We start from the raw sequence: 54,427 nt of genomic DNA on the forward strand, positions 1-54,427 counted from the left end.
GCGCGAGCGGACCGATCGTGTGCACGCCACGCTGCGTACCCGTCACGGCGTAGTGCAGCTCGACGAGGCGCTCGACGCCGCGCAGGCCCGAGCCGAGAGCGGGGAAGACGCCGTCGGCCCGTCCTCGGAGCGCGGACGGAAGGGTGTCGTGCCAGCGACCGGGCGGCGTCGGCACCGCCGTGCGCACGCCCACCTGCACGATCACGGAGCTCTCGCGGCCGACCGTCGCGACCTCGGGGCGCAGTACGCGCGAAACGGTGTCGATGCGCCGGGCGAAGTAGAGGGACGCCAGGCTCGTCGCGACCACGGCGACCAACAGCATCCCGAAGTACATGAGTTCGATCACGCCGAGCTCGCTCGCCGCGATGAAGCACGCCGCAGCGAGAACGAGCGCACCCGTGCCGCGGACGGTCAGCGGCCACAGGCGTCTCATGGTCGGCTCACTGGCGCGCGGCGATGGGCACGCGCACCGAGGCGGCGATGCGGTCGAGGATCGCGGTGATCGCGTCGGCCGTGCTTCGTGCGCGCGCGCCGCCGCTCGAGCGCGACGGGATCAGACGATGGGCGAGCACCGGCGCGAGCTGCTGGGTGATGTCGTCGGGGATCACGAAACCACGGCCCTCGAGCGCGGCCCATACCTTGGCGGCCCGCACCAATTGCAGCGTGGCCCGAGGACTCGCGCCCAGCCGCAGATCGGCGTTCGTACGGGTCGCGTGGGCGAGTGCCACGGCGTAGTCCTCGATGGCGGGCGCGACGTGCACGTCGCGCGCGAAGGCGATGAGGTCGAGGACCCGTTGCGCGGTCACGACGGGCGTGACGGCATCGAGGGGATTGACCTTCTCGCGCTGACGCAGCATGTTCGCTTCGGCGCGCGCATCGGGGTAGCCCATCGAGATGCGCATCATGAAGCGGTCGCGCTGCGCTTCCGGCAGGGCGTAGGTGCCCTCCATCTCGAGCGGATTCTGCGTGGCGACGACGAGGAACGGGTCGGGCAGACGGTGGGTGAGACCGTCGACGGTGACCTGTCGCTCCTCCATCGCCTCGAGCAGCGCCGACTGGGTCTTGGGTGAGGAGCGGTTGATCTCGTCGGCGATCACGATGTTCGCGAAGATCGCGCCGCGCTTGAACTCGAACTCGCGCTCGACCGGGTTGAAGACGCTGACGCCGGTGACGTCGCCCGGCAGCAGATCGGGGGTGAACTGGATGCGCCGGACCGTGGCGTCCACGGAGGCCGCCAGCGCGCGGGCGAGCATGGTCTTGCCGACGCCGGGGACGTCCTCGATGAGCAGGTGCCCTTCAGCGAGCAGGCACACCAGGGCGCTCTTGATCGCCTCCGGCTTGCCGTCGATGACCCCGTGCACCGAGGCCAGGATCGCTTCGGTCGTGCGGGCGAAGCTCTCGGGCGTCAGCTCACCGGCCGGTTCGGTCGCGGCATCCGTCGTCGCGGTGTCCGTCACGTGCGGCCTCCTCGCGGGGCGGGCGGGCTTCGTCGGGTGGAAGCGCCCTTGCCCCTCCCCGATCGTAACAACGCAGGCAGGCCAGGTGGCCTGGGAGATGCCTGCACGATCCGTCGCACGGCCGGTCGCACGCCGTTCCTGTGCTGTGCGGCGTCGTCGGTGCAGGATGTGACCATGAGCGATGTCGCCCCCGATCCGCCTGCCCGCCGCTCGCGGTTCCTCCTCGTGTTCCTCGTCGTCGCGGTCGCGGTCGTCGTCGTGGTCGCCCTCGTCGCCGTGTTCGTGCAGCGCGAGCCGGCGCAGTACGGCGAAGACACTCCCGAAGGGACGGTGCAGCGCTACTCCCAGGCGGTGGCGGACGGCGACGTCGATGCCGCGCTCGGCTATCTCGTCAGCGAGGTGGCCGACGACTGCTCCCGGGTGCCGGTGGACGCGCAGGACCGGCGGATCACGCTGCTCGAGTCGACGGACCGGGGCGAGACCGCCACGGTGGAGGTGCTCATCGTCACGATCTACGGGTCGGGCCCGCTCGGCGCCGACGAGTACGAGAGCGAGAGCGTCTTCGACCTGGTGAGGGACGACGGCGGTTGGCTCATCCGCACCGCTCCCTGGGAGCTGACCGTCTGCGACCAGACGAGGACGCGCTGATGGCCGCCACCGGGCGCGCGCAGACCGTCGTGCGGCGTCTGCTCGTCTACGGCATTCTGTTCGCGATGGTCGCCGTGGCGGCGACGGGCCTCGCGGGACTCGTCGAGCGCGCGGTTGCGGGTGCCGCCGTGCTCACCACGGACGACTCGGGACTCGCGCTCTCGCTCGCCTTCGCGGTCATCGGAGTCCCTCTCGCCGGCCTGCTCTGGTGGTGGCAGCGCCGGCGGTTCGCGGATGCCGCCGAGCGCGAATCGCTCGTCTGGGCCATCTATCTCGCCGCGATGACGACGGTATCGCTCGTGGTCTCCGTGACCGCTCTCGCGACCACGGCATCCGAAGGCATGGCCGGCCGCTGGGATCCCGGTGCGTTCGCCACGGCCATCGTGTGGTCGGGGGTGTGGGTCTGGCACCGATCCATGCGCCGCAATCGCCTGACGGCCCCCACGCGGCTCGCGGAACTGCCCGCGACACTCGGGTGGGTGTTCGGTCTCGCTGTCCTGGCGGTGGGCGCGATCGGCGCCCTCGCGTCGCTGCTCGGGGCGGCGCTCGCGACCGTCGAGCCCGTGCTCGTGTCGACGAGGCCCTGGCAGGTCGCGGTGCTGCAGGCGCTGGTGTGGGCCGTGGTCGGAGCCGGGGTGTGGTCGCAGCACTGGTACCGCGAGGGAGGGCGTGCGGCGTCGGGAGGGTTCGCGCAGGTCGCGCTCGTGGTGGTCGTGGGCGCGAGCGCCGCCTCGACCCTCTTCGCCGTGGGCACCGTGCTGTACGTCGGGATGCGACTGCTCTTCGATGCGGATCCCGTCGCCGATGTGCTCGCCCCGCTGGATCTCGCCATCGCCGTGGCCCTCATCGGAGGCATCGTGTGGGTCTTCCACTCCGCGGTCGTGGCGATGCGCCCGGACATCGTCGGCCGCGGCGCGCGCCTGGTCGTCTCGGGCGTCGCGCTCATCGGGGCGGCGAGCGGATTCGGGGTCGTCGTGAACGCGCTTCTGGCGACGCTCGCGCCGCGGATCCTCGACGACGATCCCCGCACGCTCCTGCTCGGGGGACTCAGCGCACTCGTGGTGGGCCTGCCGGTGTGGTGGATCGCGTGGCGCCCGACGCGCGCGGCATCCGCCGACGACGCCGCCGACCGCGCCCGGCGTGTCTATCTCGTCACGATCTTCGGCGCGAGTGCGGTCGTGGCCATCGTGACGGTGCTGCTCATCGGCTTCCGGCTCTTCGAGCTCGCCTTGGGCGAGGTGACCGGAGCGGGTGTCATCGACCGCATCCGCGCCCCGCTCGGCCTGCTGAGCGCGACGGCGGTGGTCTTCGGCTACCACTTCGCCGTCTGGCGCCACGACCGCTCGCTTGCGCGGCCCGAGCCGTCGAGGTCGACGACCGCACACGTGATCGTCGTCGCGGCCGCAGGCGCGGACACGCTGCGCCGCGGCATCCGGTCTGCCACCGGCGCCGCCGTCAGCGTGTTGTCCGTCGCGGACGAGGCGGACGGCGCTGCACTGCGCGACGACGACCTCGAGGCGGTGCTCGCCTCGCTGGCGCGGGTCGACGCGCCGGGCGTGCTGGTGCTGCGGGGAGACGGCGGCATCCGCATCGTGCCCGTGACGCGGGCGCCCGGCGACCTCGAGTCGGGGTAGACTCTCGGAAGCCCTCCGCGAGGCGGCATCCAGGCCAACTCCCCCAGGACGGAAACGTAGCAAGGGTAACCAGGCTCTGCCGGGTTCGCGGAGGGTCTTCCCATGCCCGCGGGTCTTCGACGTCCCGGGACAGGGCAGTGCGGTCGCCCGTAGGCTGGGCGCGTGGCGCAGAGCATCTACATCACGTCCGCAGAAGGCCACTCCGGCAAGTCGTCCGTCGCCCTCGGGGTGCTGGACACGCTGAGCAGGGCCACGCCCCGCGTCGGGGTGTTCCGCTCGATCGCGCGGTCGACCGCCGAGCGCGACTACGTGCTCGAGATGCTGCTGGCCCATGCCGGCGTCGACCTCGATTACGACGAGTGCATCGGCGCCACCTACGACCAGGTGCGCGCCGACCCCGAGGCGGCCCTGGGGCGCATGGTCGAGCGATACAAGGCGGTCGAGGCGCAGTGCGACGCGGTCGTGATCCTCGGCAGCGACTTCACCGACGTCGGCAGCCCGGCCGAACTGGGATACAACGCCCGCATCGCCGCGAACCTCGGCGCCCCCGTGCTGCTGGTGCTGTCGGGCCGGGCCGGCCAGGGGGAGCAACTCGGGCAGAGCCACGCGCGCACGTCCGACGAGCTCGGGCAGATCGCGGCGCTGACGCTCACCGAGCTGTCGCACGCGCGCGCCGGACTGCTGGCGATCGTGGCGAACCGCACCGAGCCCGATCGCCTCGACGACGCCGTCGCGGCGATCCGCACCGTGGCGGATGCGGCGCCCGCGGCGCTGCGCGCGAACCCGTCGAGGCCGCTGCCGGTCTGGGCGCTGCCCGAAGACAGGTTCCTCGTCTCGCCGGCGATGCGCGACGTCATGCGCTCGCTGGATGCCGAGTTCGTCACGGGAGACGAAGAGCTGCTCGGCCGCGAGGTGCTCGGGGTCGTTGTGGCCGGGATGTCGATGGTGAACGTGCTGCCGCGCCTCATCGACAGCGCGATCGTGGTGGTGCCCGCCGATCGCACGGAGGTGCTGCTGGCCGCGATGCTCGCCCATTCGTCGGGCACCTTCCCGTCATTGGCGGGCATCGTGCTGAACGGACCGTTCCCGCTGCCCGAGCCGATCCGGCTGCTGATCGACGGAATGGGCTCGTCGCTGCCGGTCATCGCGACCGATCTCGGCACCTACGAGACGACGCTGCGCATCATGGGCACCCGTGGTCGTCTCGCCGCCGATTCGCAGCGCCGGTACGACACGGCGCTGCAGATCTTCGAGCGCAACGTCGACCTCGACGAACTCGTGGCATCCCTCGGACTCGCCCGACCCACCGTCGTCACGCCGCTCATGTTCGAGTACGAGCTCATGGAGCGTGCGCGGTCGGAGAGGCGGCGAATCGTGCTCCCCGAAGGCGACGACGACCGTGTTCTGCGTGCCGCGGCGACGGTGCTCTCGCGGGGCATCGCCGACCTCACCATCCTGGGGGAGGAGATCGAGGTGCGCTCGAGGGCGATCGAGCTCGGCATCGACATCCAGGCCGCGCAGGTGCTGTCGCCCTTCGACGCGGTGCACGTCGACAAGTTCGCGCGCGAGTACGAGCGCCTGCGCGCCCACAAGGGCGTCACCTACTCCCAGGCCGCGGATGCGGTGACGGATGTCTCGTACTTCGGCACGCTCATGGTGCACCTCGGTCTCGCCGACGGCATGGTGTCGGGCGCCGCCCACACGACGGCGCACACGATCCGGCCGGCGTTCGAGATCATCAAGACCAAGCCGGGCGTGTCGGTGGTCTCGAGCGTGTTCCTCATGGCACTCGCCGACCGCGTCCTGGTGTACGGCGACTGCGCGGTGATCCCCGATCCGACCGCCGAGCAGCTGGCCGACATCGCTGTGTCATCGGCCACGACCGCCGAGCAGTTCGGTATCGACCCCCGCGTGGCGATGCTCTCGTACTCGACGGGTGAGTCGGGCAGCGGCGCGGACGTCGACAAGGTCCGCACGGCCACGGCGCTCGTGCGCGAGCGCGCTCCCGGGCTGCTCGTCGAAGGTCCCATCCAGTACGACGCCGCCGCCGATGCGGCCGTCGCCGCGACGAAGATGCCGGACTCGCAGGTCGCAGGCAGGGCGACCGTCTTCGTCTTCCCCGATCTGAACACCGGCAACAACACGTACAAGGCGGTGCAGCGCTCCGCCGGCGCGGTCGCGATCGGGCCGGTGCTGCAGGGCCTCAACAAGCCGATCAACGACCTGTCGCGCGGCGCCCTGGTCGACGACATCGTGAACACGATCGCGATCACCGCGATCCAGGCGCAGGGGGTGCGGCGATGACCCCCGTCCTGGTGGTCAACAGCGGCTCGTCGTCGTTCAAGTACCAGCTGATCGACATGGACGCCGAGCACGTCCTCGCCTCGGGTCTGGTCGAGCGCATCGGCGAAGCGAACGGACACTCGAGCCACACCGTCTTCGCTGCGGCGGCCGAGCCCGGCGTCGCGATGCCCACCTTCACCGAAGCCACGTCGTCGCGCGAGCTGCCGATCCCGGACCACACCGCGGGTTTCGCAGCGATGCTCGAGGCGTTCGACGCGCACGGCCCGTCGCTCGACGACGCGCCGCCGGTCGCCGTCGGTCACCGCGTCGTGCACGGCGGAGCGCGCTTCTTCGAGCCGACGCTCATCACCCCTCTCGTCGAGATCAACATCGACGAGCTCTCGGTGCTGGCGCCGCTGCACAACCCGCCCAACCTCGCCGGCATCCGTGCGGCGCGCAAGGCGTTCCCCGGTGTGCCGCATGTCGCCGTCTTCGACACCGCGTTCCATCAGACCCTCGAGCCCGCCGCCTACACCTACGCCATCGACTCCGAGATCGCGGCGGCCCACCGCATCCGCCGCTACGGGTTCCACGGCACCAGTCACAAGTACGTGAGCGAGGCCGCCGCCGCGTTCCTCGGCCGCGACCTCGCCTCGCTGCGTCAGATCGTCTTCCACCTCGGCAACGGCGCGTCCGTCGCCGCGATCGACGGCGGCAGGTCGATCGACACCTCCATGGGGCTCACTCCGCTCGAGGGCCTGGTCATGGGCACGCGCTCCGGCGACATCGACCCGGCCGTGCTGCTGCATCTGTCGCGCCGTGCGGGCATGTCGACCGACGAACTGGACGACCTGCTCAACAAGCGCAGCGGCCTGCTGGGGCTCGCCGGCTCGAACGACCTGCGCGACATCCGCGCCGCCATCGAACGCGGTGAGGAGCGAGCGCTGCTCGCCTTCGAGGTCTACGTGCATCGACTGCGCGCCTACGCCGGCGCCTACCTCGCGCAGCTCGGCGGCGCCGACGTCATCTCGTTCACGGCCGGAGTGGGCGAGAACGCGCCCCGCGTGCGTGCCGAAGCGCTGAGCACCCTCGGGTTCGCGGGCGTCGAGGTCGACCCCGCACGCAACGAGGCACGAGAGCGCGGCATCCGGATCATCTCGACGGATGCCTCATCCGTGACCGTTCTCGTGGTGCCCACCGACGAAGAGCTCGAGATCGCCCGGCAGAGCCTGCAGGTCGCGCGCTCATAGCCACTACGCTGGCTTCACGGCACGATGGGGCGCCGGCCGTCGTCCGAACGCAACCCGCCGGGAGGTTCCCGTGGCCGCGAAGGCTCTGCCCGACCTGTCCACCTACGACGCCGTACTGTTCGACCTCGACGGCGTGCTGACCCCGACCGCCGAGGTGCACATGCACGCATGGCGGACCATGTTCGAGGAGCTGTTCGCCGCGTGGGGCATCAGCCCGGCGTACACCGAGCGCGACTACTTCGACCACCTCGACGGCAAGAAGCGCTATGACGGCGTCGCGAGCCTGCTGCACAGCCGCGACGTCGAGGTGCCGTGGGGCGAGCCGGACGATGATCCCGCCGAGGACACGGTCTGCGGAATCGGCAACCGCAAGAACGAGGTGTTCTCGCGTGTGCTGCGCGCCGACGGCATCGCCCCGTACCCGGGTTCGCTCGCGCTGCTGGACCGATTGGCCGAGGCGGGCACGCCGATCGCGGTCGTCTCGAGCTCGAAGAACGCCGAAGAAGTGCTGCAGGTCGCCGGTATCCGCGACCGCTTCCCCGTGGTGATGGACGGCGTCATCGCCGAGCGCGACCACCTCGCGAGCAAGCCCGCCCCCGACGTGTTCGTCGAGGCGGCCCGGATGATGGATGTGGACCCGGCGCGCACAGCGGCGGTGGAGGACGCACTCAGCGGCGTCCGCTCGGCGGTGGCGGGCGGGTTCGCGCTCGTGGTCGGCGTCGATCGCGGCGTCGGCGCCGACGTGCTGGAAAAGGCAGGCGCGCACGTGGTGGTGCAGGACCTGGAGGAGTTCGCGCGATGATCGATCGCAATCGTTTCCCCGTCGACCCGTGGCGACTGGTCGAGACGTCGTACTCGCTGGACGATGCGGGCGTGAGCGAGACGCTGTTCGCCGTCGGCAACGGCTACCTGGGGCTGCGGGGCAACCATCCCGAGGGTCGCTTCGCGCACGAGCAGGGCACCTTCATCAACGGGCTGCACGAGACCTTCCCCATCCGCCACGCCGAGCAGGCGTACGGATTCGCCGAGGTCGGCCAGACGATCGTCAACGCGCCGGATGCGAAGGTCATGCGCGTCTACGTCGATGACGAACCGCTCTCGTTCGACGTGGCCGACATCCGCGAGTACGAGCGGGTGCTGGACATGCGCGAAGGGGTGCTGCGCCGCCACGTCCGGTGGCAGACGCCTTCGGGCAAGGATGTCGTCGTCGACTTCGACCGACTGGTGTCGTTCGAGGAGAAGCACCTCGCGGTCATGCGTGTCTCGGTGACGGTGCTCAACGCCGACGCGCCGGTCACGATCAGCTGCCAGCTGATCAACCGCCAGGACGGCGAGGACGTGTACGGCGGCACTCCCAACGCGCCCAAGAAGGCGGGCTTCGATCCGCGCAAGGCCGAGCGCATCCACGAGCGGGTGCTCCAACCGCAGGAGTACTGGCAGGATCAGCTTCGCTCGGCGCTCTCGTACCGCGTCACCGAGTCGGGCATGACGGTCGCCGTCGTCGCCGACCATCTGATCGACACCGAGAACGTGTACACGGCGCGCACCCTCATCGAGCCCGACATCGCGAAGAACGTGTTCCGCGTGCAGGCGAAGGCCGGAGTGCCGGTGACCGTCACCAAGCTCGTCGGCTACCACTCCTCGCGCGGTGTGCCGGCGCGTGAGCTCGTCGACCGCTGCCGCCGGTCGGTCGACCGCGCGCTGAGCGAGGGCGTCGCGAGCGTCTACGACCGTCAGCGGGAGTGGATGGCGGCGTTCTGGGAGCGCTCCGATGTGCAGATCGAAGGTCAGGACGACCTGCAGCAGGCCACCCGATGGTGCCTCTTCCAGCTCGCCCAGGCCGCCGCACGCGCCGATGGCCAGGGAGTGCCCGCGAAGGGTCTCACGGGGTCGGGCTACAGCGGCCACTACTTCTGGGACACCGAGATCTACGTGCTCCCGTTCCTCGCGTACACGACCCCGCTGTGGGCGCGCAACGCGCTGCGGATGCGGTACCTCATGCTGCCGGCGGCGCGGCGTCGGGCCTTCCAGCTCAATGAGGCGGGCGTGCTCTTCCCCTGGCGCACGATCAACGGCGAGGAGGCCTCGGCGTACTACGCGGCAGGCACCGCGCAGTACCACATCAACGCCGACGTGTGCTTCGCGCTGGCGAAGTACGTGCGCGCGACCGGAGACGTCGAGTTCCTCCACCGCGAGGGCATCGACATCGCGGTCGAGACGGCGCGGCTGTGGACCACGTTGGGGTTCTGGCGTTCGCAGAACGGCGGCCATCACGGCGACGACACCTTCCACATCCATGGCGTCACCGGACCCGACGAGTACACCACCGTCGTCAACGACAATCTGTTCACGAACGTCATGGCCCGCTTCAACCTGCGCTTCGCGGCCCGCAACGTGCGTGAGATGGCCGAGGACGCCCCCGATGCCTTCCGTGCGATGGTGGAGCGGCTGAACCTCGAACCCGGTGAGTGGGAGGCGTGGGACCACGCCGCCGAGGCCATGCACATCCCGTTCTCGCCGGCCCTGGGCATCCACCCGCAGGACGAGGTGTTCCTCGAGCGTGAGATCTGGGACCTCGAGAACACGCCCGACGACCGCCGGCCGCTGCTGCTGCACTACCACCCGCTCGTGATCTACCGGTACCAGGTTCTCAAGCAGGCCGACGTGGTGCTCGCCCTCTTCCTGCAGGGGAACCACTTCACCGACGAGGACAAGCTCGCCGACTTCGAGTACTACGACGCCCTCACCACGGGCGACTCGACGCTGTCCGCCGTCGTGCAGTCGATCCTCGCGGCCGAGGTGGGCTACCAGGACCTCGCGCTGGAGTACTTCCGCGAGGCGCTCTTCGTCGATCTCGCGGATCTGCACCACAACGCGGCTGACGGGGTGCATGTCGCCTCGGCCGGAGGAGTATGGACGGCGCTGGTCAGTGGATTCGGCGGCATGCGCGATCACTTCGGCGATCTCACCTTCGACCCGCGGATGCCGGCCGACTGGACGAAGCTGTCGTACGTGCTGCACTGGCACGGCATGCGTCTGGACATCAGCGTCACGGCGGACGAGTTCCGCCTCAAGGCCGGCGAGGGTGAGCCGCTCGCGTTCCAGGTGCGAGGCGAGACGTACACGGTCGAGCCGGGCTCGGAGGTCGTCGTGCCCCTGGCGCATCAGGGACCGGTGCGCGCCGGAGCGCCGACGCTGCGCAAGTTCACCGACCAGCGCCGCGAGGACGGCACGCTGCTGTCGGCGTCCGTACCCACCGTCACGACGGCGATCGCCGTCACCGGCGAGCAGGCCGATCTCGAGCACGGCGCCGACGTGTGAGCGGCCGGGCCGTCATGTCGGGCCCACGCCGTAGGGTAGGGCTGTGACCACCGCCCTGTACCGCCGCTACCGCCCCGAGGCGTTCGGCGAGATGATCGGGCAGTCCCAGGTGACCGAGCCGCTCATGACGGCGTTGCGGGGCGACCGCATCGGCCACGCGTACCTGTTCTCGGGTCCGCGCGGCTGTGGCAAGACCACGTCGGCGCGCATCCTCGCGCGCTGCCTGAACTGCGCACAGGGTCCGACGGACACCCCGTGCGGCGAGTGCGAGAGCTGCGTCGAGCTGGGCCGCGGCGGCGGAGGATCCCTCGACGTGGTCGAGATCGACGCCGCGTCGCACAACGGCGTCGACGACGCCCGCGACCTGCGTGAGCGCGCGGTGTTCGCGCCCGCACGCGACCGCTACAAGATCTTCATCCTCGACGAGGCCCACATGGTGACCCCGCAGGGGTTCAACGCGCTGTTGAAGCTCGTCGAAGAGCCGCCCGACCACGTGAAGTTCATCTTCGCGACGACCGAGCCCGAGAAGGTCATCGGCACGATCCGCTCGCGCACGCACCACTACCCGTTCCGGCTCGTTCCGCCGGCGGCGATGCTCGAGTACGTCGAGTCGCTGTGCGCGACCGAAGGGGTGACGGTCGCGCCGGGAGTGCTTCCGCTCGTCGTGCGTGCCGGCGGCGGGTCGCCGCGCGACACGCTTTCCCTGCTCGACCAGCTCATCGCCGGGTCCGAAGACCGCACCGTCGCCTATGAGCGCGCGGTCGCGCTGCTCGGGTACACGCATGCCGAGCTGCTCGACGAGGTCGTCGACGCTCTGGGCGCGCTCGATGCCGCCGCCGCGTTCGAGGCCGTCGACCGCGTGGTGCAGACCGGTCAGGATCCGCGACGCTTCGTCGACGACCTGCTCGAGCGCCTGCGCGACCTCATCGTCATCGCCGCGACGGGACCGGGGGCAGCCGCGGTGCTCAGGGGTGTGTCGGCCGAAGATCTCACTCGCATGCAGGGCCAGGCGGATGCCTTCGGTGCGGCGCGCCTGTCACGCACCGCCGACATCGTCGTTGCCGCTCTCGACGAGATGACCGGAGCCACATCGCCGCGGTTGCAGCTCGAGCTCATGGTCGCGCGCGTCCTCGCCCAGACGACGGATGCCGTCGCCGCGGCACCGGTGTCGTCCGGGCCGGCCGCACAGGTTCCCAGCGCACAGGCCGCCGCGCAGCCCGCGGCCTCTCCGAAGGCGCCGGCGTCTGCGGCGACGCCGTCGCCCGACACGGCGGCGTCCGCGACCGCACCGTCGCCCGACGACCCTGAGCCCGTCGAGAAACCGGCCGCCGCTCCGCCGCCGAGCGGACCGATCACCCTGACGCGCATGCGCGCGGCGTGGCCCGCGGTCATGGCGCGCCTCGAGGGCATCGGCCGCTCCTCGTGGCTCGTCGTGTCCGCTGCCGAGGTCGCGGACTACGCCGACGATGTGCTCACCCTCTCGTTCCGCAGCGCCTCCGACATGGCGAAGTTCAAGCAGCGCAGCGCCGGGGCGGGCCCCAGTGAAGACCTGCGCCAGGCGATCCTCGGCGAGCTCGGCGTGCGCGTGAAGTACCTCGCCCGTCATGACCCCGTGTCCGACGGGGGTGCCCCGTCCGCGCCGGCGAGGCCTTCGTCACCGCCGACGGAACCCGCCGCCCAGGCCGCCGCTCCGTCGAGGCCGAGCGCTCCGGCGCGCGCGACCTCGCCCTCCTCGTCCGCGCCGGTGACGGAGTGGGCCGTGGCCGCCATCCCCGCCGACGGCGACCCCGCGCCGCCTGCGGCGCTCGCGGTCGACGACGATCCGGAAGACGCCGCACGCGCGCCGGTCGCAACGATCGCGCCCCCGCGCGAAGGCGAGGTTCTGCCGGCCGACGAGGTTGCCGAGTCCGACGTCGACGAATCCGCCGACTCCGGCGACGGGCCGCTTTCGGTCGCCGACGATGACGTACCGTCGGCTGTTGCGCCACCCCGCCCGACGTCGCGACCGGGCGGAGCGCAACGCTACGGCGAGGCCGTCGTGCGACAGGTGCTCGGCGCGACCTTCGTGCGCGAAGAGCCCTACGAACCGCCGACGAGGTTCAGCTAGACCATGTACGACGGCATCGTCCAGGATCTGATCGACGAGTTCGGCCGGCTGCCCGGTATCGGGCCCAAGTCCGCCCAGCGCATCGCGTTCCACATCCTGCAGTCCCCGAACTTCGACGTGTCGCACCTCGCACAGCTGCTGACCGAGGTGCGCGAGAAGGTGCGCTTCTGCGAGGTGTGCGGAAACGTCTCCGAGCAGGAGCGCTGTTCGATCTGCCGCGACCCGCGTCGCAATGAGACGCTCATCTGCGTCGTCGAGGACGCCAAGGACGTCGCCGCGATCGAGCGCACGCGCGAGTTCCGCGGGCTGTACCACGTGCTCGGCGGAGCGATCAATCCGATCGCCGGCATCGGCCCCGACGACCTGCGGATCACGCAGCTGATGCAGCGGCTTGCGGATGGAACCGTGCAGGAGGTGATCCTGGCGACCAACCCGAACCTCGAGGGCGAGGCCACCGCGACGTACCTGTCTCGCCTGCTGCAGACCCTCGAGATCGCGGTGACGCGGCTGGCGTCGGGCCTGCCGGTCGGCGGCGATCTCGAGTACGCCGACGAAGTGACGCTCGGGAGGGCCTTCGAGGGCCGCAGGAAGGTCTGAGCGCCGTCAGCGCAGCACCTCGACGAGCACGACCCACGAGACCGCGAGAGCGGCCATGATCGCGATGATCGATCCGGCTGCGAACCACGTGGTGCCGCCGGCGACCCCGGCGGTCAGCAGAACCCCGCCGACGAGGTAGGCGAGAGGAGCGATGAAGCCCGTGACCGCCTTGAGGACGCGCAGCCGGTTCGCGGGATCCCTGTTCTCGAAGATCCGTCGCGAGGCCTGCACCGCGAAGAGGCCGACCGCGACCGCCGCAGCGATCATCACGCCGCCGTAGGCGGCATCCGGCAGTGCGGGCATGAGGCCGGTCGCCGACCCCACGAGTGCGAGGACCAGACCCGCGATCGCCGCGGCGAGCCGTGCGACCAGCGCCGGCGCCTTGACGATGTCGGCGATGTTGACGCTCGCCGCGACGATGACCAACCCGGCGAGGGCCGCAGTCGCGCCGACCATCGCCACGTTGAAGTCGGTCCACGACTGCGCTGCATCCATGGCGGCACACTATCGCCCGTACCGAGGTCGGTGCGACGCGGCGGCGACCGGTGCGACGTCAGCGGCGCAGGCGCGCGCGAGACCGTGCGACGCTGCCGAGCGACGCGCGCACGGGCTGACCCAGGTAGATGCCGAGCGAGGCTCCGACGGCGAGGCTCACACCGACGATCGCGGCGCCGACCAATGTGCCGAATCCGATCAGCAGCTGGGTCGCGCTGTCGCCGGCCTCGACGACCGACAGCAGTCCGCGGAACACTGCCGCGCCAGGGACCATCGGAAGGATCGCGGCCGTCGTGATCGCCACCGAGGGTACGTGCAGGCGGTACGCGAGCAGCACGCCGGCGAAGCTGCCGACGAATGCGCCGAGCCCGCTGGCCGCGGCCGGGACGAAGCCCACCGACGTGGCGAGGAAGTACCCGAGCCACGCCACGAGGCTCAGCACGGCGCTGACGACGATGATCCGCAGGCCCGCGCCGTTGTAGACGGCGACAGCCACGGCGATGACGGCGGCGCCGATGAACTGGAGGGCCACGGGACCGAGGGGCACGGCGTCGTCGGGCGGCTCCATCCCCATCCCGATGACCCGGGCCACCTCGAGCCCGATGAGGATGCCGAGGACGACGCCGAGCGTCTGCGTCATGAGCTCGAGGATGCGTCCGCTGGCGGTGAGTGCGAACCCGTCGATCGCGTCCTGCGCGGCACCGACGACCGTGAGACCGGCGAGCATCAGCACGATGCCCGACGCGACGATGACCGCCGGCCGCAGTCCCGCGGCGCCGGGCAATCCGGTGTGGGCGAGAAGAGGGGAGAGCGCGGCGACGAGCGTGAGCACGAACGCCCCTGCGATCTGGCTGAAGAAGAACGGCACCTGCAGGCGCGACAGACCGAGCTGGGTGAGCGCCGCGAGTGCGGCGGCGATGAACGCGAGGACGTACACCAGCCAGCTGCTGCCGAACATCACGGCGACGCCGACGGCCAGCAGGGCCTGCGCTGCGACGACGACCATGGGGCGGTAGCGGAACGGAGTGCGACGCACGCGGCGGTAGTGGGTCGCGGCATCCTCCAGCGCGAGCCCGCCCGTGATGCGGATGACGAGCGCCTGAAGCTTCTGCAGCTTCTCGTGGTCCGGCGCTGCGCCGGCGACCACCCGAAGCAGCGTGATCGGTCGCGGCGCGCCGCTTCGGTGGTAGGCGGCGGTGATGGAGTTGTAGGTGACGTCGACCTGCACCGGCTCGAGACCGTAGGCGGCCGCGACCCGGACGATCGTCGTCGTCACCTCGCTCGCCGACGCGCCGGCCACGAGCATCGACTCGCCGATGCGCACGGCCAGGTCGAGAACCTCGACCGCGATCGTGTCGTCGATGACGGGAAGGGTCGTGGTCTCGGCCCCGGTGGAGTCGCCGCTGTGGACCAGCCCGCTCAGCGAAGAGAGGAGGCGGCGGCGCGGCCGGGTCACCGGAGCCGTCCGGACATGGTGGTGCTCGCTTTCTGGATGGCGGTCTCGCGCGCTCGATCCTAGCTTCGCGCCATCCGGATGCCCGTCCCGTGGGGACACCGCGGCGGCATCCGTAGTATTGACCTTCGGGCGCGGCATCCGCGCGCCCCGACACACCACACATGCCGCGCGACGGCATCACCGGGAGTTCCACGTGGCGCTGATCGTCCAGAAGTACGGCGGGTCCTCCGTCGCCGACGCCGAGAGCATCAAGCGCGTCGCGAAGCGGATCGTCGACACCCGTCGGCAGGGGCACGACGTCGTCGTCGCCGTGAGCGCAATGGGCGACACGACCGACGAACTGCTCGACCTCGCCGGACAGGTGGCGCCGATCCCCGCTCCCCGCGAGCTCGACATGCTGCTGTCCAGCGGCGAGCGGATCGCGATGGCGCTGCTGGCGATGGCCATCCACTCGATGGGCTTCGAGGCCCGGTCGTTCACCGGCAGCCAGGCGGGGATGATCACGGATGCCACGCATGGCGCCGCCCGCATCGTCGACGTCACTCCCGTGCGTCTGCGCGAGGCGCTGGACGAGGGGGCGATCGTCATCGTCGCGGGCTTCCAGGGCTTCAATCGCGACACGCGCGACATCACGACGCTCGGCCGCGGTGGCTCCGACACGACAGCCGTGGCGCTCGCTGCGGCCCTGCACGCAGACGTGTGCGAGATCTACAGCGACGTCGACGGCATCTTCACCGCCGACCCGCGCGTCGTGCCGAAGGCCCGCAAGCTCGACCGGGTCTCGAGCGAAGAGATGCTCGAGATGGCCGCCAACGGTGCGAAGGTGCTCTACATCCGCGCCGTCGAGTACGCACGCCGCCACGGCGTGCTCATCCACGCCCGCTCGACGTTCTCGTCGGCCGAGGGCACCTACGTGCTGGGTGAGGGGATGCAGGTCCCCGATGCCGAAGAGGGAGAGACCATGGAAGAGCCGATCGTCGCGGGTGTCGCGACCGACCAGAGCCAGGCGAAGATCACGATCATCGGCGTCCCCGACGTTCCCGGCAAGGCGGCCGAGATCTTCAAACTCGTCGCCCGCACCGGAGCGAACGTCGACATGATCGTGCAGAACGTGTCCGCCGCGGCGACGGGTCGAACCGACATCTCGTTCACCCTTCCCAAGGCGGACGCGCCCACCGCATTGCGCGCGCTCGCCGCAGACCAGGCCGATGTCGGTTTCGAGAGCCTGGTGCACGACGATCAGATCGGCAAGCTCTCGGTCGTGGGGGCGGGCATGCGCACGCATTCCGGCGTGTCGGCGACGCTCTTCGAGGCGCTGAGCGTCTCAGGCATCAACATCGAGATGATCTCGACGTCCGAGATCCGCATCTCGGTCGTGGTCCGCGGCGACGACCTCGCCGAGGCGGCGCGCGTCGTGCACACGGCCTACGGCCTCGACGGCGAAGTCGACGCCACGGTCTACGCCGGCACCGGTCGCTGATCAGGGCTGCATCCAGGCTTCGATCTGGTCGTCGCACTGCGGCAACGCCGACGACACCTCGAGGTGCAGCCCGCCGAGCACGGTTGCGTTGTACTCGTCCCATTCGACGGGTATGCACACGACCCTGCCGGCGACGGTGCCGCTCGGCACCATGCGGATGGCGCGAGGATCATCGGTCAGCAGAGTGAGCCATTCATCGGTCTGCCCCACCACGTGGGAGACCTCGGTGCCGCCGTCGTCGAAGACGATGGCCTCGGTCGGCGCCCACGGCTCGTCGAGGTCCAGTGCGATCGCCCCCTGCACCATGATCTGCCCGGCCAGCAGAGGAAGGGTCACCACCGCAGCGACGAAAGCACCCACAGCCACGTACGCGCTCGTCGACCACTCCGCACGGCCTCGTCGGATCTGCGAGAGGGGGCGGGCGACCAGGCCCGGGATGAAGGCGAACATGGTGAGCGCCGCGAAGTCGGGCCGCTCGAGCGGTAGGAACGGGATCGCGAGGGCCACCAGCGCAGCGACCGCCAGCGCGGGTGCGAGCAGTGTCGACAGGCCGGCGCGGTCTTCGGGAGAGGCTTCCAGTGCCGCAGCGCTGCGCCAGCCCAGCCAGAACCAGCCCGCCACGAGCAGGCCGAGCACGAGGAGCGGTGCCACTGCCAGCAGGGTCGACAGGACGATCGACACGAGGTCTGCGCCGTCGAGCAGCAGGTACGCGATGTGGATGTCGCCGCGTGCGACCGAGATGACGCGGACCAGGACGAGCACTCCGGCGACGAGCGTGAGCACGACGGATGCCTCGAGGAACGACCGTGCGAACGACCCGATCGACGATGTGGGTCGGTCGACGCGCAGCGGCACGCTGTCACGCTATCAGCGTGCGCACGCGACCCTCGCGCGCACGGGCGGCTGAGCGATCGGCCCCGGTGTCGGCGGCGACAGCCGACGCTCGGACTGCGGCCGCACCGGTAGAATCGGCCTCTCCCGCCCATCGCAGCAAGGATCCGTCATGACCCGCATCTCCGACTCAGGTCTCTCCGTCGCCGTCGTCGGCGCCACCGGCCAGGTGGGCACCGCCATGCGCGAGATCCTCGCCGAGCGGGCCTTCCCGATCCGCGAACTGCGCCTGTTCGCCACCGCGCGCTCCGCGGGCACCGCAGTCGAGTTCGGCGGTGAGACCGTCATCATCGAAGACGTCGCGACCGCCGACCCGTCGGGCATCGACATCGCCCTGTTCTCGGCCGGCGCCACCGGCAGCCGCGCGCACGCGCCCCGCTTCGCCGAGGCCGGCGCGATCGTCATCGACAACTCGAGCGCGTGGCGCATGGACCCCGACGTGCCCCTGGTGGTCAGCGAGGTCAACCCGCATGCGATCGATGGGGCCGTCAAGGGCATCATCGCGAATCCGAACTGCACGACGATGGCGGCCATGCCGGTGCTGAAGGTGCTGGACGCCGCTGCCGGCCTCGAGCGGCTCATCGTCAGCACCTACCAGGCGGTATCGGGCTCCGGCCTCGCCGGAGCGCAGGAGCTGCTCGGCCAGGTCGAAGCCGTCGTCGCTCAGGATGGCGCGATCGACCTCGTGCACGACGGCGCCGCCGTCGACTTCCCGCAACCCGAGAAGTACATCGCGCCGATCGCGTTCGACGTCATCCCGTTCGCCGGCAACCTCGTCGACGACGGGCTCAACGAGACCGACGAGGAGAAGAAGCTCCGCAACGAGAGCCGCAAGATCCTCGAACTGCCCGACCTGCGGGTCGCCGGCACCTGCGTGCGCGTGCCCGTGTTCACCGGGCACTCGCTGTCGATCAACGCCGAGTTCGCCCGTGAGATCACACCCGAGCAGGCGCGTGAACTGCTGGCTTCGGCGCCGGGCGTCGCGCTGGAGGAAGTGCCGACTCCACTGCAGGCCGCCGGCAGCGACCCGAGCTACGTCGGTCGCATCCGTGCCGACCAGTCGGCGCCTGCCGGTCGCGGCCTCGTGCTGTTCATCTCGAACGACAACCTGCGCAAGGGAGCGGCACTGAACGCCGTGCAGATCGCCGAGCTCGTCGCCGCGCGAAAGGCCGCGCCCGCGGCGATCTAGGATGGTCGGGTGACAGAACCCGTCGACGTCGTCCTCATCGGCGGTGGCATCATGAGTGCCACCCTCGGAACGCTGCTCAAGGAGCTGCAGCCCGATTGGCGCATCGTCGTCTTCGAACGACTTCACGACGTGGCGCTCGAGAGCTCGAACGCCTGGAACAACGCGGGCACCGGCCACGCGGCGCTGTGCGAGTTGAACTACATGCCCGAGGGGAAGGACGGATCGCTCGATCCCGCCAAGGCGATCGCGATCAACGAGCAGTTCCAGCAGAGCCGCCAGTTCTGGTCGTCGCTGGTCGAGCAGGGCGTGCTCGATGCGCCCTCGACGTTCATCAACTCCGCCCCGCACATGACCTTCGTACGGGGCGAGAAGGACGTCGCCTACCTCAAGCGCCGCTATGAGGTGCTCAAGAAGGAACCGCTGTTCGCCGGCATCGAGTACAGCGAGGACTCACGCGTCATCAATCAGTGGGCACCGCTGCTGATGCAGAAGCGCCGCAAGGGCGAGCCGTTCGCGGCTACGCGCGTTCCGGCGGGAACCGACGTCGACTTCGGCGCGCTCACCCGACAGCTGTTCGACAACCTCCGAGAGCGGGGCGTCGAGGTCGTCACCAACCGCGAAGTGCGCAGCATCCGGCGTCTCGCCGACGGTCAGTGGAAGCTCAAGTGGCGCAACTCCGTCGGCCGCACGCCCGGTGAGATCACCTCGCGATTCGTGTTCGTCGGCGCGGGCGGATGGGCGCTGAAGCTGCTCCAGAGCTCGGGCATCCCCGAGATCTCCGGCTACGGCGTCTTCCCGATCGGCGGGCAGTTCCTCAAGACGACCGACCCCGCCCTCGTCGCTCAGCACAAGGCCAAGGTGTACTCGCAGGCATCGGTCGGCGCACCGCCGATGTCGGTGCCGCACCTCGACACCCGGGTCGTCGACGGTGAGGCATCCCTGCTGTTCGGACCGTTCGCGACGTTCAGCCCCAAGTTCCTCAAGCGGGGTTCGATCTTCGACATCGTCACCCAGGTGCGCTGGGGCAACCTCTGGCCGATGCTCAAGGTCGCCATCGACAATCCCAGCCTCATCACCTACCTCGTCGGCGAGCTGCTGAAAGACCACGGCAAGAAGGTCGACAGCCTGCGTACCTTCATGCCCACGGCGAAGGACGAGGACTGGGAGCTCATCCAGGCCGGCCAGCGCGCCCAGGTCATGAAGAAGGACCCCGACAAGGGCGGCATCCTGCAGTTCGGCACCGAGGTGGTCACCAGCGCGGACGGCTCCATCGCGGGTCTGCTCGGCGCATCGCCCGGGGCGTCGACGGCCGTGTCGATCATGCTGGGCCTGCTGCAGCGCTGCTTCCCCGACCGCATGGACGAGTGGAAACCGCGGCTGGGCGAGCTGATCCCGAGCTACGGGGAGTCGCTCAACCCGCGTCCCGACGCGGCAGAGGAGTCCCTTTCGGGGACCGCCGAGACACTCGCGCTCACCGCCTGACGGCCGGCGGCCCTATTCTGGGCGCATGCGGGGGAGGATCATGCGCGCGGCCGCGGCTGTCGCGGTCATCGGGATGCTGCTCGTCGGCGCCGCACCGGCGGCGACGGCGGAGCGCGCTGCCGTCGCGGCATCCGATCGTCTGGTCGCCGGCGTCGACGACTTCAGCTTCGACTCCTACGACGCCGACTACTGGCTCATCCGTGGTGAGGGCGATCGCAGTCGGCTGCTGACCACCGAGACGATCGTCGCGCGTTTCCCCGACTTCGACCAGAACAAGGGCATCGTCCGCGCGATCCCCCTCTACGACTCGGGCATCGACCTCGACACGGACGTCATCTCGGTGACCGGCGGTGAGGGTGCTCCGATCCCGTGGTGGACGGAGAGCGACGGCGAGTTCGTCTACGTGCTCACCGGTGACGACAGCTACGTGCGCGGTCCACAGACGTACGTCATCACTTACGCGATGCGCGACGTCGTGCTGCGCTACGCCGACACCGAGGCCGACGAGTTCTATTGGGACACGGTGGGGGTGGACCACGTGCAGCCCTTCGACGCGGTCACGGCGACCGTGCACGTCGCCGGTGATGCGGCATCCGCTCTGAAGCGCGGCAGCGCCTACTGCTACACGGGCCGGGCCGGTTCGACCGACCTCTGCGCGATCGAGGGGCCGGCGGCGGATGCCGCGTGGCCCCTTCCGGTGCAGGAGTGGGCGGAATCCTGGGGCGCGACGGATGCCGCGGTGGGCGCGGTCGCGTTCACCGCGCGCGATACCGGGCTCGGCGCGCATGAGAACGTGACCGTCGCGATCGGCTTCGACGTGGGCGCGTTCGCCGCACCCGCTCCGCCGCCACCACCGCCCTACCCGTGGTGGGAGTGGATCCTGCCCGGACTCGCGCTGCTCGCCGGGTTCGGCTCGTTCGTGTTCTTCCTCGTGCTGCGGGCCGTGCTGCGACGCAACCCCGACCGCTCGCCGGTGATCGTGCAGTACACCCCGCCCGTCGACGAGTCGCCCACTCTCTCGGCGGGTGTGCTCGACGTGCCCGCCCGTGCGCTGGCCGCTCACGTGGTCGATCTCGCCGTGCGCGACCGCATCGAGGTGCGTGCCGAGGGTGAGCGTGCGGCACCCGCCGACTTCGACCTCGTGCTGGTCGACGCCACCGGACTCGACCACGACGATCGCCGCGTCGTCGACACGGTCTTCGGCCGCGGGGCGAAAGTCGGCGCGAAGGCCGATCTCGGGGCCTTCGCGCGCAAGCCGCCGACACGCGCCGTGACCTATGTGCGGCGCATCGACGAGTTCACGGTCAAGCGCGGCTACCGCACGAAGCGCCCCGGCTGGATCGGCGGCCTGAAGGGCCTGGTGCCGTTCACGGGATTCTGGCTGCTCATCGGGATGACGGCGTTCACCGGGTACCCGTCCGTGCTCGACGACCTCGGTGCGCTGGGCGGCTGGATCTACGCGGCGGCGATCGTGTCGACCGCGGTCGCGTTCCTCGGCGTGCCGTGGGTACGGCTGCCCGCATCGACCCTGACGCTGGCGGGCGGCATCCACACCACGTATCTGGAGGGCATCCGCGAGTACCTGGAGCTCGCCGAAGAGGAGCGGCTGCGTGCAGCTCAGGCGCCGCAGACCGCCGACCTCGTCTCGGCTGGCCGTCGACCGTACGGCGACGCGCCGAATGCTCCGGGGGCCGACGTCGTCAACCTCTACGAGCGGCTGCTGCCGTATGCGGTGCTGTTCGGCATGGAGCGCGACTGGGTCGATGTGATCCGCGCGGCGGATCCGGGCGCCGCCGATGCGGTCGCCCGTGTCTCGCTGTTCGATGCGGTGAGGTCGAGTTCGCTGTCGGATGCCTCGCGCTCGATCGGCCGCCTCGCCGCGACGCCGGTGTCGAGCGGGTCGAGCGGGTCGTCGAGTTCGTCGAGCACGAGCTGGTCGTCGTCGGGCGGCTCGTCCGGTGGAGGCTTCTCAGGTGGCGGCGGGGGAGGCGGCGGCTTCGGCGGACGCTGACACCGCCCCGGCGCCGGGGCGGCTACGCTCGACGGGTGGCCAAGCTCTACTTCCGCTACGGCGCGATGAACTCCGGCAAGTCCACGTCGCTGCTGCAGGCTGCCTACAACTACGAGGAGCGCGGCCAGCATGTGCTGCTGGCCAAGCCCGAGATCGACACCAAGGATGCCGATCGCATCTCGAGCCGCTTGGGAGTGACCCGTCAGGTCGACTTCCTCATCCCACGCGACGCTGACGTGCGCGCGCTGTTCGCCGCCCATCGCTCACGCCTGCGGCACGCCGGTGTCGAATCTCTGCTGCCCGTCGAGGCGCCGGCCGCCCGTGCGCACGACGTCGCGTGCCTGCTCATCGACGAGGCGCAGTTCCTCACCCCCGCACAGGTCGACGACCTGCTGCGGATCGTGGTGCTCGACGGCATCCCGGTGCTGGCCTACGGCATCCGCACCGACTTCCGCACGCGGGCGTTTCCCGGATCGCGTCGGCTGCTGGAACTGGCCCACAGCCTCGAGGAGCTCAAGACGATCTGCCGTTGCGGACGCAAGGCGCTGTTCAACGCACGGCTCGCGGGCGGGCGGTTCGTCTTCGACGGTGACCAGGTCGCGATCGACGAGTTGTCCGCCGATCGGGTGACGTACGAGTCGATGTGCGCGGAGTGCTATCTGCGCGAGTCGGGCGGGCGTCTGGAATGACCTGCTGCGCCGCCTAGGCTGAGATCATGCGAGTCCTGCTGACCGGCGGTGCCGGCTATATCGGCGCCCACACCGCGGTCGCCCTCATCGAGGCCGGCCACGACGTGCTCGTCGTCGACGATCTGTCGAACTCGAGCGCTGAGGCGATCGCCCGAGTCGAGCGCATCACCGGCGCCTCGGTGCCGCTGCTGGTCGCCGACTGCCGTGACGAGGAGGCCCTGGTCGCGTTCGCCGCCGCACACGGTCCCGTCGACGCCGTCATCCACTTCGCCGGACTCAAGGCCGTGGGGGAGTCGGTCGCGGAGCCCGTGCGGTACTACGACGTCAACGTCGGCTCGGCGCTCGCGGTCCTGCGTGCGATGGCGCGCCTCGACATCCGCACGATCGTGTTCTCGAGCTCGGCCACCGTGTACGGCGATCCCGAGGTCCTGCCGATGACCGAGGCATCGCCGACCGGCATCGACCTCGCCAACCCCTACGGCAAGACCAAGCGCATCATCGAGGAGATCCTGCAGGATGCCGCAGCCGCCGATCCTCAACTCAGGGCGGTGAGCCTGCGGTACTTCAACCCCGTCGGGGCGCACCCGAGCGGGTCGATCGGCGAGGACCCCAACGGGGTGCCCAACAACCTCATGCCGTACGTCGCGCGGGTCGCGGTCGGCGCCCTGGAGCGGATCGGCATCTTCGGCGACGACTACGACACCCCTGACGGCACCGGCCAGCGCGACTACATCCACGTGGCCGACCTCGCCTCGGGGCACGTCGCCGCGCTCGAGCACGCACGTGCGGGCTACGACGTCTACAACCTCGGAACCGGCATCCCGGTGAGCGTGCGTGAGCTCATCGCCGCGTTCGAGCGCGCGTGCGGCCGTGACCTTCCTGCGGTCGTCCTGCCGCGGCGGCCCGGCGACATCGCAGCGAGCTATTGCGACCCGTCGAAGGCCGAGCAAGGGCTGGGCTGGCGCGCCGAACTCACGATCGACGACGCGTGCCGCGACGCGTGGCGGTGGCAGTCGCAGAACCCGCAGGGCTACGCGACGGTCTGATGCTCAGGCGGTGCGCTCGGCGCGTGACCGGCGACGCGGCAGCGGGATCAGCATCGACGTGGTGCGCTGGTAGTCGGCGTACGCCGGGTACTTGGCCGCTGAGATCGACTCGGTGAAGATCGTCGAGCCGATGAACAGCAGCGTCAGCAGGGCGGCACCGAGGATCGTCCAGTTCAACGCCCCACCCCACAACCCGAGACCCGAGGCGACGGCGGCGGACGCACCCAGGGCGTAGAACACCCACCACTGCGCCTGCTCGAAGAAGAAGTTGGGATGGCGGCTGTATGCGAACAGCCCCGTGGTCAGGAAGCCGGGTTCGAGCACGCCCCCGGCCTCACGCTTGCGGCGGTGGAACTCCCACTGCTGCTGGTCGGCGAGGAACTCACCCGCCAGCAGTGCGGCGAAGAGCACGGCGAACGCGGCGTCCCAGACGGTGAAGGGGGCAGGATGCTGCCACGCGATCTGCGCGGGCAAGGTGATGAGCACGAGCAGCGCCATCTGATAGACCACGATGAACAGCAGGTTGAAGACCTGGAACATCGCCGGTGACATGCGGCCGCGCAGGATGGCCCAGCGGTAGTCCTCCATGCCCGTGTACCCGCCCTTGCGGGCGAAGTTGAAGGTCAATCGCGCGCCCCACGCGGTGACCAGCACCGCCATGACGACCAGTCGCGAGGCGTCACGGCCGTCGATGATCGCGGCGATCGCGAAGATCCACACGTAGACGACCGGCACGATCGACCACAGTCTGTCGACCCACGACGTGTCGTTCGTGAGCAATGACGCGATCCAGCAGAATGCGCTGGCGGCGCCCGCGACGATGAGGACGATGACGAGCGGATCCATGGGCCCAGCGTACGGGGCACTCGGCGGATTGCGTGGTCAGACCACAGACGCTACTGTGGTCAGACCATAGAGGGGGAGCTCCCGTGGCCGAAGCCGTGCGCGCGTGGCGGACCGTGCTCGAGAAGATCGAGACCGATCTGCTCGACGGTGCCCTCGCGCCGGGCGACCGTCTGCCGCCCGAGCGCGAGTTGGCTGCCAACCTGGGGGTCGGCCGATCCAGCGTGCGCGAGGCGCTGCGGGTGCTCGAGGTGATGGGCCTCATCCGCACCGGCACCGGCTCGGGACCGACCTCGGGCGCGATCATCATCGCGACCCCGCAGGGCGGCATGGCGGCGCTGCTGCGTCTGCAGGTCGCCGCACAGGGGTTCCCGCTCGACGACGTCGTGCGCACCAGGCTCGTGCTCGAGGCGGCGGTGGCGCATGCGCTCGGCGCCGAACCGGATCCCGACCTCGGCGCGGCGCGCCTGCTGCTCGAGGCGATGGCGGCCGACGACCTCACTCCGGCGGAGTTCCTCGCCCTCGACGCGCAGTTCCACCTCGCCCTCGCCGAGGCATCCGGCAACGCCGTGATCGCCGCGATGATGGCGGGGCTGCGCTCGGCGATCGAGTCGTACGTCAACGCGGGTGCCACGCGCATCGACGACTGGGATGCCACCGCCGACCGTCTGCGCGCCGAGCACGGTGCGATCCTCGACGCTCTCGACCGAGGTGAGCCGCAGCGCGCGGCGACCCTCGTCCATGACCACATCACCGGCTACTACGCGCGCGCGGCGCTCGTCCGCGACGCCTGACGAAGGAGACACCATGGTGCAGCGTCAGCTCCCGAATCCCGCTGAACTGCTCGAACTCATGCAGTTCAAAAAGCCCGAGTTCGACGGTCGCACGCGGCGCCTCAGCGGTGCGCTGACGATCGCCGACCTGCGTGCCATCGCCCACCGCCGCACACCCAAGGCCGCCTTCGACTACACCGACGGGGCCGCCGAAGGCGAGCTCTCGCTCGCGCGTGCCCGGCAGGCCTTCGAAGACGTCGAGTTCCACCCGGGCATCCTGCGTCCGGCGCCCTCGGTCGACATGTCGGTCGAGATCCTCGGCGGTCCGAGCGCGCTGCCCTTCGGCATCGCGCCGACGGGCTTCACGCGCCTCATGCAGACCGAGGGTGAGATCGCCGGGGCCTCGGCCGCCGGCGCCGCGGGTATTCCGTTCACCCTGTCGACACTCGGCACGACATCGATCGAGGACGTCAAGGCGGCGAACCCGCAGGGGCGCAACTGGTTCCAGCTCTATGTCATGCGCCAGCGCGAGATCTCGTACGGTCTGGTCGAGCGCGCCGCCGCCGCCGGCTTCGACACCCTCATGTTCACCGTCGACACTCCGGTGGCCGGAGCGCGACTGCGCGACAAGCGCAACGGCTTCTCGATCCCGCCGCAGCTGAGCATCGGCACGATCCTCAACGCCATTCCGCGGCCGTGGTGGTGGTTCGACTTCCTCACCACGCCGAAGCTCGAGTTCGCGTCGCTGTCGTCGACCGGCGGCACCGTCGGCGAGCTCCTGGACGCCGCGATGGATCCCACGATCTCGTACGACGATCTCGAGGTCATCCGCGAGATGTGGCCGGGCAAGCTCGTGGTCAAGGGCGTGCAGAACGTCGAAGACTCGGTCGCCCTCATCGAGCGCGGCGTCGACGGGATCATCCTCTCCAACCACGGCGGGCGCCAGCTCGACCGTGCCCCTGTGCCGTTCCACCTGCTGCCGCAGGTCGTGCGCGAGGTCGGCAAGGACGCGACCGTGATGGTCGACACCGGCATCATGAACGGCGCCGACATCGTGGCGTCGGTCGCCCTCGGCGCGAAGTTCGCGCTGGTCGGGCGTGCCTACCTGTACGGGCTGATGGCGGGCGGTCGTCAGGGCGTCGATCGCGCGATCGACATCCTGCGCGCTGAGATCGAACGCACCATGAAGCTGCTGGGCGTGTCCGAGCTCTCCGAGCTGACGCCGAAGCACGTCACACAGCTGACCAGGCTCGCACCGATCGCCACGCCGAGCGGACGTCGCCCGCGCTCCGCCACGCGTCCGTCGACCACGCGCACCCCTGCGCAGAAGGCGACGTAGCCGGCGACGGCGCGTCCTCTTCGGGATCGGGGTGGTGAGCAGGGCTCACATCACGCGAGCGTGCGCAACGCCGCGTCGCGCGCGCGTCGGATGTGCGAGCGGTCGCCGGTGGTCTTGACGGCGGCGATCGCGCCGTCGTACAGGTAGACGACGGCGTCTGCAGCATCCGTCCGCCCGGCTCCGAGCATCGCGCGCACCAGCGCACCGAGCCGATCGCGATACTCGTGCACGACGGCCATGACGGCAGCGCTCTCACGCATCTCGACGGCGGCGTTGGTGAAGGGGCACCCGTGGTACTCCGGGTTCAGCGCGTCGGTCTCGAGCGCGTCGAACAGCCGTCCCACGCGGATCGCGGGGGCGGCGTCGGCATGATCCATCGCGGAGGTCGTGGCGATCCACGCGTCGAGCTGACGCCGCAGACAGGCGGCGACGAGTTCTTCCTTGCTTCCGAAGTTGTAGTAGAGCGTCGCCTTCGTCACGCCTGCCGTCGACGCCACGCGGTCGACGCCGGTGACGTTGATGCCCTCGGCGTAGAACAGGTCGCTCGCAGCCGCCAGCAGCCGCTCGCGCGCCGATCCGCGCGGGGAGCCGTCCGCGTCGATCGTCGTCCTCATGCGACCACTATACCGACCGGTATGTACTATGGACACGTATACCGACCGGTATGTCAAAAGGAGTGAAATGTCAGAGCAGAACAAGATCGCCGTGGTCATCTACGAGCCGGCGTCCGGAGACACCGCGCGCATCTACCGCGGACTGAAGACCGCGGCGGAGTTCGCCAATGCCGGGGACGACGTCGTCGTCCTCTTCGACGGATCAGGAGTCGAGGCGCTCGCCGCCGTCAGCGATCCGGGCAATCCGATGAACGGGCTGATCGACGGCATCCGGCCGACCGTGATCGGTGCGTGCAAGTTCTGCGCGATCAGCCACAAGGTGCGCGACGACATCGAGCGTGCAGGCTGGCCCCTGGTCGCCAGCAATGGCGGCGAGGCGAGCATCCGCGATCTCGTCAACGACGGGCGTCAGGTGCTCACGTACTGACGTACGGCCGGGGCGTCCGCGTCGTCGGGCGCCCCGCCAACCGCGCTGCGAGCAGGTTCGTCGACTCAGAGGGTCGGCAGCAGCGACTCGAGGAACGCCGCGGTGTCCTCCCAGCCCTCCACCGACTGGCAACGCACGCCCATGGCGAGCACGGGGTAGTCGTTGCCGTCGGGATCCAAGCGGTCGCCGACGAACAGCATGTCCTCGAGCGGGATTCCCGTCTGCTCGGCCAGTCGGTTCATGCCGTAGGCCTTGTCGATGCCGTGGTGGGTGATGTCCACAGAGGTCGACCCGCCCGAGCGCACCTCGAGATCGGGCACGAGCGCTGCCACCGCGGCGCGCAGCGCGGACTTCTTCGCGCCGTCGGGGTCCCACACGGATTTCGCCTCGAGCGGAGCCTGCTGACCGAGCGCCGAGAACGTGATCTGCGACCCCCGGTCCTCGAGGATGTCACCCCACGGCTCGGGTTCCCAGTACCCCAGTCGTCGGGCCTCGGTCTCGAGCGCGGTCATCGCGCGTCGCTTCTGGTCGGCGTCGAGCGACATCGCGTAGACGGTCTCGACCTCACCGGCCACCAGTCGGTAGTACTGCGTGCCGCACGTGGGCAGAAGGTGGATGCGGGCGAGCGTCTCGTGCGGGGCATCCGGCAGCTGCTCGACGACCTGGGCGCGGAACTGCGCCAGTTGGCCGCCCGAGATCACAGCGACGTCGACGCGCTCCGCCAGGGCCACCAGCAGATCGGCGATGCGCGAGGGCAGGGGCTGCTTCGACGGCGCGAGCGTGTCGTCGAGATCGAAGGCGATCAGGCGAGTGGGCATCATGCTCCTCGTCTCGATGTCATGGTCGGGGTGACAGGATTTGAACCTGCGGCCTCTTCGTCCCGAACGAAGCGCGCTACCAAGCTGCGCCACACCCCGTGGCAACCCTCCGAGTCTACCCGATGGGTGCCCGTGCTCCGAACCGCGGCGATCATGCGCGAGCGGTCAGTTCGAGCAGGGATGCCTCGGGACGGCAACCGAATCTCACCGGTGCGTAGATGGAGTGGCCGAGCCCCGCGCTCACATTGAGCGGAATCGTCCGGCCGCCGTGCGACCACGTCGACAGCCCTCGCGCCTGGTCCAGCGGGATGTCGCAGTTCGCGACGAGCGCGGCAGGGGAACCCGGGATGCGCACCTGGCCGCCGTGGGTGTGGCCTGCGAAGATCGCGTCGGCGCCGAGGTCGCAGAAGACGTCGAGCACGCGACGGTACGGTGCATGGGTGACGCCCAGCAGGGGCACGTCCTCCTCGTCGCGGAGGCCCGCGACGAGGTCGGGCAGCACGTCGAGCCGGTCCCACCCACGGTGGGCGTCGCTCACGCCGAACGCGTCGATGCGACGGCCGGCCGCCGACAGCGAGCCGGCGGCGTTGTTGAGGTCGACCCACCCGAGTGTCTCGGTGAGGTATCCGTCCAGCGCCGGCGTGTCCAGCGGCTCCACGGACCGCGTCGTCTTCGACGGGCCGGCGAAGTAGCGCAGGGGATTGCGCGGACTCGGCGCCGCGTGGTCGTTCGAACCGTGCACGAAGAAACCGGGGATGCCCCGGAAGGGATCGAGCGCGGAGCGCAGGCCGCGCAGCCCGTCCACGTGCCCGAGGTTGTCGCCGGTGTTCACGATCAGGTCGGGTTCGAGCTCGGCGAGGCCGGCGATCCACCGCTGACGGTGGCGCTGCCACGGTGCCATGTGGGCGTCCGAGAGGTGGAGGATCCGGACCGGCGTCGATCCCGTCGGCAGGATCGGCAGCTCATGGCGGCGCACCGTGTACAGGTGGCGCTCGATGCCGATGCCCCAGACGGCCGCGCCTGCGGCGACCGCCCCCACCGCGGCGAGCGCGGTGAGGGCGGTCGGATTCGCTGTCGACGGGCGGGTCACCCGTTGCCGCCACCGTTGCCGGGGTTGTCGCCCTCGTCCTCGTCGTCGTCTCCGCCGCAGTCGCGGGCGACGTAGTCGACGACGATCGCGGTGTTGCGGTTGGTGGTCGAACCGGCAGCCGGGCTGGTGCCGGTCGCCTGCGGGTTGTTGCCGGCGTCATCGGATTGCGTACAGGTTCCGGCCTGCACGTTGCCGAACCCTGCGCGCCTGAGATCGGAGATCGCGCGATCCAGGTTCCTGCCGGCCACGTCGGGCACCGTGATACCCGCGCCGTTGCTCGGGAAGATGGTGACGACGGTGCCGCCGTTGACCAGACCGCCGGGCGGATCCTGGTCGGCGACCACGCCCTTGGCGACATCCGAGTCCACCGCGCTGCCGACGATCACCTGGAAGCCGGCGTTCTGCAGCGTGCTGGTCGCTTCCTCGACGGTCATGCCCACCACGTTGGGCATCTCGATGAGCACCTGACGGGTGAGGTTGCTGTCGGGTGACGGGAAGGCGGACCCGCCGTAGAGCGCGTTGGCTGCGCCCTGGATCTCGCGTGCGATCGAGTAGCGCAGGTAGGCGACCTGGGTGCCGTTCGCCCACGTCTTGAACACATCGCGCTCACCGATCGAGTTGCCGACCCACACCGCCGTGGCGACCTTCGTCGAGGATTCGACGACCCAGGTCTGCGACTCCTCGTGGGTTCCCGTCTTGCCGATGAGCGGCACGCCGTCGCGCGGGTTCGCGGTCGAGCCGGTGCCGCCGTTCTGCATCACACCCTGCAGTGCATACGCCGCCGTCGCCGCCACGGCCGGGTCGAGCACCTGCTCGCACGACCGCTCGGGCAGCGCCAGCTCGTTGCCGTCCGGGTCCACGACCTTGTCGATGACCTTGGGCTCGCAGTAGATGCCGTTGTTCGCGACCGTGCCGTAGGCACCCGCGATCGCCAGCGGTGAGATCGCGTCGGAGCCGATGACCTCGTTGGCGTTGACCATCGGCACTTCCTCGCCGTTGCCGAGGGTCACACCCATCTTGGTGGCGATCTTCTGGATCTCGCAGAGATCGAGCTCGGCGGCCATGAAGACGAACCCGGAGTTCAGCGACTGCGCCGTGAACTGCATCGGTGTTCCGGCGTAGCCGGGCACCTCGCCGAAGTTGTTCGGCTTCCACAGCGGGCTGGAGTTGTTGACCCAGTTGCCTGCGCACGTGTTGGTCATGCTCATCGGCGGGCGCACCGCGGCGTTGACCACCTCGTTCACGGAGTGCCCCTCCTCGAGCCAGCCGAGCAGGGTGAAGAGCTTGAAGGTCGACCCTGCGGGGAAGCCGATCGACCCGCCGTGCGTCAGATCACCGGCGTAGACGATGCTCGAGTAGTTCGGATCGCCCCCGTTGTCGCCGTCGCGGAACTTGGTGTTCTGCGCGATCGCGAGCACGCGACCGGTGTCGGCCTCGACGCTGACCGAGGTGGACCCGAAGTTCATGTCCGCGATCGAGCTCGGCGCATACCGCGACATGGTCTCGGTCGCCGACTTCTGCAGGCTCCAGTCGAGCGTGGTGTAGACGTTCAGACCGCCCCGACGCAGCAGCTCCGTGCGCTCGTCGATCGTGGCGCCGAAAGCGGGATCGTTCTCGATGACGGCACGCACGTACTGGCAGTAGTACTCCGCGCCCGTCGCCGCCGAGCATCCGGTCTTCGGCGAGGTGATCTTCGGTGTGATCGGAGCGATCACGGCCTCGACGTACTGATCGCGTGTGATCTTGCCGTCATCGAGCATGCGGCTCAGCACATACAGCTGGCGACCCTTCGTGAGGGTGTAGCCGTCGGCGGCGGCGAGGTACTGCTCCTGGTCGATCGTGCCGTCGGCCAGCAGGTTGTCGAGCGCCGCGAGCTGTCCGGCGGCGGCATCCACCTCGCCGTCGGGCTCGCCGTTGAGGCCCACGCCATCAGCGTTGGTGATCGAGCCGGCCTTCATGTCGATGCGGTAGGTGTTCGGGTTCTGCACGATGCCGGCGAGCGTGGCGGCCTGTGCGAGCGACAGATCCGCCGCCGAGACCCCGAAATACCGCCGGGCTGCGGCGTCGATGCCGTAGGTGGTGCCGCCGAAGTTGGCGATGTTGAGGTAGCCGAGCAGGATCTCGTTCTTCGAGTACTTCTGCTCGAGCGCGATCGCGTACCGCATCTCCTGCAGCTTGCGCTGGATGCCTTCGTCGCCCGCCGCGGTCGTCGCAGCCGTCCAGCACTCGTACTTCTCTTCCTCGGTCTGGGCGTCGGCTTCGCAGCGCTGGACGAGGATGTTCTTCACGTACTGCTGGCTGATCGAGGATCCGCCCTGGGTCTCCCCGCCGCCGCGCAGGTTCGACAGGACGGCGCGGGTCGTTCCGATGAGGTCGACGCCGCCGTGCTGGTAGTAGCGCGGGTCCTCACTGGAGAGGATCGCGTCGTACATGACGGGGGTGATCTCGTCGAACTCGACCGGCGACCGGTTCTGGTCGTAGAACTGCGTCAGCTCGACATAGTCATCGGAGTCGGGCTTCTTGGCGTACAGCGTCGTCGGCAGCATCAGACGATCGATGTCCAGGACGCTCGGCAGATTGTCGAACATCGTGATGGCGCTGGATGCCGCTGCGCCCGACACCGCGATCGCGGGGGTCACTGTCGCAGTGACGAGGACTCCCGCGACGGCGCTGAGGCCGACCAATCCGGCGAGTCCGCCGAGCACGCCGCTGGCCGTCCGATTCTTATCAGGCATAGGCTTGATCGTAGGCCAGAACCCTGGGCGATCCCTTGACGCGCGCCCCTGCGAGGAGACACCGATGACGACGTGGGAGTACCTGACCACGCCCCTGCTGATCCACAACACCGCTGCGATCCTCAACAACTGGGGCAAGCAGGGCTGGGAACTCGTGCAGGTGGTGCCCGGGCCCGAGGGCGGCCTGGTCGCCTACCTCAAGCGCCCGACCGGTGCCGGGGCAGACAATGCGGGACTGGATGCGGCAGCCCAGGCGGCGCGCCAGTTCGACGGAGAGTGACCCCATGAGCGTCTCCCAGCGCCTGGCGGAGCTCGGCATCGATCTGCCCGCCGTCGTCCCGCCGGTCGCGGCGTATGTCCCCGCGATCGTCCATGGCGATCTCGTCTACACCGCGGGTCAGCTGCCGATGGTGTCGGGGGAGCTGCCGGCAACCGGAAAGGTGGGTGACGGACCGGACCTCGTCGCGGCCGCCGACGCCCACGGACTCGCCCGGGTCTGCGCGCTCAACGCGCTCGCTGCGGCCGCGGCCGCCGCCGGCGGCGTCGACCGGCTCGTCCGCGTCGTGAAGGTCACCGGTTTCGTCGCATCGGTGCCCGACTTCACCGGCCAGCCCGGCGTCGTCAACGGTGCCAGCGAGGTGCTCGGCGAGATCTTCGGCGAGGCCGGTCGCCATGCACGCTCGGCCGTCGGCGTCGCAGTCCTGCCACTGGATGCCCCCGTCGAGGTCGAGGTCGTCTTCAGCCTGGTCTGACGAGGACCGCTCCCTACTTCACCTGGGCCGAGATCACGCTCATCACCGCCGTGTCGGCGAGTGTCGTCGTGTCACCCACCTCGCGGCCCTCGGCGACGTCACGCAGCAGGCGCCGCATGATCTTGCCCGAGCGCGTCTTGGGCAGTTCGCTGACGATGTAGATGTCGCGCGGACGGGCGATCGGGCCGATCTGCTCGCCCACCCACAGGCGCAGCTGCTGGGCCAGGCCCTCGGGCGCGTGCGCGGCGAGGTAGCTCTCCTTGAGGATGACGAACGCGACGACCGCCTGTCCCGTCGTCTCGTCGCTCGCTCCGACGACCGCCGCTTCGGCGGTCGCCTCGTGGGCGACGAGCGACGACTCGATCTCGGCCGTCGACAGGCGGTGTCCCGACACGTTCATCACGTCATCGACACGACCGAGCAGCCACACGTCGCCGTCGTCGTCGAGTCGCGCCCCGTCGCCGGCGAAGTAGAACCCCTGGTCGCGGAACTTCTCCCAGTACGTCTCGACGAACCGCTCCGGGTCGCCCCATATGCCGCGCAGCATGCTCGGCCACGGTTCGGTGACCACCAGCAGTCCGCCGTTGCCGTTGCCGACGTGCCGGCCCTGCTCATCGACGACGTCGATGCTGATGCCGGGGATCGGCGCCTGCGCACTGCCGGGCTTCGTCTCGGTCACGCCCGGCAACGCCGACACCATGATCGCGCCGGTCTCGGTCTGCCACCACGTGTCGACGATCGGGGCGGAGTCCGCGCCGATGATCTCGCGGTACCACATCCACGCCTCGGGGTTGATGGGCTCGCCCACCGAGCCGAGCACCCGCAGGCTCGACAGGTCGAACGACTGGGGCACGGCGCGTCCGATCTTCATGAACGAGCGGATGGCCGTCGGCGCTGTGTACAGCACGGTCACACCGTACTTCTCCACGATCTCCCACCAGCGGCCCGGATGCGGGGCATCCGGCGTGCCTTCGTAGATGACCTGGGTGGCCCCATTGGCGAGCGGACCGTAGGTGACGTACGTGTGACCGGTGATCCAGCCCACGTCGGCGGTGCACCAGTACACATCGGATTCGGGGTGGATGTCGTGGACGACGCGGTTGGTGAACGCCGCCTGGGTCAGGTAACCCGCCGAGGTGTGCAGGATGCCCTTGGGCTTTCCGGTCGTGCCCGAGGTGTACAGGATGAACAGCGGGTGTTCGGCGGGCAGTGCCGGCGCGTCGTGATCGGCGGAAGCCGCGGGCACGGCGTCGTGCCACCAGATGTCGCGTCCGTCGGTCCAGTCGACCTCGTTCTCGCCGCGGCGCACCACCAGGACGTGCTCGACCGTCTCCTGCACGCCCGCGCCGCGGTCGGACAGCGCCTGGTCGACCGCGGGCTTGAGCGCAGACACCTTGCCCTTGCGATATCCGCCGTCGGCGGTGATGACGACCTTCGCGCCGGCATCGTCGATGCGCGCTCGCAGACTGTCGGCCGAGAACCCGCCGAACACGACGGAGTGGATCGCCCCGATGCGCACCACGGCCAGCATCGCCGCGATGGCCTCGGGGATCATCGGCATGTAGATCGCCACGCGGTCGCCCGCGACCACGCCCAGACCCTCGAGCACGTTCGCGACGCGCTTGACCTCGTCGGTCAGCTCCGCATAGGTCACACGGCGCTCGTCGCCGGGCTCGCCCTCCCACAGCAGCGCCGCGCGGTCGCCGTTGCCGGCCTCGACGTGACGGTCGAGGCAGTTGTAGGCGACGTTGAGCTCGCCGTCGTCGAACCACTTCGCGAAGGGGGGATTCGACCAGTCCAGCACCTCGGTGAACGGCGTGTGCCAGTGCAGGTCGCGGGCGTGGTCGGCCCAGAACCCGAGTCGATCCTCGGCGGCGCGCGCGTAGAGGTCGGCGTCGGCGATCGCCGACGCCGCGAACTCGGGTGAGGGGGCGAAGCGGCGGTCCTCATTGAGGAGGTGGTCGATCTGGCTGCTCATGACGAAGCGCTCCTTTGCACGGTCGAATGCCGATGACGGCGAGTCTGCACGGCACCCTACCCACGGCGTCCGAGCGACCACTACCTCCGATAGTGGGTACTCGGTTGTTGGACGGGAACCGATATATCTTCCCGAAGTCGCCGCAGATTGTTTGGAAGGTTGCGCAACGTTGCGTATGCTCTTCACCGGCCGAACATCGATTCTGGCATTGCGGCACCCGAATCACCCCCCGAACCGTGGTGCCGCTCGTGGCGGCATCCCATTCCCCCCATGGGATGCCGCCCCTTTTTTCGCGGGGTGCCTGCCTCACCCTCTCCTCCACAGGCGCGCGAGCGCCGACCGTCGTCCACGGATGCGGTGATGGAGCCGATTCCTGCGACTGGCACTGCCTAGCGTCGGACCCATGTCAGCCCCCTTCGTCGTCCGGCGCCGCACGCAGACCGCGCCGCCCGACGACGCCGGGTGGCCGGCGGAGTCGGCGACACCGCTCATCGCCGACGTTCCCCCTTCGCTGCGTCCGGGCGCATCCGACGCCTCCTCGTTCCCGTCCCGACGACCGGTGCACCGGCATCCGGCGCTCGCGCCCCTGGCGGCGTTCCTCGATGCCCCCGGGGTGACCGACGTCTTCGTCAACGGCGGCGCCGGCATGTTCGTCGATCGCGGCGATGGTGCGGTGCGGGTGCCGACATGGCACGCGGACGAACAGGAAGTGCGCGAACTCGCGGTCGCGCTCATCGCGGCCGGTGGTCGCCACATCGACGACAGCACGCCGTGCATGGATGTGAGGCTGGAGGGGGGAGTCCGCGTGCACGCGGTGCTTCCGCCGATCGCGGCCGAAGGCACCGTCATCTCGATCCGCGTGCCGCGGCTCGACGGGCCCGACCTCGCCGCGCTGCGGTCGCTCGGTGTGTTCGACCAGGCGGCGGAACGGATGCTGCGCGATGTCGTCGCCCGTCGCGAGAACATCCTCGTCACCGGTGCGGCGGGGTCGGGCAAGACGACCCTGCTGTCGGCCCTGCTCGGCTGCGCCGCCGTCTCGGAGCGCATCGTGACGATCGAGGACGTCGCCGAACTGTCGATCTCGCACCCCCACCATGTGCGACTCGAGGCACGCCAGCCCAATCTCGAAGGCGCCGGCGCGGTGGGGCTGGCCCGCCTCGTCCGCGAAGCGCTGCGCATGCGTCCCGACCGGCTCGTGATCGGAGAATGCCGCGGTGACGAGGTTCGGGAACTCCTGTCGGCGCTGAACACCGGGCACGACGGCGGCGCGGGCACCGTGCACGCCAACGGGCTCGCAGACGTACCCGCCCGGCTCGAGGCGCTCGGCGCGCTCGCCGGCCTCGGCGACACCGCCCTCGCCCGTCAGGTCGCGAGCGCGATCGGGCTCATCCTCCACCTCGAGCGCGGCGGCGACGGCGTCCGACGGCTCGCGGAGGTGGGCCGACCGGTCGTCGGCGCCGACGGCCGCCTCTCGGTCGAAGACGTCTCGTGGTGATGCCGTGCCTCTGACGCGCATGCGCCCGACCCCCTCGACGGCACCCGCCGGCACGCTGCTGCGACTCGCCGTGCTGCTCGAGGCCGGAGTCGCGCCTCCGCGCGCCTGGGAGCACTTGGCGTACGCCGGCGATCCGGCCGCACGTCGCGTGGTCGACGCCGTCGCAGGCGGCGAACCCGTCGCGCGGGCCGTCGCCGAGCTGGGGTCGGGTGACGACCCATCGTGGCGGGCGCTGGCGGCGGCGTGGCAGGTCGCCGTCGTCGTCGGCGCCCCGCTCGCGCCGAGTCTTCGCGCGATCGCTGCCGCCGCCGACGACGCGCGCCGCGCCGGCGACGAGGTGAGGGTCGCGTTGGCCGAGCCGGCGGCGACCGCACGGCTCATGGGCTGGCTGCCCGCGGTCGGCCTCGCGCTCGGCGTCGCCCTCGGCTTCGACACCGTCGGTGTGCTGCTGACCGGTCCTGCCGGGTGGGCGTGTCTGGCGGCTGGGGCCGTCTTGACAGTGGTCGGCAGACGATGGTCGGCGCGGCTGGTCCGGCGGGCGGGCGAGGGCGCGGGCATCCCGGGTCTTCAGGACGATCTGCTCGCCATCGCGCTGTCCGGCGGCGTGTCGATCGATCGCGCTCGCACGCTGGTCGTCGAGGCGACCGGCAGCGCACCGGGCGCCGACGCACCCGTGCTCGAGCTGTCGCGGCGGGCGGGAGTCCCCGCCGTCGAGCTGCTGCGCGCCACCGCTGCCCTCGCGCGCCACGACGTGCGCACCGCCGGCCGGATGCGCGCCGCTCAGCTCGCATCGAAGCTGCTGCTTCCGCTCGGGGTGTGCACCCTCCCGGCGTTCCTGCTGCTCGGCGTCGCGCCGATGCTGCTCAGTGTTCTGACCACGACGACCTTCACCCTCTGACGTGTCCCACCCATCGAGAGATCAGGAGAACCCCATGTCCTTCCCGCACCTCACCCGCCGCCGTGCCGCACGCCTGTTCCCCGACGAGAGCGGAGCCGCCACCGCCGAGTACGCCGTCGCCACGATGGCGGCCGTCGCCTTCGCGGGCCTGCTCGTTGTCATCATGCGCAGCGACGAGGTGCGCGGCATCCTCACCGATCTGGTGCGGCGCGCGCTCACCGTCGCGTGATGCGCATCGTCCGCCGCGGGGTGCGCATCGGTGACGGTGACGGCGGATCCGTCACGGCCGAGCTCGTGATCGCCCTGCCTGTCGCGGCGCTGACGATGGCGCTCGGCGTCGGCGCGCTCGGAGCCGCCGCACGCGCCGTGCTTCTGCAGGACGCCGCCGCCGACGCGGCACGGCTGATCGCGCGCGGCGAGCCGCCTGCGCGGGCGGACGCCGCGGTGGCGGCGGCGATCGAGGGGGCATCCGTCACCGTCGAGCACCGCGATGAGCTCGTGTGCGTGCGGGCGTCGGCGTCGACGGGCTTCGCGCTTCTGCCGCGCACCTCCGCCACGGCCTGCGCTCTCGACGGCGGGCTGTGAGATGGCCGGCTCGGTGCTGACCGTCGGGGTGACGGCGGCATCGGTCGCGGTGACGATCGCGGCGCTGGGCGTCGGCGCCGCGGCGGTGCAGGGGCAGAGGCTCGCGGCGGCCGCGGACGCCGCGGCGCTCGCAGCGGCGGATGCGGCGTCCGGCGCCGCCGCGGGTGACCCGTGCGAGCGCGCCGACGACCTCGCGGCGGCGTGGGGCGTCGCGCTCGCCGCCTGCGACGGGGTGGGTCTCGAGGTCACCGTGGTCGTCGAGACCCTCGCCTTCGGCGTCGTCGCGCGGGCTGCGGCGAAGGCCGGTCCGCCGTCGACGCCGTGATGCGCTCTCAGCGACGACCCTCGCAACCCCGTGTATGGTGTGCGTCGATGGAAAGGACGCCCCCGTTGGCACAAGGCAAGAAGCTCGTCATCGTCGAGTCTCCGACGAAGATGAAGTCGATCCAGGGGTACCTGGGCGACGATTACGAGGTGCTCAGCTCGGTCGGTCACATCCGCGACCTGGCGGGCAAGAAGGACATTCCCGCTGACAAGAAGCAGGCGTACGGCAAGTACTCCATCGACATCGACAACGGCTTCGATCCGCTCTACGTCGAGTCCGAACGCGGGCGCAAGACCGTCGCCGATCTCAAGCGCGCTCTCAAGAACGCCGACGAGCTCCTCCTCGCCACCGATGAAGACCGCGAGGGCGAAGCGATCGCGTGGCACCTGCTCCAGGTGCTCAAGCCCAAGGTGCCGGTGCGGCGCATGGTCTTCCACGAGATCACCAAGGACGCCATCCGCGCCGCCGTCGACGACACGCGCGAGCTGGACGTCGCCCTCGTCGACGCGCAGGAGACCCGACGTGTGCTCGATCGCCTCTACGGATGGGACGTCTCGGACGTCGCCCGCCGGAAGGTCGTGCAGGGCACGTCCGCCGGCCGCGTGCAGTCGCCGGCCATCCGTCTGCTCGTCGAGCGCGAGCGCGAGCGCATGGCGTTCCGTTCGGCCGAGTACTGGGACGTCGACGTCGTCGCGATCAAGGATGCCGCCGACTTCACGGCCGGTCTGGCGCGCGTCGACGGTGCCCGCCTGGCGTCCGGCAGCGACTTCGACGACACCGGTGCGCTCAAGAAGGCCGCGCTCGTCCTGACGGAGCAGCAGGCGCGCGAGCTGGCCGAGGCGGTCGAAGCCGCGGCCGAGGCATCGGTCATCGACCTCACGGCCAAGCCGGGAACCCGCAGCCCCAAGCCGCCGTTCACCACGTCGACGCTGCAGCAGGAGGCGGGCCTGAAGCTCTCGATGACGGCCAAGCACGCCATGGGCGTTGCGCAGCGGCTGTACGAGAAGGGGTACATCACCTATATGCGCACCGACTCGACCGCGCTCTCGCGCCAGGCCGTCGAGGCGGCACGGGCGCAGGCCGTCGAGCTGTTCGGCGACAAGGCGGTGCCCGCCAATCCGCGGACGTACGCCAACAAGAGCAAGAACGCTCAGGAGGCGCATGAGGCCATCCGCCCGTCGGGCGACGTGTTCCGTCGTCCGCGCGAGGTGACCGAGCTCGACCGCGACGAGCTGCGCATGTACGAGATGATCTGGACGCGGACGCTCGCGAGCCAGATGTCGGATGCGAAGTACGAGACGACCACGGTGACCCTGAAGGTGGATGCCGGCGGTCGCTCGGCGGAATTCACCGCCTCGGGTACGGTGTACACCTTCAAGGGCTACCGCGAGGTGTACGAGGAGGGCCGCCACGAGAAGCGCGGCGACGCCGACAAGGCCGGCGACCAAGCGCTGCCGGTCATGGCCGTCGGAGACGTGCTGCGCCTGCGCGATGTCGAGCCGAAGGGCCACGCGACGCGACCCAAACCGCGCTTCACCGAGGCGAGCCTGGTCAAGGAGCTCGAAGAGAAGGGCATCGGTCGTCCATCGACCTTCGCGAGCATCATCGACCTCATCCTCGACCGCGGCTACGCCCTCAAGCGCGGAAGCCAGCTGGTTCCCACCTGGCTCGCCTTCAGCCTGGTGCGACTGCTCGAGAACCACTTCGCCGATCTGGTCGACTACGACTTCACCGCGACCCTGGAAGACGACCTCGACGCGATCGCTCGCGGCGAGCAGGGTCGTGTCGAGTGGCTGCACGACTTCTACTTCGGCTCCGACACCCAGCCGGGTCTGCGTCGCATCGTCGACAACCTGGGCGAGATCGACGCGCGGGAGATCAACGCGACGGCGATCACCGACACTGCCACCCTGCGGTACGGGAAGTACGGCCCGTACCTCGAGGTCGTCGACCCGGCCGATCCCGACGCCGCTCCCCGCCGCATCAACATCCCCGAGGACCTCGCGCCCGACGAGTTGACGCCCGAGAAGGCGCAAGAGCTCATCGACGCCCCGGTCGCCGGCAATCGCGTCCTCGGCGAGAACCCCGACACCGGCAAGCTCGTCGTCGTCAAGGACGGCCGCTTCGGTCCGTACCTCGAGGAGGAGGACCCGGTCGACCCCGATGAGGTCGACCCCGCCACCGGTGAGGTCGCCGAGCCGAAGAAGAAGGCGGGTACGAAGACGACGGCTCCCAAGCCGCGCCGCGCCTCGCTGTTCAAGAGCATGTCGCCCGAGACGATCGACCTGCAGACGGCGCTGAAGCTGCTCAACCTGCCGCGCGTGGTCGGAGCGGACCCCGAGTCGGGCGAGGAGATCACGGCGCAGAACGGCCGCTACGGGCCCTATCTCAAGAAGGGCACCGACTCGCGTTCGCTGACCGCCGAGGAGCAGATCTTCGACATCACGCTCGATGAGGCGCTGGCGATCTACGCCCAGCCCAAGTACGGGGCGCGCGGTGCGTCGAGTGCGCTCAAGGAGTTCGACGCCGACCCGGTCAGCGGCAAGCCGATCAAGGTGCGCGACGGCCGGTTCGGTCCGTATGTGACCGATGGCGAGATCAACGCGACGATCCCGCGGGGCGAGACCGCCGACGAGATGACCTTCGAGCGGGCCGTGCAGCTGCTCGCCGACAAGCGTGCCAAGGGTCCGGCCCCCAAGCGCTCGACGCGGTCGCGCTCGACCACCACGCGCCGCACCCCCGCCAAGAAGAAGTGAGCGAGGACGCGCCGACGGGACTGTTCGTCACCTTCGAGGGCGGCGACGGCACGGGCAAGACGACTCAGGCGGGACTGCTCGACGCGTGGCTGCGTGAGCAGGGCCGCACCGTCGTCCGCACGCGCGAGCCGGGCGGTACCGAGGTGGGTGTCCTGGTGCGCGACATCGTGCTGCACCACCGCGGCGAGGTCTCGGCCCGCGCTGAGGCACTGCTGTATGCGGCCGACCGCGCCCAGCATGTCGACACCGTCGTGCGGCCGGCGCTGGAGCGCGGTGACGTCGTCATCCAGGACAGGTACCTCGACTCCTCGGTGGCGTATCAGGGTGCGGGTCGCGTCCTGGGTGCGGGGGAGGTGCGCGACCTCTCGCTGTGGGCGACGGCGGGCCTGCTGCCGCACCTCACCGTGCTGCTCGACCTCGACCCCGCTGCCGCGCGCCGCCGGCTCGATGCGGCCGACAAGCCGTTCGACCGGCTCGAGTCCGAGGCATCCGCGTTCCACGAGCGCGTGCGGACCGCCTTCCTCGCGCTGGCCGAAGCGGACCCGGGCCGCTTTCTCGTGCTCGACGCCGCGCAGGACGCGTCGGTTCTCGCCGCCGACATCCGCGCCCGCGTCGAGGCCCTGATCTGACCGGCCGGTGAGGTCGGACGCGGAGATTAGGCTGGTCGGCATGGAAGCGGTCGCGCCGGTCGCAGAGCTGCCCTGGACCGATGTCTGGGGTCAGGACGCCGCGGTGACGGCACTGCGGAACGCGGCCACCCACCCCGATGCGCTTTCGCACGCGTGGCTGATCACGGGTCCGCCCGGGTCAGGACGCTCGACGCTCGCGTACGCCTTCGCTGCCGCGCTGATCGCCGAGCCGGGCGACGCCGCAGCGATGAAGCAGGTGCTCGCCGGCACGCATCCCGACCTCACGGCGCTGCGGACCGAACAGGTGATCATCCGCATCGACGAGGCCCGGCGCCTGGTCGAGCGCGCGTACTTCGCGCCGTCGATCGGTCGCTACCGCGTCATCGTGGTCGAAGATGCGGACCGCATGACGGAGCGCACCTCGAACGTGCTGCTCAAGGCGCTCGAGGAGCCCCCCGAGCGCACCGTGTGGGTACTGTGCGCCCCGAGCGACGCCGATCTGCTCCCGACGATCCGTTCACGTGTGCGCACGCTGCGTCTGCGTGAGCCCGACGTCGCCGCGGTCGCCGCCCTCGTCGCCGCGCGCACCGGCGCCGCCCCCGCGGTCGCCGAGCAGTCGGCGCGCCACGCGCAGCGGCACATCGGCATGGCACAGCGTCTGGCCACGGATGCCGCCGCGCGTGAGCGCCGCGACGAGACGCTGCGTGCGGTGCTCGGGGTGCGTGGCGTCGGCGACGCCGTCGACGTCGCCGGCCGCATCGTGCAGGTCGCGAGCGAGGACGCGAAAGCGCTCACCGCCGAACGCGACGAATCCGAGCGATCGAGCCTGCTGCGCACGCTGGGTATCGCGGACGGCGCGGCGATCCCGCCGGCAGTGCGCTCGCAGATCTCAGCGCTCGAGGACGACCAGAAGCGGCGAGCGACCCGAAGCCTGCGTGACGGCATCGACCGCGTGCTCACCGACCTTCAATCGATGTTCCGGGATGTGCTGATGCTGCAGTACGAGCGGGAGGGCGACCTCATCAACCGTGAGCTCGAAGACGATCTGCGCGCGCTCGCACGGGCCTGGCCGCCCGCGCGCACCCTCGACGTCGTCGACCGGCTCGCCGCGACCCGTCAGAACCTCGAGCAGAACGTGGCGCCGGCGCTGGCGCTCGAGAGCCTGCTCATCACCGTCGCCACCGGAAGGACCCCGTGACCCGCACCCCCGCCCGCCGTATGCGGCGCCTGCTCGCCGTCGTGGCATCCGTCGCGGTGGCGTCGATCGCCCTCAGCGGCTGCCTGTACACGCTGATCCCGGAAGACCGGCCCCTCTCGACCGAGAGCGCGGCTCCGGACGTGAGCGGGATTCCCACCGAGCTGCTGCCGTTCTACAGCCAGACCGTCGTCTGGTCGCCGTGCGGTGACCTCGAGTGCGCCACGATCACGGCGCCGCTGGACTGGGACGACCCCGCGCTCGGCGAGATCGAGCTCGCACTGGCGCGTCAGCGAGCGCTCTCGGGCGAGGCGATCGGCTCGCTGCTGTTCAACCCCGGCGGTCCCGGCGCCAGCGCCGTCGACTACATCCGCACGTCGATGAGCGCGGCCGTGACGCCCGCCCTCGAGGAGGCGTACGACATCGTCGGCTTCGACACGCGCGGCGTGGGAGCCTCATCCGCGGTGCGGTGCTACGACGCCGCCGGAATGGACGCCTATCTGTACGACATCCCCGTGAACACGCGCGGATCAGACGCCTGGGAGGCCGAACTCGATGCGCGCAACGCCGGCTTCGCGGCGGCGTGCGAGGCGAACAGCGACGGGATCCTCGCGCACGTCACCACGGTCGACTCCGCGCGCGACATGGACCTGATCCGGGCGGTGCTCGGCGACAGCGAACTGCACTACCTCGGCTACTCGTACGGCACATTCCTCGGCGCCACCTACGCCGAGTTGTACCCCGATCGGGTGGGCCGGCTCGTCCTCGACGGCGCGATCGATCCCTCGATCCCGAGCATCGAGGTCGGCGAGATCCAGCTCTCCGGATTCGAGTCGGCACTGCGGGCGTACCTGGCGGACTGCCTGCAGACCAGCGACTGTCCCTTCCGGGGCAGTGTCGACGAAGCGGCGGCAGACCTCGGTGCGCTGTATGCGCGGCTCGACAGCACGCCTCTTCGCGCGTCGGACGGGCGGATGCTCGGGGCCGACGCCATGGTCACCGCGACGCTGCTGGCGCTGTACTCCGAGGACACGTGGCAGTACCTCACCATCGCGATCGAAGACGTGCTGCAGGGCAACCCCGAGCTCGCCTTCCTGCTCGCCGATTCGTACTACGGACGCCTCGACGGTGCCTACACCGACAACAGCACCGAGGCGTTCATCGCGTACAACTGCATGGATTATCCCGACGACACGACCCCTGAGGACGAGGCGGCCGCCGAAGCCCGACTCGCGGTCGAGGCGCCGACCTTCGCGCCATACTCCGTCGGGCCGGATACGTGCGCGGCCTGGCCGTTCCCGCCCACGGGCACCCGTGGCGTGCTCACCGCCGACGGCGCGGCACCCATCGTGGTCATCGGAACGACGAACGACCCCGCGACGCCGTACGAGTGGGCGGTCTCGCTGGCCGATCAGCTGTCGAGCGGCGTGCTCGTCACGCGCGAAGGCGAAGGCCACACGGGCTTCAACAAGGGCAACGCGTGCGTCGACACCGCGATCGAGGACTACCTCATCGACGGCGTCGTGCCCACCGACGGCCTGGTCTGCTGACCGTGCGTCCGCGGTTCGCGGGCGTCATGCGAAGACACGCGCGGCAACACGACGGAACCTGACGTCACAGGGCGACACCGACGCTCGACAGGCCCGGACTCCGCCCGCACACTCGTCGGCATGACTTCGCGCATCATCCTCAACGCCTTCGACATGACCTGCGTCACGCATCAGAATCCGGGCCTGTGGCGGCATCCGGACAACCGTGCCGACCGCTACAACACCCTCGAGTACTGGACCGACCTCGCCCGCACACTCGAGCGAGGCCGATTCGACGCCGTCTTCATCGCGGACGTCGTCGGCCTCTACGACGTGTATCGCGGGACCGCGGCGGCGTCCTTCCTCGACGCCGACCAGGTGCCGGTGAACGATCCGCTCCTGCAGGTGCCCGCGATGGCCGCCGTCACGGAGCGGCTCGGGTTCGGCGTCACGGTCGCCGTGACGTACGAGCAGCCGTACCTGCTCGCGCGTCGATTCTCGACTCTCGACCACCTGACGGGCGGGCGGATCGGCATCAACGTAGTGACGTCGTATCTCGACAGCGCGGCCCGCAACCTCGGGCTCCGCCGGCAGGTCGACCACGATCGACGCTACGACCTCGCCGACGAGTTCCTCGACGTCGTCTACAAGCTGTGGGAGGGCTCGTGGGAGGACGGTGCCGTCGTCAAGGACCCCGAACGGGGCGTCTACACCGATCCCGCGAAAGTCCACCCCATCGGCCACAGCGGCGAGTTCTACGAGGTGCCGGGAATCCACCTGACCGAACCGTCTCCGCAGCGCACGCCGGTCATCTACCAGGCGGGCGCGTCGTCACGTGGCCGGGACTTCGCCTCCAAGCACGGCGAAGCGCTCTTCATCATCGCGACGAGTCCCGAACAGGCCCGGGGGATCACCGACGACATCCGCGATCGCGCCGAGGCGCAGGGGCGCCGGCGCGACTCGGTCAAGATCCTCACGCTGCTCACCGTGATCACCGGTGCGACGGACGAGGAGGCGCAGGCGACCTACGACGAGCTGGCCGCGCACGCCAGCCTCGAGGGCGGGCTCGCGCTCGCGGGCGGCTGGACCGGCATCGACTTCTCGACCCTCGACCCCGACGTGCCGCTCGAGTACGTCGACAACGACTCGTTGCGCAGCGTGCTCGCGATGTTCACCACGGCCGATCCGACGCGTCGATGGACCCCTCGCGACGTCGCCGGGTATCTCGCGATCGGCGGTCTCGGCAAGGTCGTCGTCGGCGGTGCCGAGACCGTGGCCGACGAGCTGGAGCGCTGGATCGAAGTCGGTGGCCTCGACGGCTTCAACCTCGCCTACGCGATCACGCCCGGCACGTTCGAGGACTTCGTCGACCACGTCGTCCCCGAGCTGCAGCGTCGTGGTCGGGTGTGGCAGGACTATCCCGCCGAGAGCGACGGCACCCTGCGTGCCCACCTGCTGGACGCTCCCACGGGGCTCGTACCCGACGAGCATCCGGCGGCGCGGTACCGCGGGGCGTTCGCCGACGGTGCGTCCGCCGCCGACGGCACGTCGCCGTCCCCGTTCAGCGATGCCCGCGACCCGCTCGCCGCCGCGCCTCGCGCGGAGTCCCTGGTGAACCCGTGACGCAGGCGATCCTGTCCGTGCGACCGCCGGAACCTGTCTCGTCGACCGCGCGGCTGAACGTGGTGGCCGTATCGGGCAGCGTCAGTGCGCCGTCGAAGACCCGCGCTCTCCTGGATGAGATCGTCGCCGCCCTCGGCAACCGACTCGAGATCACGGCGCACACGGTGTCGCTGAACGAGATCGGGCCGGCCCTCGCGGGCGCGGTGCGTCGCGACGAGTTGCCGCCGACGGTCGAAGCGGAGCTCGAACGCATCGAGCGGGCCGACGTGCTGGTGGTCGCCAGCCCCGTCTATCGGGCGGCGGTCTCGGGCCTCTTCAAGCATCTGTTCGATCTCGTCGATCAGCACGCGCTCGCCGGGACACCGGTCATCGTGTCCGCGACGGGAGGCAGCGATCGGCATGCTCTCGTGGTCGAGCATCATCTGCGACCGTTGTTCGCGTTCTTCCAGGCGGTCACCCTGCCACTGGGGGTCTACGCCTGCGAAGCCGAGTTCTCCGGTGGCCGGGTCGCCGGCGCCGCGCTGCGCGACCGGATCGAGCGGGCGGTCGAGGTGAGCGTGCCGCTCATCAGGCGGCTGAGCGGATCGGCCGTGGATCGAAGCGCGCGCGCCGTCCGTTAGGATGGACGACGGCGATCTCGGCGGGGTCGCCGCGCCACCTTAGCTCAGTCGGCAGAGCGATTCACTCGTAATGAATAGGTCAAGGGTTCGATTCCCTTAGGTGGCTCAGACGGAACGAAGGCCGCCTCCGGCCCAGCCCGTGACCTGTTTCCTGCGGGGAGGCTGCATGGATGCGGCGATGAACGCCCTGCTCGAGATCTTCTCGTGGGTCGGCGTCGGATTGGGACTGAGCGTGCTGCTCGTCGCCCTCATCGCGCGGCTGGCCGACGGAACCTGGCTTCCCGCCCGCGCGGTCGTCGAGGACGGTCCGAACGGTCGCTTCGTGCGCTGGTTCGACGCCGACGGAGCCATCGGTCAGGCGCCCCTCACCGCCGAACAGGACGGAAAGCTGGCCGGCAAGGACATGGCCGACATCTACTACCGTCACGGCTGGACGGATCGGATGCGCCTGGACCCGCGCTCGCCCGCGGTGCGCCCCCTGACACTGCTCGGCACCGGACTGGTCGCCTTCGGCCTCGCATGCGCGATCGCGTCGTGGGTGCTGCTGGCGCTCTCGCGCTGACCACAGCACACGTCAATCTCGGGGGAGGGCGCGCACGCGGTTGTTTCGCGCATTGTGCTCCAACTCCACGAGGCCCAATGCCTCCAGAAGCGGCGGCACATACATCCCGAACCGGCCACGGTAGCCCTTGCGCTGGCCGTACCAGCCGCCGACAGGGTTGTCGGGCGACCGGCCCCACGCTTCGACCGTGCCTTCGGCGGGCTCCTTCTTCTCATCGGCGGCGCCCAGCGGCATCCAGTCGCCGTGCGTGACCAGCATGGCGTGGAGGTCATCTACCGCGCGAGCGAGGTAGGTGAGCCGCGTGCTGCCGACCTGGCAGACCAGCAGCGGCGGATCGGCCTCGTCGTCGCGGTGGATCGAGAACTGCGACGACAGCGGCGCCGTCTTCAGCTGCCAGGGATCGTCGGCGGTCCCGCTTCCCGACCAGTGCGTGTCCATCGCGTCCTCCTCGCCGTCGAGCGTCGACCCCAGTGTGGAACGTCGGCGGCGCGGCCGCAACGGGTCACGCGGGCAGGCGGTACGAGGGCAGTCCGCGGCGGCGGATGAGCCATTCGGCCACGAGCAGGTTGGGCAGCCAGGCGAGGAACGGCACCGCCGCGTACGCGTTGGCGAAGGCCGAGTCGAACTCCCACGGCATCCCGAGCCACAGCGGTGTCAGCAGCATGAGGGGCAGCCAGATGCGCAGGGTGACGGCCGCGAAGGTGAGTGCGTAGTTGCGGATCATCCACGCCTGGTGCGACGCGATGTCGCGACGACGGATGCTGCGATAGGCGCGCCAACCTGTGATCAGCCACAGCACGCCGAGGGCGCCGAACCCGAACAGCCCGACCCAGCCGGCCGGGCTGAACGGCGCGATCGCCAGGCCCGCGATCCCGCCGATCGCGACCGCGATGAGGTAGGTGCGGCCGGTGATGCGATGCACGCGCGGCATCCGGTCGCGCAGCCCGCGCCAGAACTGGAACGGGCCCAGCGCCAGCGCGAGTGCGGCGGCGGCGATGTGCGTGTACAGCGCGACCTGCACGGGCAGCGGCTTGACGGCATAGTCGGCGGCGAGGCCGACGTCCTGCGCGGCGAGCTCGTCGAGCGAACCGGTGAAGTAGGGGATCGCGCCGAAGGCGACGATGCTCAGCGCGAGCAGCGTGACGAAGGTCCAGCCCACGCGCGAGCGGGTGCGGACGGCGGTGGCGAGGGTCATGCGCGATACGGTACCGGCACCGTCGAGCCTCTTCACGGGGGCAGGCCCCCGGAGGTCCCCGGGGGTGGGCCCGCGCTCCTCGGCGAGGGTGTGGCCGCTTCCGATCAGGCCAGTGCGAGCATCCCGCCCGCGACCAGCGCGAGGGCCAGGCCGATCCACTGCACGGACGCCACACGTTCGCGCAGCACGATCGCCGCGAGCACGATGGTGCCCGCGGGGTACAGGGCCGTGAGCGCCGACACGATCGACAGGTCGCCGAGCCGCAGCGCGAGAAGCATCATCGTGTTGGCGCCGGCATCGAGGATGCCGCAGCCGATCGCGAGCCACCATGCCGCCCGCACTGTCGACGGCGGGCCCGTCGGCACCGCGGCGTCGGCCGGTGCGGCGTGCTCGAGGTCGGCGTGTCCGGTGGGAGTGGCGCCGAGTCGGGCGCCCTGGGGCTGGAGTGCGGTGAGAGCCGGCTGTCCGCGCCGCACGGTGCGCAGCATCAGGGCGCCGACGATGATCAGCGCCAGCGCCGTGTTGGTGGCACGCGTCATCACCAGCGGCATGAGGCCGCTGTCGTCGCTGGTGCGATCGATCGCGATGAGGAACCCGCCGATGGCGAGACCCGCGCCGACCGCCATCACCAGGCCCCTGACGTTCGGGCGGACGACCTTCGCGCCGGGGATGAAGCCGACGAGCACGACGGCGACGAGCGCGACCGCCAGTCCGACGTACCCGATCGCCGTGAGCTCCTCCTGGTTCACCAGCAGTCCCCACAGCATGGGGGCGATGGCCGAGACGATGGCCGTGAGCGGTGACAGGATGCTCATCGGGCCGATCGCCAGGCATGCGTAGAGCAGAAGAATGGCGACGAAGCCGAAGACGCCGGCGACCACGCCCCAACCGACATCGCGCGGCGTCCACTGCCCGCCCACGAGCGGCAGGGCGAGTCCGAGCAGGACCAGCCCCGACACCGCAGCGGCGGCAGTGACCGCGATCGACCGAAGGCGGCGCGCGGCCAGTCCGCCGAGGAAGTCGGCTGCGCCGTAGACGAGTGCGCCCGCCAGGGCGATCACCGCAGAGATCACCCGCACCAGCCTAGGGGTTGCGCAAACCCCAAAGTAGCTAGATAAGCTAGCAATATGCGTTCGACTCAACCGACCCGCTGGCTTCGCGTCGGCATCCCGGTTCTTCTCGTGCTCGTGTGGCTCGTGGGGGGTTCCATCGGCGGCCCCTACTTCGGCAAGGTCGAGGAGGTCTCGTCGAACGACCGGTCGAGCTTCCTGCCGTCCAGCGCCGATGCCACGCAGGTCAACGAGCAGCTGCCCGGCTTCCTGGGCGACGAGACCCTTCCGGCCGTGCTCGTGGTCACCGGTGACGGTGAGCTGACCGAGGACCAGCTCGCCGAGATCAGCGCACTCGTCGATGAGATCGGACAGCTGGACGGCATCCAGGGTGATGTCTCACCGCCGATCCCATCCGAAGACGGCGAAGCCGTGCAGGTGTTCGTGCCGATCGATTCGGGAGCCGACATCGATGAGGTCGTCAGCGAGATCCGGCTGATGGCCGACGAGGATCTCGCCGCTCCGCTGGAGGGGTGGGTGACCGGTCCCGCAGGATTCACCGCCGATCTCGTCGAGGGCTTCCTCGGCATCGACGGCCTGCTGCTCGCCGTCGCGCTCATCGCGGTCTTCCTCATCCTCGTCGTGGTCTACCGTTCGCCGCTGCTGCCGGTCCTCGTGCTGATGACGAGCGTGTTCGCGCTGTGCGTCGCGCTGCTGACCGTGTGGTGGCTGGCGTACGCCGGGATCTTCGTGCTCAACGGTCAGGTGCAGGGCATCCTGTTCATCCTCGTGATCGGCGCAGCCACCGACTATGCGCTGCTGTACGTCGCACGCTTCCGTGAGGCGGTCGCCGAAGGCCGGCAGCGGTGGGATGCCACGCTCACGGCATGGCGCGGATCGTTCGAGCCGATCCTCGCCTCGGGCGGCACCGTGATCGCGGGTCTGCTCTGTCTGCTGCTCAGCGACCTCGCGACCAATCGTGCGCTCGGGCCGATCGCGTCGATCGGCATCGCATTCTCGCTGCTGTCGGCGCTCACGTTCCTGCCGGCGCTGCTCGCGCTCGTCGGGCGGGCCGCGTTCTGGCCGTTCGTCCCGAAAGAGCCGGTGGCGACCATCCCCGACGACCTCACGCAGCCGGTCCGCGGTCTGTGGCCCCGCCTGGCCCGGTTCGTCGCGCGCCACGCACGCGCCGTCTGGATCGTCTGCACCGTCGTGCTGATCGCCGGCGCGTTCGGGGTGACCCAGCTCAAGGCCGACGGCGTCGCCACCAGCGACCTCGTGCTGGGGGAGTCGCAGGCGCGCGACGGGCAGGCCGTGCTCGCCGAGCACTTCCCCGCGGGATCGGGCAGCCCCGTCTACGTCATCGTCGACGAGTCCGATGCCGCGAGCGCCGTCGAGGTGCTCGAGGCGAGCGACGGCGTCGAGTCGGTGTCGGCGGCATCCGAGGACTCGCCGACCGGCCAGGCGGGAGTGGGCGTCGAAGACGGCGAGGTCGTGTACGCCGCCGTGGGTCCCCCCGGCACACCCGCCCCCGAGCCGACGGTGTCGGACGGCGACGTACTGCTCATCGGCACGCTGACCGATGCCGCCGACTCCATGGCCGCCGAGGATACGGTGCGCGATCTGCGCGTGGCCTTCGACGATGAGATCGGCGATGGCGCGGTGCTCGTCGGCGGCGAGACGGCGACCGACATCGACACGAACGACACGTCGATCCGCGACCGCACGCTGATCATCCCGGTGATCCTGGTGGTGATCTTCGCCATCCTCATGCTGCTGCTGCGGTCGATCCTCGCGCCCGTGATCCTCATCGGCACCGTGATCCTCTCGTTCGGCACCGCCCTGGGTGTGAGCGCGATCGTGTTCAACACCGTGTTCGACTTCCCCGGAGGGGATCCTGCCGTGCCGCTGTACGGTTTCGTGTTCCTCGTCGCTCTCGGCGTCGACTACAACATCTTCCTGATGTCGCGCGTGCGCGAGGAGTCGCTGGTGCACGGCACGCGCTCGGGCATCCTGCGCGGCCTCGTCGCGACGGGCGGGGTGATCACGTCAGCGGGTCTGGTGCTGGCCGCGACCTTCGCGGCGCTGGGTGTGATTCCGATCCTGTTCCTCGCGCAGATCGCGTTCATCGTCGCGTTCGGCGTGCTGCTGGACACCTTCGTGGTGCGCTCGCTGCTCGTGCCCGCCCTGTCGTACGACATCGGCCGAGCGATCTGGTGGCCGTCGAAGCTGTGGCGCCGCGACCCGCAGTCGGCGGCGACCGGTGGCGAGGCCACCGTTGCCGACGCGACGGACGCCGCCGAGCTGCCGGCATCCACCGATCCCGCGCTGGTCGCCGAGGACGGGCACGCGCTGACGCGCGACGAGTATCGTCGTACGCTCGAAGAATGACCAAGGCGCTGTTCATCGTCGATGTCCAGAACGATTTCACCGAGGGGGGAGCGCTCGGCGTCGAGGGCGGCGACGCCGTGGCCGCGGCGATCTCTCAGTACCTCGCCGATCATGCGGACGAGTACGCCCTCATCGTCGCGTCGCGCGACTGGCACGACGGCGACAATGACAACGGCGGACACTTCGCCGACGGCGAGCCCGACTTCATCGACAGTTGGCCCGTGCACTGCGTCGGCGGCACTCAGGGCGCCGAGTACGACGCCGGACTCGACACGGCGGCCGTGACGCACCACGTCAAGAAGGGGCAGGGCGAGCCCGCATACTCGCTGTTCGAGGGCGTGGACGACGAGGGGCGCACGGTCTCCGAGCTGCTCGAGCAGCACGGGGTGCTCGAGATCGACGTCACCGGCATCGCGACCGACTACTGCGTGCGGGCCTCCGCCCTCGACGCCCTGGCCCACGGCCGCCGCGTGCGTGTGCTGACCGACCTGATCGCCGGCGTCGCGGCCGAGTCGAGCGATGCCGCCCTGGCCGAACTCGCTCACGCCGGCGCCGTGCTGACCGAGTCGGCGCGATGAGCGAGGCCCCCGACCGGCCCGAGATCCCGCGCAATCCGGTCGCCGTCACCGGCCTCGTGATCACCGGTCTCGCGGCGATCGGGGGGCTGCTCAGCTGGCGGGTTGGTCTGCTGATCGCGCTCGCGGCTTTCGTGGTGAGCGTCTTCGGCTACCTGCGCTATCGCCGCGTCGGCGTGGGGCGCATCCCGGCGATGGCGGGAATGGTGGCATCCGCTCTGCTGGCCCTCTCGGCGTCGTACTTCGTGGTGACGGGGCTGTGACGGCGCCGCTGCGGTCGGCGCGCGCCGACCTCGAGGACCTGTGCGCTCGCGGGATGACCTGGAACACCGCGATGCGTCGCGCGTTCCCGGATGCCACGGCGGGCCGTCCGGCCGCTGTGCTGGTCCTGTTCGGCGAGCTCGACGACATCCCGGCCCGTGCGCACGGAGCGGTCAGTGCCGACCTCGACGTGCTGCTGCTGCGCCGCGCGGCGACCCTCGGCAGCCATCCCGGGCAGATCGCGTTCCCGGGCGGCCGCGTCGAAGAATCCGATGACGACATCGTCGCCGCGGCCCTGCGCGAGGCCCGGGAGGAGACGGGGGTCGACCCCGCCGGCATCGAGCCGCTCGGCACGCTGGAGCCGCTGCCCGTTCCGGTGAGCAACCATCTCGTGACACCCGTGCCCGCGTGGTGGACCCGACCGAGCGAGGTGGCCGCCGTCGATCACGCCGAGTCGGTCGACGTGTTCCGGGTCCCCGTCGCAGATCTCCTCGACCCCGCACACCGCGGAGCCACCGAGCATCGGTTCGGCGGCGCGCTGTATCGTTCGCCGGCGTTCGAGGTCGAGGGCCGCGTGATCTGGGGATTCACCGCCATCGTGCTGTCGGGCATGTTCAGCGAACTCGGCTGGTCCGTCGACTGGGACGACCGCCGCATCATCGTGCCGTGACCCGGCGGATCACACCGACGTAGGGTGAGGGTATGGCGAAGGCGGCGTACCCCGAGTGGATGGTCCGGCTCCTGGGCTGGGCGCACGGTGCGGCACTGCGCCTGTCGGGCGGGCGCATCGGCCGCTTCGTCCTCGGTATGGAGGCCGTCGAACTGCACACGACCGGGCGGCGGACCCGGCGCGAGCGCACTGCTCTGCTCACGGCGCCGATCCAGGAGGAGGGTCGCATCGTGCTGGTGGCCTCGCTCGGCGGTGGCGACCACCATCCCGCCTGGTATCTGAACCTCCGCGCGAACCCGGGCGTCCGCATCACCGGCGCCGCGGGAACCCGCCGCTATCGCGCGCGCACGGCGACCGGCGACGAGCGCGCGGCGCTGTGGGAGCGCGCAGTCGAGGTGTATCCGAACTACGCGCACTACCAGGAGTGCACCGACCGCGTGATCCCGGTCGTCGTGTGCGAGCCCGTCGACTGATCGCGGCCGAGCCGGCACCGCTGCGAGTCGCCGCACCTGCACGATCCGGGGTGGGTCGGCGTGCAGAGGCGACGATCGACGGTGGGCCCCGTGGGGCTCGAACCCACGACCCGCGGATTAAAAGTCCGATGCTCTACCGACTGAGCTAGAGGCCCGCGACCTCTCAGCGTACCCGTACCGACAACGGCCGT

At 70.1% G+C, this 54,427-nt stretch carries 50 protein-coding genes, 3 tRNA genes and 1 other RNA gene (1 of these 54 running past the window's edge); 38 read left to right on the top strand and 16 right to left on the bottom strand.

The genetic code is table 11. The features are described from left to right. On the bottom strand, positions 1-433 hold the start of the coding sequence (locus ABD663_RS14950) for a DUF58 domain-containing protein (RefSeq protein WP_344739925.1). It extends 812 nt beyond the left edge of the window; the window shows 433 of its 1,245 coding nt (coding positions 1-433); it begins with the start codon at positions 431-433; its stop codon lies beyond the left edge, outside the window. Positions 434-440: 7 nt separating this feature from the next. Continuing rightward, entirely contained in the window at positions 441-1,457 is a 1,017-nt protein-coding gene (locus ABD663_RS14955; RefSeq protein WP_425561787.1) for an AAA family ATPase, read from the bottom strand. 174 nt (positions 1,458-1,631) lie between these two features. Between ABD663_RS14955 and ABD663_RS14960 the strand changes: the two genes are divergently transcribed. The 9 genes from ABD663_RS14960 (at position 1,632) to recR (ending at position 13,297) form a co-directional block, all read left to right on the top strand. Continuing rightward, the gene (locus ABD663_RS14960; RefSeq protein ID WP_344739927.1) at positions 1,632-2,105 is read left to right on the top strand and encodes an LpqB family beta-propeller domain-containing protein; all 474 of its coding nucleotides are present in this window, start codon (positions 1,632-1,634) and stop codon (positions 2,103-2,105) included. Next, complete coding sequence (locus ABD663_RS14965) at positions 2,105-3,739, top strand: DUF5671 domain-containing protein (RefSeq protein WP_344739929.1); 1,635 nt, start codon at positions 2,105-2,107, stop codon at positions 3,737-3,739. The genes ABD663_RS14960 and ABD663_RS14965 overlap by 1 nt, the downstream gene beginning before the upstream one ends. A 6-nt stretch (positions 3,740-3,745) precedes the next feature. Continuing rightward, positions 3,746-3,842: signal recognition particle sRNA small type (gene ffs / locus ABD663_RS14970), an RNA gene on the top strand. Between the two features lie 59 nt (positions 3,843-3,901). Further along, positions 3,902-6,043 (top strand): phosphate acetyltransferase, encoded by a 2,142-nt coding sequence (gene pta, locus ABD663_RS14975; RefSeq protein WP_344739931.1) that lies wholly within the window; start codon positions 3,902-3,904, stop codon positions 6,041-6,043. Then, positions 6,040-7,272, top strand: coding sequence for an acetate/propionate family kinase (locus ABD663_RS14980; RefSeq protein ID WP_344739933.1), 1,233 nt, complete (start codon positions 6,040-6,042; stop codon positions 7,270-7,272). The genes pta and ABD663_RS14980 overlap by 4 nt, the downstream gene beginning before the upstream one ends. A gap of 70 nt (positions 7,273-7,342) precedes the next feature. Next, a complete protein-coding gene (locus tag ABD663_RS14985) occupies positions 7,343-8,074 on the top strand; it encodes an HAD family hydrolase (RefSeq protein WP_344739935.1) in 732 nt (243 codons plus the stop codon). Then, positions 8,071-10,593: a glycoside hydrolase family 65 protein gene (locus tag ABD663_RS14990; protein ID WP_344739937.1), complete on the top strand. Its 2,523-nt coding sequence runs from the start codon at positions 8,071-8,073 to the stop codon at positions 10,591-10,593. Before ABD663_RS14985 ends, ABD663_RS14990 begins: the two co-directional genes overlap by 4 nt. Positions 10,594-10,636: 43 nt before the next feature. Next, on the top strand, positions 10,637-12,700 hold the full coding sequence (locus tag ABD663_RS14995; RefSeq protein ID WP_344739940.1) for a DNA polymerase III subunit gamma and tau: 2,064 nt from the start codon (positions 10,637-10,639) through the stop codon (positions 12,698-12,700). Positions 12,701-12,703: 3 nt separating this feature from the next. Then, on the top strand, positions 12,704-13,297 hold the full coding sequence (gene recR / locus ABD663_RS15000; RefSeq protein WP_344739942.1) for a recombination mediator RecR: 594 nt from the start codon (positions 12,704-12,706) through the stop codon (positions 13,295-13,297). 6 nt (positions 13,298-13,303) lie between these two features. Here recR and ABD663_RS15005 read toward each other — a convergent pair whose 3' ends face one another. Together ABD663_RS15005 and ABD663_RS15010 are read right to left on the bottom strand one after the other, a co-directional pair. After that, positions 13,304-13,792 (bottom strand): hypothetical protein, encoded by a 489-nt coding sequence (locus tag ABD663_RS15005; protein WP_344739945.1) that lies wholly within the window; start codon positions 13,790-13,792, stop codon positions 13,304-13,306. A 58-nt stretch (positions 13,793-13,850) separates the two neighbouring features. Further along, positions 13,851-15,248, bottom strand: coding sequence for a threonine/serine exporter family protein (locus ABD663_RS15010; protein WP_344739947.1), 1,398 nt, complete (start codon positions 15,246-15,248; stop codon positions 13,851-13,853). A 193-nt stretch (positions 15,249-15,441) separates the two neighbouring features. Here ABD663_RS15010 and ABD663_RS15015 point away from each other — a divergent pair, with 193 nt between their 5' ends. Beyond that, positions 15,442-16,728 (top strand): aspartate kinase, encoded by a 1,287-nt coding sequence (locus ABD663_RS15015; protein WP_344739949.1) that lies wholly within the window; start codon positions 15,442-15,444, stop codon positions 16,726-16,728. On the opposite strand, the gene ABD663_RS15020 is transcribed toward ABD663_RS15015, so the two are convergent. Beyond that, positions 16,729-17,583 carry a hypothetical protein gene (locus ABD663_RS15020; protein WP_344739951.1) on the bottom strand — a complete coding sequence of 285 codons (855 nt, stop codon included), beginning with the start codon at positions 17,581-17,583 and terminating at the stop codon, positions 16,729-16,731. Between the two features lie 148 nt (positions 17,584-17,731). Here ABD663_RS15020 and ABD663_RS15025 point away from each other — a divergent pair, with 148 nt between their 5' ends. The 5 genes from ABD663_RS15025 to galE are packed head-to-tail and all read left to right on the top strand — an operon-like array spanning position 17,732 to position 24,036. Continuing rightward, on the top strand, positions 17,732-18,808 hold the full coding sequence (locus ABD663_RS15025) for an aspartate-semialdehyde dehydrogenase (RefSeq protein WP_344739953.1): 1,077 nt from the start codon (positions 17,732-17,734) through the stop codon (positions 18,806-18,808). Positions 18,809-18,817: 9 nt separating this feature from the next. Continuing rightward, positions 18,818-20,290 carry a malate:quinone oxidoreductase gene (locus ABD663_RS15030; protein WP_344739955.1) on the top strand — a complete coding sequence of 491 codons (1,473 nt, stop codon included), beginning with the start codon at positions 18,818-18,820 and terminating at the stop codon, positions 20,288-20,290. Between the two features lie 25 nt (positions 20,291-20,315). Further along, positions 20,316-22,301 carry a DUF2207 family protein gene (locus ABD663_RS15035; protein WP_344739957.1) on the top strand — a complete coding sequence of 662 codons (1,986 nt, stop codon included), beginning with the start codon at positions 20,316-20,318 and terminating at the stop codon, positions 22,299-22,301. A 35-nt stretch (positions 22,302-22,336) separates the two neighbouring features. Then, complete coding sequence (locus ABD663_RS15040; protein ID WP_344739959.1) at positions 22,337-22,990, top strand: thymidine kinase; 654 nt, start codon at positions 22,337-22,339, stop codon at positions 22,988-22,990. A gap of 26 nt (positions 22,991-23,016) precedes the next feature. Further along, positions 23,017-24,036, top strand: a complete 1,020-nt coding sequence (galE, locus tag ABD663_RS15045) for a UDP-glucose 4-epimerase GalE (RefSeq protein WP_344739962.1) — start codon at positions 23,017-23,019, stop codon at positions 24,034-24,036. A gap of 3 nt (positions 24,037-24,039) precedes the next feature. On the opposite strand, the gene ABD663_RS15050 is transcribed toward galE, so the two are convergent. Next, complete coding sequence (locus ABD663_RS15050) at positions 24,040-24,882, bottom strand: DUF1295 domain-containing protein (protein ID WP_344739965.1); 843 nt, start codon at positions 24,880-24,882, stop codon at positions 24,040-24,042. Positions 24,883-24,965: 83 nt separating this feature from the next. Between ABD663_RS15050 and ABD663_RS15055 the strand changes: the two genes are divergently transcribed. Both ABD663_RS15055 and ABD663_RS15060 read left to right on the top strand, forming a co-directional pair. After that, entirely contained in the window at positions 24,966-25,673 is a 708-nt protein-coding gene (locus tag ABD663_RS15055) for a FadR/GntR family transcriptional regulator (RefSeq protein ID WP_344739967.1), read from the top strand. Between the two features lie 13 nt (positions 25,674-25,686). Next, positions 25,687-26,991, top strand: coding sequence for an alpha-hydroxy acid oxidase (locus ABD663_RS15060; protein ID WP_344739969.1), 1,305 nt, complete (start codon positions 25,687-25,689; stop codon positions 26,989-26,991). A 50-nt stretch (positions 26,992-27,041) separates the two neighbouring features. Here the strand turns inward: ABD663_RS15060 and ABD663_RS15065 are convergent, their stop codons facing one another. Further along, entirely contained in the window at positions 27,042-27,605 is a 564-nt protein-coding gene (locus ABD663_RS15065) for a TetR/AcrR family transcriptional regulator (protein ID WP_344739971.1), read from the bottom strand. Positions 27,606-27,672: 67 nt separating this feature from the next. On the opposite strand from ABD663_RS15065, the gene ABD663_RS15070 reads away from it, so the two are divergent. After that, the gene (locus ABD663_RS15070; RefSeq protein WP_344739973.1) at positions 27,673-28,032 is read left to right on the top strand and encodes a sulfur reduction protein DsrE; all 360 of its coding nucleotides are present in this window, start codon (positions 27,673-27,675) and stop codon (positions 28,030-28,032) included. Between the two features lie 65 nt (positions 28,033-28,097). Here ABD663_RS15070 and ABD663_RS15075 read toward each other — a convergent pair whose 3' ends face one another. The 4 genes from ABD663_RS15075 to ABD663_RS15090 all read right to left on the bottom strand — a co-directional run bounded on the left by ABD663_RS15075 (position 28,098) and on the right by ABD663_RS15090 (position 32,675). After that, positions 28,098-28,850 carry an HAD-IIB family hydrolase gene (locus tag ABD663_RS15075; protein WP_344739975.1) on the bottom strand — a complete coding sequence of 251 codons (753 nt, stop codon included), beginning with the start codon at positions 28,848-28,850 and terminating at the stop codon, positions 28,098-28,100. 22 nt (positions 28,851-28,872) lie between these two features. Then, positions 28,873-28,949, bottom strand: a tRNA-Pro gene (locus ABD663_RS15080). Between the two features lie 52 nt (positions 28,950-29,001). After that, positions 29,002-29,940: a metallophosphoesterase gene (locus ABD663_RS15085; protein WP_344739977.1), complete on the bottom strand. Its 939-nt coding sequence runs from the start codon at positions 29,938-29,940 to the stop codon at positions 29,002-29,004. Continuing rightward, positions 29,937-32,675 (bottom strand): transglycosylase domain-containing protein, encoded by a 2,739-nt coding sequence (locus ABD663_RS15090; RefSeq protein ID WP_344739979.1) that lies wholly within the window; start codon positions 32,673-32,675, stop codon positions 29,937-29,939. Before ABD663_RS15090 ends, ABD663_RS15085 begins: the two co-directional genes overlap by 4 nt. Before the next feature lie 64 nt (positions 32,676-32,739). Here ABD663_RS15090 and sp36 point away from each other — a divergent pair, with 64 nt between their 5' ends. After that, positions 32,740-32,955, top strand: a complete 216-nt coding sequence (gene sp36, locus ABD663_RS15095; RefSeq protein WP_344739981.1) for a Sp36 family protein — start codon at positions 32,740-32,742, stop codon at positions 32,953-32,955. 4 nt (positions 32,956-32,959) lie between these two features. Further along, on the top strand, positions 32,960-33,427 hold the full coding sequence (locus ABD663_RS15100) for a RidA family protein (protein ID WP_344739983.1): 468 nt from the start codon (positions 32,960-32,962) through the stop codon (positions 33,425-33,427). Positions 33,428-33,440: 13 nt separating this feature from the next. Here the strand turns inward: ABD663_RS15100 and acs are convergent, their stop codons facing one another. Beyond that, on the bottom strand, positions 33,441-35,405 hold the full coding sequence (acs, locus tag ABD663_RS15105; RefSeq protein ID WP_344739985.1) for an acetate--CoA ligase: 1,965 nt from the start codon (positions 35,403-35,405) through the stop codon (positions 33,441-33,443). Between the two features lie 403 nt (positions 35,406-35,808). Here acs and ABD663_RS15110 point away from each other — a divergent pair, with 403 nt between their 5' ends. The 13 genes from ABD663_RS15110 to ABD663_RS15170 all read left to right on the top strand — a co-directional run bounded on the left by ABD663_RS15110 (position 35,809) and on the right by ABD663_RS15170 (position 47,622). After that, positions 35,809-36,900 (top strand): TadA family conjugal transfer-associated ATPase, encoded by a 1,092-nt coding sequence (locus ABD663_RS15110; RefSeq protein ID WP_344739987.1) that lies wholly within the window; start codon positions 35,809-35,811, stop codon positions 36,898-36,900. Between the two features lie 19 nt (positions 36,901-36,919). Next, positions 36,920-37,798 carry a type II secretion system F family protein gene (locus tag ABD663_RS15115; RefSeq protein ID WP_344739989.1) on the top strand — a complete coding sequence of 293 codons (879 nt, stop codon included), beginning with the start codon at positions 36,920-36,922 and terminating at the stop codon, positions 37,796-37,798. Positions 37,799-37,832: 34 nt separating this feature from the next. Further along, positions 37,833-38,027 carry a DUF4244 domain-containing protein gene (locus ABD663_RS15120; protein WP_344739991.1) on the top strand — a complete coding sequence of 65 codons (195 nt, stop codon included), beginning with the start codon at positions 37,833-37,835 and terminating at the stop codon, positions 38,025-38,027. After that, positions 38,027-38,383 carry a TadE family type IV pilus minor pilin gene (locus tag ABD663_RS15125; protein ID WP_344739993.1) on the top strand — a complete coding sequence of 119 codons (357 nt, stop codon included), beginning with the start codon at positions 38,027-38,029 and terminating at the stop codon, positions 38,381-38,383. Before ABD663_RS15120 ends, ABD663_RS15125 begins: the two co-directional genes overlap by 1 nt. A gap of 1 nt (position 38,384) precedes the next feature. Beyond that, positions 38,385-38,708, top strand: a complete 324-nt coding sequence (locus ABD663_RS15130; protein ID WP_344739995.1) for an Rv3654c family TadE-like protein — start codon at positions 38,385-38,387, stop codon at positions 38,706-38,708. Positions 38,709-38,755: 47 nt separating this feature from the next. Next, the gene (gene topA / locus ABD663_RS15135; protein ID WP_425561789.1) at positions 38,756-41,464 is read left to right on the top strand and encodes a type I DNA topoisomerase; all 2,709 of its coding nucleotides are present in this window, start codon (positions 38,756-38,758) and stop codon (positions 41,462-41,464) included. After that, positions 41,461-42,093, top strand: coding sequence for a dTMP kinase (gene tmk / locus ABD663_RS15140; protein WP_344739997.1), 633 nt, complete (start codon positions 41,461-41,463; stop codon positions 42,091-42,093). The genes topA and tmk overlap by 4 nt, the downstream gene beginning before the upstream one ends. Positions 42,094-42,133: 40 nt before the next feature. After that, a complete protein-coding gene (locus tag ABD663_RS15145) occupies positions 42,134-43,291 on the top strand; it encodes a DNA polymerase III subunit delta' (protein WP_344739999.1) in 1,158 nt (385 codons plus the stop codon). Then, positions 43,288-44,838 (top strand): alpha/beta hydrolase, encoded by a 1,551-nt coding sequence (locus ABD663_RS15150; RefSeq protein ID WP_425561790.1) that lies wholly within the window; start codon positions 43,288-43,290, stop codon positions 44,836-44,838. The genes ABD663_RS15145 and ABD663_RS15150 overlap by 4 nt, the downstream gene beginning before the upstream one ends. Positions 44,839-44,958: 120 nt before the next feature. Continuing rightward, the gene (locus ABD663_RS15155) at positions 44,959-46,440 is read left to right on the top strand and encodes an LLM class flavin-dependent oxidoreductase (protein ID WP_344740001.1); all 1,482 of its coding nucleotides are present in this window, start codon (positions 44,959-44,961) and stop codon (positions 46,438-46,440) included. Then, entirely contained in the window at positions 46,437-47,060 is a 624-nt protein-coding gene (gene msuE / locus ABD663_RS15160) for an FMN reductase (RefSeq protein WP_344740003.1), read from the top strand. The genes ABD663_RS15155 and msuE overlap by 4 nt, the downstream gene beginning before the upstream one ends. A 33-nt stretch (positions 47,061-47,093) precedes the next feature. Continuing rightward, positions 47,094-47,166, top strand: a tRNA-Thr gene (locus ABD663_RS15165). Between the two features lie 72 nt (positions 47,167-47,238). Next, positions 47,239-47,622 (top strand): hypothetical protein, encoded by a 384-nt coding sequence (locus ABD663_RS15170; protein WP_344740005.1) that lies wholly within the window; start codon positions 47,239-47,241, stop codon positions 47,620-47,622. A 12-nt stretch (positions 47,623-47,634) separates the two neighbouring features. Here ABD663_RS15170 and ABD663_RS15175 read toward each other — a convergent pair whose 3' ends face one another. From ABD663_RS15175 to ABD663_RS15185, 3 genes are all read right to left on the bottom strand, one after another. Next, positions 47,635-48,060: a DUF6855 family protein gene (locus tag ABD663_RS15175; RefSeq protein ID WP_344740007.1), complete on the bottom strand. Its 426-nt coding sequence runs from the start codon at positions 48,058-48,060 to the stop codon at positions 47,635-47,637. A gap of 64 nt (positions 48,061-48,124) precedes the next feature. Then, the gene (locus tag ABD663_RS15180) at positions 48,125-48,817 is read right to left on the bottom strand and encodes a DUF2306 domain-containing protein (protein ID WP_344740009.1); all 693 of its coding nucleotides are present in this window, start codon (positions 48,815-48,817) and stop codon (positions 48,125-48,127) included. A gap of 104 nt (positions 48,818-48,921) precedes the next feature. Continuing rightward, positions 48,922-49,890: an EamA family transporter gene (locus ABD663_RS15185; RefSeq protein WP_344740011.1), complete on the bottom strand. Its 969-nt coding sequence runs from the start codon at positions 49,888-49,890 to the stop codon at positions 48,922-48,924. A 54-nt stretch (positions 49,891-49,944) separates the two neighbouring features. On the opposite strand from ABD663_RS15185, the gene ABD663_RS15190 reads away from it, so the two are divergent. Genes ABD663_RS15190 through ABD663_RS15210 form a run of 5 tightly spaced genes read left to right on the top strand, consistent with a single transcriptional unit; the run spans position 49,945 to position 54,236 of the window. After that, positions 49,945-52,257, top strand: coding sequence for an MMPL family transporter (locus ABD663_RS15190; protein ID WP_344740014.1), 2,313 nt, complete (start codon positions 49,945-49,947; stop codon positions 52,255-52,257). Then, complete coding sequence (locus ABD663_RS15195; RefSeq protein WP_344740016.1) at positions 52,254-52,835, top strand: isochorismatase family protein; 582 nt, start codon at positions 52,254-52,256, stop codon at positions 52,833-52,835. The genes ABD663_RS15190 and ABD663_RS15195 overlap by 4 nt, the downstream gene beginning before the upstream one ends. Continuing rightward, positions 52,832-53,095, top strand: coding sequence for a hypothetical protein (locus ABD663_RS15200; RefSeq protein WP_344740018.1), 264 nt, complete (start codon positions 52,832-52,834; stop codon positions 53,093-53,095). Before ABD663_RS15195 ends, ABD663_RS15200 begins: the two co-directional genes overlap by 4 nt. Positions 53,096-53,148: 53 nt before the next feature. Beyond that, complete coding sequence (locus ABD663_RS15205) at positions 53,149-53,763, top strand: NUDIX hydrolase (protein ID WP_344740020.1); 615 nt, start codon at positions 53,149-53,151, stop codon at positions 53,761-53,763. A 32-nt stretch (positions 53,764-53,795) separates the two neighbouring features. After that, on the top strand, positions 53,796-54,236 hold the full coding sequence (locus tag ABD663_RS15210) for a nitroreductase/quinone reductase family protein (RefSeq protein WP_344740022.1): 441 nt from the start codon (positions 53,796-53,798) through the stop codon (positions 54,234-54,236). An 82-nt stretch (positions 54,237-54,318) separates the two neighbouring features. Here the strand turns inward: ABD663_RS15210 and ABD663_RS15215 are convergent. Further along, positions 54,319-54,391: transfer RNA gene (locus ABD663_RS15215), tRNA-Lys, on the bottom strand. Between the last annotated feature and the right edge of the window lie 36 nt (positions 54,392-54,427).

This window comes from Microbacterium awajiense, assembly GCF_039536545.1.
Classification (GTDB): Bacteria; Actinomycetota; Actinomycetes; order Actinomycetales; family Microbacteriaceae; genus Microbacterium; species Microbacterium awajiense.

Bases quoted from the DNA above. Each gene is read 5' to 3' on its own strand.
- ABD663_RS14960 (WP_344739927.1), top strand. From the start codon at position 1,632: ATGAGCGATGTCGCCCCCGATCCGCCTGCCCGCCGCTCGCGGTTCCTC.
- ABD663_RS14965 (WP_344739929.1), top strand. From the start codon at position 2,105: ATGGCCGCCACCGGGCGCGCGCAGACCGTCGTGCGGCGTCTGCTCGTC.
- ABD663_RS14980 (WP_344739933.1), top strand. From the start codon at position 6,040: ATGACCCCCGTCCTGGTGGTCAACAGCGGCTCGTCGTCGTTCAAGTAC.
- ABD663_RS14990 (WP_344739937.1), top strand. From the start codon at position 8,071: ATGATCGATCGCAATCGTTTCCCCGTCGACCCGTGGCGACTGGTCGAG.
- recR (WP_344739942.1), top strand. From the start codon at position 12,704: ATGTACGACGGCATCGTCCAGGATCTGATCGACGAGTTCGGCCGGCTG.
- ABD663_RS15005 (WP_344739945.1), bottom strand. From the start codon at position 13,792: ATGGATGCAGCGCAGTCGTGGACCGACTTCAACGTGGCGATGGTCGGC.
- ABD663_RS15025 (WP_344739953.1), top strand. From the start codon at position 17,732: ATGACCCGCATCTCCGACTCAGGTCTCTCCGTCGCCGTCGTCGGCGCC.
- ABD663_RS15035 (WP_344739957.1), top strand. From the start codon at position 20,316: ATGCGGGGGAGGATCATGCGCGCGGCCGCGGCTGTCGCGGTCATCGGG.
- galE (WP_344739962.1), top strand. From the start codon at position 23,017: ATGCGAGTCCTGCTGACCGGCGGTGCCGGCTATATCGGCGCCCACACC.
- ABD663_RS15050 (WP_344739965.1), bottom strand. From the start codon at position 24,882: ATGGATCCGCTCGTCATCGTCCTCATCGTCGCGGGCGCCGCCAGCGCA.
- ABD663_RS15060 (WP_344739969.1), top strand. From the start codon at position 25,687: ATGGTGCAGCGTCAGCTCCCGAATCCCGCTGAACTGCTCGAACTCATG.
- ABD663_RS15065 (WP_344739971.1), bottom strand. From the start codon at position 27,605: ATGAGGACGACGATCGACGCGGACGGCTCCCCGCGCGGATCGGCGCGC.
- ABD663_RS15070 (WP_344739973.1), top strand. From the start codon at position 27,673: ATGTCAGAGCAGAACAAGATCGCCGTGGTCATCTACGAGCCGGCGTCC.
- ABD663_RS15075 (WP_344739975.1), bottom strand. From the start codon at position 28,850: ATGCCCACTCGCCTGATCGCCTTCGATCTCGACGACACGCTCGCGCCG.
- ABD663_RS15090 (WP_344739979.1), bottom strand. From the start codon at position 32,675: ATGCCTGATAAGAATCGGACGGCCAGCGGCGTGCTCGGCGGACTCGCC.
- sp36 (WP_344739981.1), top strand. From the start codon at position 32,740: ATGACGACGTGGGAGTACCTGACCACGCCCCTGCTGATCCACAACACC.
- ABD663_RS15100 (WP_344739983.1), top strand. From the start codon at position 32,960: ATGAGCGTCTCCCAGCGCCTGGCGGAGCTCGGCATCGATCTGCCCGCC.
- acs (WP_344739985.1), bottom strand. From the start codon at position 35,405: ATGAGCAGCCAGATCGACCACCTCCTCAATGAGGACCGCCGCTTCGCC.
- ABD663_RS15110 (WP_344739987.1), top strand. From the start codon at position 35,809: ATGTCAGCCCCCTTCGTCGTCCGGCGCCGCACGCAGACCGCGCCGCCC.
- ABD663_RS15115 (WP_344739989.1), top strand. From the start codon at position 36,920: ATGCGCCCGACCCCCTCGACGGCACCCGCCGGCACGCTGCTGCGACTC.
- ABD663_RS15120 (WP_344739991.1), top strand. From the start codon at position 37,833: ATGTCCTTCCCGCACCTCACCCGCCGCCGTGCCGCACGCCTGTTCCCC.
- ABD663_RS15125 (WP_344739993.1), top strand. From the start codon at position 38,027: ATGCGCATCGTCCGCCGCGGGGTGCGCATCGGTGACGGTGACGGCGGA.
- ABD663_RS15130 (WP_344739995.1), top strand. From the start codon at position 38,385: ATGGCCGGCTCGGTGCTGACCGTCGGGGTGACGGCGGCATCGGTCGCG.
- topA (WP_425561789.1), top strand. From the start codon at position 38,756: ATGGAAAGGACGCCCCCGTTGGCACAAGGCAAGAAGCTCGTCATCGTC.
- ABD663_RS15145 (WP_344739999.1), top strand. From the start codon at position 42,134: ATGGAAGCGGTCGCGCCGGTCGCAGAGCTGCCCTGGACCGATGTCTGG.
- ABD663_RS15155 (WP_344740001.1), top strand. From the start codon at position 44,959: ATGACTTCGCGCATCATCCTCAACGCCTTCGACATGACCTGCGTCACG.
- ABD663_RS15170 (WP_344740005.1), top strand. From the start codon at position 47,239: ATGAACGCCCTGCTCGAGATCTTCTCGTGGGTCGGCGTCGGATTGGGA.
- ABD663_RS15175 (WP_344740007.1), bottom strand. From the start codon at position 48,060: ATGGACACGCACTGGTCGGGAAGCGGGACCGCCGACGATCCCTGGCAG.
- ABD663_RS15180 (WP_344740009.1), bottom strand. From the start codon at position 48,817: ATGACCCTCGCCACCGCCGTCCGCACCCGCTCGCGCGTGGGCTGGACC.
- ABD663_RS15190 (WP_344740014.1), top strand. From the start codon at position 49,945: ATGCGTTCGACTCAACCGACCCGCTGGCTTCGCGTCGGCATCCCGGTT.
- ABD663_RS15195 (WP_344740016.1), top strand. From the start codon at position 52,254: ATGACCAAGGCGCTGTTCATCGTCGATGTCCAGAACGATTTCACCGAG.
- ABD663_RS15200 (WP_344740018.1), top strand. From the start codon at position 52,832: ATGAGCGAGGCCCCCGACCGGCCCGAGATCCCGCGCAATCCGGTCGCC.
- ABD663_RS15205 (WP_344740020.1), top strand. From the start codon at position 53,149: ATGACCTGGAACACCGCGATGCGTCGCGCGTTCCCGGATGCCACGGCG.
- ABD663_RS15210 (WP_344740022.1), top strand. From the start codon at position 53,796: ATGGCGAAGGCGGCGTACCCCGAGTGGATGGTCCGGCTCCTGGGCTGG.